53 protein-coding genes and 1 tRNA gene (1 of these 54 only partly in view) are annotated in these 56,445 nt (G+C 62.7%); 26 read left to right on the forward strand and 28 right to left on the reverse strand.

The genetic code is table 11. From position 1 onward, the window contains the following. Positions 1–72, reverse strand: a tRNA-Phe gene (locus AACZ17_RS13985). Between the two features lie 152 nt (positions 73–224). Here AACZ17_RS13985 and AACZ17_RS13990 point away from each other — a divergent pair. The 3 genes from AACZ17_RS13990 to AACZ17_RS14000 all read left to right on the forward strand — a co-directional run bounded on the left by AACZ17_RS13990 (position 225) and on the right by AACZ17_RS14000 (position 2,404). Further along, positions 225–518 (forward strand): DUF883 C-terminal domain-containing protein, encoded by a 294-nt coding sequence (locus AACZ17_RS13990; protein ID WP_290741228.1) that lies wholly within the window; start codon positions 225–227, stop codon positions 516–518. Then, positions 515–1,027 (forward strand): hypothetical protein, encoded by a 513-nt coding sequence (locus AACZ17_RS13995; protein ID WP_290741231.1) that lies wholly within the window; start codon positions 515–517, stop codon positions 1,025–1,027. The genes AACZ17_RS13990 and AACZ17_RS13995 overlap by 4 nt, the downstream gene beginning before the upstream one ends. Positions 1,028–1,285: 258 nt before the next feature. Next, positions 1,286–2,404, forward strand: coding sequence for an AI-2E family transporter (locus tag AACZ17_RS14000; RefSeq protein WP_290741237.1), 1,119 nt, complete (start codon positions 1,286–1,288; stop codon positions 2,402–2,404). Here AACZ17_RS14000 and AACZ17_RS14005 read toward each other — a convergent pair whose 3' ends face one another. Together AACZ17_RS14005 and mutY are read right to left on the reverse strand one after the other, a co-directional pair. Then, the gene (locus AACZ17_RS14005; RefSeq protein WP_290741239.1) at positions 2,405–2,680 is read right to left on the reverse strand and encodes an oxidative damage protection protein; all 276 of its coding nucleotides are present in this window, start codon (positions 2,678–2,680) and stop codon (positions 2,405–2,407) included. Between the two features lie 15 nt (positions 2,681–2,695). Next, positions 2,696–3,742, reverse strand: a complete 1,047-nt coding sequence (gene mutY / locus AACZ17_RS14010; protein ID WP_290741487.1) for an A/G-specific adenine glycosylase — start codon at positions 3,740–3,742, stop codon at positions 2,696–2,698. 102 nt (positions 3,743–3,844) lie between these two features. Between mutY and AACZ17_RS14015 the strand changes: the two genes are divergently transcribed. Further along, the gene (locus AACZ17_RS14015) at positions 3,845–4,714 is read left to right on the forward strand and encodes an alpha/beta hydrolase (protein ID WP_290741242.1); all 870 of its coding nucleotides are present in this window, start codon (positions 3,845–3,847) and stop codon (positions 4,712–4,714) included. 15 nt (positions 4,715–4,729) lie between these two features. On the opposite strand, the gene AACZ17_RS14020 is transcribed toward AACZ17_RS14015, so the two are convergent. Together AACZ17_RS14020 and arsS are read right to left on the reverse strand one after the other, a co-directional pair. After that, entirely contained in the window at positions 4,730–6,892 is a 2,163-nt protein-coding gene (locus AACZ17_RS14020; protein WP_290741244.1) for a bifunctional TVP38/TMEM64 family protein/FAD-dependent oxidoreductase, read from the reverse strand. 49 nt (positions 6,893–6,941) lie between these two features. Beyond that, complete coding sequence (arsS, locus tag AACZ17_RS14025; RefSeq protein ID WP_290741247.1) at positions 6,942–7,901, reverse strand: arsenosugar biosynthesis radical SAM (seleno)protein ArsS; 960 nt, start codon at positions 7,899–7,901, stop codon at positions 6,942–6,944. 246 nt (positions 7,902–8,147) lie between these two features. Between arsS and hisB the strand changes: the two genes are divergently transcribed. From hisB to hisF, 4 genes are read left to right on the forward strand one after another with little or no spacing between them, the layout of a single operon-like run. Continuing rightward, positions 8,148–8,741, forward strand: coding sequence for an imidazoleglycerol-phosphate dehydratase HisB (gene hisB / locus AACZ17_RS14030; protein ID WP_290741249.1), 594 nt, complete (start codon positions 8,148–8,150; stop codon positions 8,739–8,741). A gap of 5 nt (positions 8,742–8,746) precedes the next feature. Further along, the gene (gene hisH / locus AACZ17_RS14035; RefSeq protein ID WP_290741252.1) at positions 8,747–9,397 is read left to right on the forward strand and encodes an imidazole glycerol phosphate synthase subunit HisH; all 651 of its coding nucleotides are present in this window, start codon (positions 8,747–8,749) and stop codon (positions 9,395–9,397) included. Beyond that, positions 9,391–10,125 (forward strand): 1-(5-phosphoribosyl)-5-[(5-phosphoribosylamino)methylideneamino]imidazole-4-carboxamide isomerase, encoded by a 735-nt coding sequence (gene hisA, locus AACZ17_RS14040; protein WP_290741254.1) that lies wholly within the window; start codon positions 9,391–9,393, stop codon positions 10,123–10,125. Before hisH ends, hisA begins: the two co-directional genes overlap by 7 nt. A 3-nt stretch (positions 10,126–10,128) precedes the next feature. After that, on the forward strand, positions 10,129–10,902 hold the full coding sequence (gene hisF / locus AACZ17_RS14045; RefSeq protein WP_290741256.1) for an imidazole glycerol phosphate synthase subunit HisF: 774 nt from the start codon (positions 10,129–10,131) through the stop codon (positions 10,900–10,902). Between the two features lie 10 nt (positions 10,903–10,912). Here the strand turns inward: hisF and frdD are convergent, their stop codons facing one another. The 5 genes from frdD to AACZ17_RS14070 form a co-directional block, all read right to left on the reverse strand. Next, positions 10,913–11,257 carry a fumarate reductase subunit FrdD gene (gene frdD / locus AACZ17_RS14050; RefSeq protein ID WP_290741258.1) on the reverse strand — a complete coding sequence of 115 codons (345 nt, stop codon included), beginning with the start codon at positions 11,255–11,257 and terminating at the stop codon, positions 10,913–10,915. Between the two features lie 2 nt (positions 11,258–11,259). Then, positions 11,260–11,667, reverse strand: coding sequence for a hypothetical protein (locus AACZ17_RS14055; RefSeq protein WP_290741260.1), 408 nt, complete (start codon positions 11,665–11,667; stop codon positions 11,260–11,262). Then, positions 11,660–12,412 (reverse strand): succinate dehydrogenase/fumarate reductase iron-sulfur subunit, encoded by a 753-nt coding sequence (locus AACZ17_RS14060; RefSeq protein ID WP_290741262.1) that lies wholly within the window; start codon positions 12,410–12,412, stop codon positions 11,660–11,662. The genes AACZ17_RS14055 and AACZ17_RS14060 overlap by 8 nt, the downstream gene beginning before the upstream one ends. Continuing rightward, positions 12,409–14,181, reverse strand: a complete 1,773-nt coding sequence (gene frdA / locus AACZ17_RS14065) for a fumarate reductase (quinol) flavoprotein subunit (protein ID WP_290741264.1) — start codon at positions 14,179–14,181, stop codon at positions 12,409–12,411. The genes AACZ17_RS14060 and frdA overlap by 4 nt, the downstream gene beginning before the upstream one ends. Positions 14,182–14,287: 106 nt before the next feature. Next, on the reverse strand, positions 14,288–16,072 hold the full coding sequence (locus AACZ17_RS14070) for an SLC13 family permease (RefSeq protein ID WP_290741266.1): 1,785 nt from the start codon (positions 16,070–16,072) through the stop codon (positions 14,288–14,290). 170 nt (positions 16,073–16,242) lie between these two features. Between AACZ17_RS14070 and AACZ17_RS14075 the strand changes: the two genes are divergently transcribed. The 3 genes from AACZ17_RS14075 (at position 16,243) to AACZ17_RS14085 (ending at position 17,684) form a co-directional block, all read left to right on the forward strand. Continuing rightward, positions 16,243–16,512 carry a hypothetical protein gene (locus AACZ17_RS14075; protein ID WP_290741268.1) on the forward strand — a complete coding sequence of 90 codons (270 nt, stop codon included), beginning with the start codon at positions 16,243–16,245 and terminating at the stop codon, positions 16,510–16,512. Positions 16,513–16,593: 81 nt separating this feature from the next. Continuing rightward, positions 16,594–16,938 (forward strand): hypothetical protein, encoded by a 345-nt coding sequence (locus tag AACZ17_RS14080; protein WP_290741270.1) that lies wholly within the window; start codon positions 16,594–16,596, stop codon positions 16,936–16,938. 35 nt (positions 16,939–16,973) lie between these two features. Next, complete coding sequence (locus AACZ17_RS14085; RefSeq protein ID WP_290741272.1) at positions 16,974–17,684, forward strand: pseudouridine synthase; 711 nt, start codon at positions 16,974–16,976, stop codon at positions 17,682–17,684. A gap of 338 nt (positions 17,685–18,022) precedes the next feature. Here the strand turns inward: AACZ17_RS14085 and AACZ17_RS14090 are convergent, their stop codons facing one another. Then, the gene (locus AACZ17_RS14090) at positions 18,023–18,826 is read right to left on the reverse strand and encodes a DUF3667 domain-containing protein (RefSeq protein WP_290741274.1); all 804 of its coding nucleotides are present in this window, start codon (positions 18,824–18,826) and stop codon (positions 18,023–18,025) included. A gap of 562 nt (positions 18,827–19,388) precedes the next feature. On the opposite strand from AACZ17_RS14090, the gene AACZ17_RS14095 reads away from it, so the two are divergent. Next, a complete protein-coding gene (locus AACZ17_RS14095) occupies positions 19,389–19,889 on the forward strand; it encodes a nitroreductase family deazaflavin-dependent oxidoreductase (protein ID WP_290741276.1) in 501 nt (166 codons plus the stop codon). A gap of 53 nt (positions 19,890–19,942) precedes the next feature. On the opposite strand, the gene AACZ17_RS14100 is transcribed toward AACZ17_RS14095, so the two are convergent. From AACZ17_RS14100 to AACZ17_RS14115, 4 genes are read right to left on the reverse strand one after another with little or no spacing between them, the layout of a single operon-like run. After that, a complete protein-coding gene (locus AACZ17_RS14100; RefSeq protein ID WP_290741278.1) occupies positions 19,943–20,701 on the reverse strand; it encodes an aspartate/glutamate racemase family protein in 759 nt (252 codons plus the stop codon). Between the two features lie 29 nt (positions 20,702–20,730). Next, entirely contained in the window at positions 20,731–22,881 is a 2,151-nt protein-coding gene (locus AACZ17_RS14105; RefSeq protein WP_290741280.1) for a TonB-dependent receptor, read from the reverse strand. A gap of 33 nt (positions 22,882–22,914) precedes the next feature. Then, a complete protein-coding gene (locus AACZ17_RS14110) occupies positions 22,915–24,000 on the reverse strand; it encodes a DUF917 domain-containing protein (RefSeq protein ID WP_290741282.1) in 1,086 nt (361 codons plus the stop codon). Further along, on the reverse strand, positions 23,997–25,583 hold the full coding sequence (locus tag AACZ17_RS14115) for a hydantoinase/oxoprolinase family protein (protein ID WP_290741284.1): 1,587 nt from the start codon (positions 25,581–25,583) through the stop codon (positions 23,997–23,999). The genes AACZ17_RS14110 and AACZ17_RS14115 overlap by 4 nt, the downstream gene beginning before the upstream one ends. 211 nt (positions 25,584–25,794) lie before the next feature. On the opposite strand from AACZ17_RS14115, the gene AACZ17_RS14120 reads away from it, so the two are divergent. Next, positions 25,795–28,527 (forward strand): LuxR C-terminal-related transcriptional regulator, encoded by a 2,733-nt coding sequence (locus AACZ17_RS14120; RefSeq protein WP_290741286.1) that lies wholly within the window; start codon positions 25,795–25,797, stop codon positions 28,525–28,527. Between the two features lie 119 nt (positions 28,528–28,646). Here AACZ17_RS14120 and AACZ17_RS14125 read toward each other — a convergent pair whose 3' ends face one another. The 4 genes from AACZ17_RS14125 to gpmI all read right to left on the reverse strand — a co-directional run bounded on the left by AACZ17_RS14125 (position 28,647) and on the right by gpmI (position 33,595). Beyond that, on the reverse strand, positions 28,647–29,471 hold the full coding sequence (locus AACZ17_RS14125; protein ID WP_290741288.1) for a divergent polysaccharide deacetylase family protein: 825 nt from the start codon (positions 29,469–29,471) through the stop codon (positions 28,647–28,649). Between the two features lie 4 nt (positions 29,472–29,475). Then, complete coding sequence (locus AACZ17_RS14130; RefSeq protein ID WP_290741290.1) at positions 29,476–30,789, reverse strand: S41 family peptidase; 1,314 nt, start codon at positions 30,787–30,789, stop codon at positions 29,476–29,478. Positions 30,790–30,875: 86 nt separating this feature from the next. After that, positions 30,876–32,036 carry a peptidoglycan DD-metalloendopeptidase family protein gene (locus AACZ17_RS14135; protein ID WP_290741292.1) on the reverse strand — a complete coding sequence of 387 codons (1,161 nt, stop codon included), beginning with the start codon at positions 32,034–32,036 and terminating at the stop codon, positions 30,876–30,878. Between the two features lie 2 nt (positions 32,037–32,038). Next, on the reverse strand, positions 32,039–33,595 hold the full coding sequence (gpmI, locus tag AACZ17_RS14140; RefSeq protein WP_290741294.1) for a 2,3-bisphosphoglycerate-independent phosphoglycerate mutase: 1,557 nt from the start codon (positions 33,593–33,595) through the stop codon (positions 32,039–32,041). 215 nt (positions 33,596–33,810) lie between these two features. Between gpmI and AACZ17_RS14145 the strand changes: the two genes are divergently transcribed. From AACZ17_RS14145 to secB, 3 genes are read left to right on the forward strand one after another with little or no spacing between them, the layout of a single operon-like run. Continuing rightward, positions 33,811–34,224: a rhodanese-like domain-containing protein gene (locus AACZ17_RS14145; RefSeq protein ID WP_290741296.1), complete on the forward strand. Its 414-nt coding sequence runs from the start codon at positions 33,811–33,813 to the stop codon at positions 34,222–34,224. A 9-nt stretch (positions 34,225–34,233) separates the two neighbouring features. Next, a complete protein-coding gene (gene grxC, locus AACZ17_RS14150; RefSeq protein WP_290741298.1) occupies positions 34,234–34,512 on the forward strand; it encodes a glutaredoxin 3 in 279 nt (92 codons plus the stop codon). A gap of 24 nt (positions 34,513–34,536) precedes the next feature. Next, positions 34,537–35,046 carry a protein-export chaperone SecB gene (secB, locus tag AACZ17_RS14155; RefSeq protein WP_290741300.1) on the forward strand — a complete coding sequence of 170 codons (510 nt, stop codon included), beginning with the start codon at positions 34,537–34,539 and terminating at the stop codon, positions 35,044–35,046. A 54-nt stretch (positions 35,047–35,100) separates the two neighbouring features. Here the strand turns inward: secB and trmL are convergent, their stop codons facing one another. The 5 genes from trmL to glnA all read right to left on the reverse strand — a co-directional run bounded on the left by trmL (position 35,101) and on the right by glnA (position 40,378). Continuing rightward, positions 35,101–35,565 (reverse strand): tRNA (uridine(34)/cytosine(34)/5-carboxymethylaminomethyluridine(34)-2'-O)-methyltransferase TrmL, encoded by a 465-nt coding sequence (gene trmL / locus AACZ17_RS14160; RefSeq protein WP_290741302.1) that lies wholly within the window; start codon positions 35,563–35,565, stop codon positions 35,101–35,103. A 19-nt stretch (positions 35,566–35,584) separates the two neighbouring features. Continuing rightward, the gene (gene glnG / locus AACZ17_RS14165) at positions 35,585–36,994 is read right to left on the reverse strand and encodes a nitrogen regulation protein NR(I) (RefSeq protein ID WP_290741305.1); all 1,410 of its coding nucleotides are present in this window, start codon (positions 36,992–36,994) and stop codon (positions 35,585–35,587) included. After that, entirely contained in the window at positions 36,978–38,045 is a 1,068-nt protein-coding gene (glnL, locus tag AACZ17_RS14170; protein ID WP_290741307.1) for a nitrogen regulation protein NR(II), read from the reverse strand. Before glnL ends, glnG begins: the two co-directional genes overlap by 17 nt. Positions 38,046–38,301: 256 nt before the next feature. Further along, entirely contained in the window at positions 38,302–38,838 is a 537-nt protein-coding gene (locus tag AACZ17_RS14175; RefSeq protein WP_290741309.1) for a DUF4124 domain-containing protein, read from the reverse strand. Between the two features lie 133 nt (positions 38,839–38,971). Further along, on the reverse strand, positions 38,972–40,378 hold the full coding sequence (gene glnA, locus AACZ17_RS14180) for a glutamate--ammonia ligase (protein WP_290741311.1): 1,407 nt from the start codon (positions 40,376–40,378) through the stop codon (positions 38,972–38,974). Positions 40,379–40,801: 423 nt separating this feature from the next. Between glnA and typA the strand changes: the two genes are divergently transcribed. Together typA and dtd are read left to right on the forward strand one after the other, a co-directional pair. After that, positions 40,802–42,613: a translational GTPase TypA gene (gene typA / locus AACZ17_RS14185; RefSeq protein WP_290741314.1), complete on the forward strand. Its 1,812-nt coding sequence runs from the start codon at positions 40,802–40,804 to the stop codon at positions 42,611–42,613. Positions 42,614–42,616: 3 nt separating this feature from the next. Then, a complete protein-coding gene (dtd, locus tag AACZ17_RS14190; RefSeq protein WP_290741316.1) occupies positions 42,617–43,063 on the forward strand; it encodes a D-aminoacyl-tRNA deacylase in 447 nt (148 codons plus the stop codon). Here dtd and AACZ17_RS14195 read toward each other — a convergent pair. Continuing rightward, the gene (locus AACZ17_RS14195; RefSeq protein ID WP_290741319.1) at positions 43,050–43,499 is read right to left on the reverse strand and encodes a GNAT family N-acetyltransferase; all 450 of its coding nucleotides are present in this window, start codon (positions 43,497–43,499) and stop codon (positions 43,050–43,052) included. The genes dtd and AACZ17_RS14195 overlap by 14 nt on opposite strands. Positions 43,500–43,501: 2 nt before the next feature. Next, positions 43,502–43,984: a peptidylprolyl isomerase gene (locus AACZ17_RS14200; protein ID WP_290741321.1), complete on the reverse strand. Its 483-nt coding sequence runs from the start codon at positions 43,982–43,984 to the stop codon at positions 43,502–43,504. Positions 43,985–44,199: 215 nt separating this feature from the next. On the opposite strand from AACZ17_RS14200, the gene AACZ17_RS14205 reads away from it, so the two are divergent. The 5 genes from AACZ17_RS14205 to AACZ17_RS14225 all read left to right on the forward strand — a co-directional run bounded on the left by AACZ17_RS14205 (position 44,200) and on the right by AACZ17_RS14225 (position 50,720). Further along, positions 44,200–45,018: a cyclic nucleotide-binding domain-containing protein gene (locus AACZ17_RS14205; RefSeq protein WP_339638617.1), complete on the forward strand. Its 819-nt coding sequence runs from the start codon at positions 44,200–44,202 to the stop codon at positions 45,016–45,018. 72 nt (positions 45,019–45,090) lie between these two features. Beyond that, positions 45,091–47,343, forward strand: a complete 2,253-nt coding sequence (gene parC, locus AACZ17_RS14210) for a DNA topoisomerase IV subunit A (RefSeq protein ID WP_290741326.1) — start codon at positions 45,091–45,093, stop codon at positions 47,341–47,343. 42 nt (positions 47,344–47,385) lie between these two features. Then, a complete protein-coding gene (locus AACZ17_RS14215; RefSeq protein ID WP_290741328.1) occupies positions 47,386–48,048 on the forward strand; it encodes a TetR/AcrR family transcriptional regulator in 663 nt (220 codons plus the stop codon). 118 nt (positions 48,049–48,166) lie between these two features. Continuing rightward, positions 48,167–49,900, forward strand: a complete 1,734-nt coding sequence (locus AACZ17_RS14220) for an amidohydrolase family protein (RefSeq protein ID WP_290741330.1) — start codon at positions 48,167–48,169, stop codon at positions 49,898–49,900. 88 nt (positions 49,901–49,988) lie between these two features. Continuing rightward, a complete protein-coding gene (locus tag AACZ17_RS14225; RefSeq protein WP_290741332.1) occupies positions 49,989–50,720 on the forward strand; it encodes a glucose 1-dehydrogenase in 732 nt (243 codons plus the stop codon). 13 nt (positions 50,721–50,733) lie between these two features. On the opposite strand, the gene AACZ17_RS14230 is transcribed toward AACZ17_RS14225, so the two are convergent. Beyond that, positions 50,734–51,981 (reverse strand): hypothetical protein, encoded by a 1,248-nt coding sequence (locus tag AACZ17_RS14230; protein ID WP_290741334.1) that lies wholly within the window; start codon positions 51,979–51,981, stop codon positions 50,734–50,736. A gap of 130 nt (positions 51,982–52,111) precedes the next feature. Here AACZ17_RS14230 and serB point away from each other — a divergent pair, with 130 nt between their 5' ends. Further along, positions 52,112–53,350: a phosphoserine phosphatase SerB gene (gene serB / locus AACZ17_RS14235; RefSeq protein WP_290741336.1), complete on the forward strand. Its 1,239-nt coding sequence runs from the start codon at positions 52,112–52,114 to the stop codon at positions 53,348–53,350. On the opposite strand, the gene AACZ17_RS14240 is transcribed toward serB, so the two are convergent. Next, a complete protein-coding gene (locus AACZ17_RS14240; protein WP_290741338.1) occupies positions 53,330–55,165 on the reverse strand; it encodes a hypothetical protein in 1,836 nt (611 codons plus the stop codon). The genes serB and AACZ17_RS14240 overlap by 21 nt on opposite strands. A 151-nt stretch (positions 55,166–55,316) precedes the next feature. On the opposite strand from AACZ17_RS14240, the gene efp reads away from it, so the two are divergent. Beyond that, positions 55,317–55,886 (forward strand): elongation factor P, encoded by a 570-nt coding sequence (gene efp / locus AACZ17_RS14245; protein ID WP_290741340.1) that lies wholly within the window; start codon positions 55,317–55,319, stop codon positions 55,884–55,886. 22 nt (positions 55,887–55,908) lie between these two features. Next, positions 55,909–56,445 carry the 5' portion of an EF-P lysine aminoacylase EpmA gene (gene epmA / locus AACZ17_RS14250; protein WP_290741342.1) on the forward strand. Its footprint extends 423 nt past the window's final position, so the window shows 537 of its 960 coding nt (coding positions 1–537); its start codon is at positions 55,909–55,911; its stop codon lies beyond the right edge, outside the window.

Below are 56,445 nucleotides of genomic sequence, written 5' to 3' on the forward strand. Positions count from 1 at the left end.
GCCCGGAGACAGAATCGAACTGCCGACACGGGGATTTTCAATCCCCTGCTCTACCAACTGAGCTATCCGGGCGTGTGCCATGGAGGCGAAGGTTGCGTATTTAACCCGCCCGCCGCCCGGGAGTCAAGCGCCGGCGCTCATCCTGATGCGCGGATGCAGCTGGTTGCTGTATGGGCTATCCTGAAGCGACGAAATACACGCTAACAACGCGAAAGGAATGCGCCATGGCAGAGTCCACAGACCAAAAGCCCTCGCAGCAGGAGATTGATTCCGGCAAGGAAGCGGCGCTGGCGGCCTACCAGAACCTCCTGGAGGCTCAGGAACACTTCCGCCAGGCGGCACGTTCTGCAGGCATGGATCTTAAGGAAGACGCCATGCAGCAGCTGCTTAAGGGCAAGCACAAAGCCGACGAGCTGGAGCGTGAGATGGAGCGCTATGTTCACGAGAAACCTCTGGCCACGATCGGCATCGCATTTTTTGCGGGCTTAGTGGTGTCCCGCCTGTTGTCGCGGAGTTGAGCATAATTTCCACAGGGCCCGCATCGGGGGCAGCCGAGCCGCAGCGCGATGACCCGGTCGGATCAAGGGCAGCGGCTGACCCGGAAGACCCGGAGGAATCCTCTGCGGGCACGCGCACGGGCGTCGAAGCCGAATTGCGCAATTGGCAGAAATTTCTTGAGCAAGCTGTCGAGGCGGGGAATCAGTTCTCCCGCCTGGTGGCGTTGGAACTCAAGCTCGCTGCGGGTGATGCCGGTCGCCTGATTCTCGTCGTGCTGGCAATCGTGCCGCTGGTCATTCTGGCTTGGCTGGGACTGACGCTGCTGTTGGCCTGGCAGGCCTATGCATCGACACAATCGGTAGCCCTCGGGCTTGCGGTTTTCACCTTGTTACAGCTGTTGACGCTAGGGTGGCTGTGGACAGCCGCGCGGCGCTATGCGAGAACGCTGGCGTTGCCTGTGACCCGGCGCCAGTTGCGGACCATGATGGGAGCGGATAATGGCGCTGAGTCGCAAGCAAAGAATCACTGAGCTACAGGCAGTCGAGGCTCGCTTGGTGGCCCGGTGCCAATCGCTGCAGGTCATTGGTAAGGCTCGCGTGGACTACCTGAGAGAGACGCACCCCGGCTGGTTGGTCGTCGGTGGCTTCGCTTCCGGGTTCATTGCGGAGCGACTGTTGGCGGCAGGTGCCGGAAGTTCTCTGGTATCCACGCTGCTTGTGCGTGGCTTCAGGCTGTGGCCGCTCCTGTCCAGGCGCGCCGCAGTCATGGCAAAAGAGTCGGCCACGACATGAGCGCAGAGGGTCGCTCTGCCAGCCTTCTGTCGCTGCAGGTGCTCGCAACGCTGGCGCTTCTTTACACCATTTATTTTGCCAAAAGCCTGCTCATGCCCGTTGTCGTGGCGCTATTTTTCGCCCTGCTGTTGAGCCCCCTGGTCAACGCGCTGAAGCGATTCCTCGTGCCTCGCTCGGTTTCCGCGGTGCTGATCCTTGCACTCATTGGTGGCCCGATGGCGTTGCTGGGCAGCCAGCTCGCCGAGCCCGCGCAGCGCTGGGCAGAGGCCATACCGCGGTTGGCCGACAAACTCTCGGACGAGGTGGATGACCTGACAAACAAACTGTCGTCCCAGGCCGAGGAGCCACCTGCGCAGGAGGAGAAAGGTTTCAGCTTTTTTGGCTTGTTCGACGGTGGCAACGAAAAGAGTGATGACAGCGAAAGCAGTGACCGCAACGAAGGGCGGGTCAGCGAGCGGCTCAAGCAAGGCGGGTTGGAGCTGCTGTTGACAACGCTGAGTGCTGCGCCGGTGGTGATCGCACAGCTGCTGACAACGGTACTGATGATTCTTTTTCTGTTGATTTTCGGCCCGCGCCTGTTCGCTGCTGCTGTGGAGTTTTTGCCGGTGTTCAGCGACAGGCGGGCATCAATGGAGCTTGTGCGCACTGTCCAGACAGAGTTGTCCCGATATATTCTCACGGTCAGCGTGATCAATGCCTGCCTTGGGCTTTCTGTTGGCACCATGCTCTGGATATTTGGTGTGCAAGATCCGCTGCTCTGGGGCGTGATGGTGGGTATGCTGAACTTCGCGCCGTATGTTGGCCCCCTGATTGGCGTTGTGCTGCTGGTCCTTGCCGGGGTGGTTCAATACGGTCTCGTTGCCTACGCCCTGCTGCCGGCCCTCGTGTACTTCAGTATCAATTTGCTGGAGGCGCAGGTCATCACGCCCCTGATACTGGGACGGAATATGCGCCTGAACCCCCTCATCATCCTGGTCTGGATTCTGGTTTGGGGCTGGCTGTGGGGCTTTGTCGGGGTATTGCTGGCCGTACCGCTGCTGGTCTGCATCAAGTTGGCTTTCGGGCAGACCGCCTTGTTAGGGCATTGGGTGCAGGTGATAGAGACTCGCGCCTGATCACTCGCCTGCCGGAGGTACATAGCCCTCCGCGCGGTCGTGTTCTTCGCCAGCAAAAAACTTGTCCATCTCTTCCTGCAGGTATTTGCGGGTGGCGGGGTCGATCAGGCTCAGCTGCTTTTCGTTGATCAGCATCGTCTGCTGCGCTTGCCATTCGCTCCAGGCCTTCTTCGACACATGCTCGAAGATCTCCTGCCCCTTGGGGCCGGGGTAGGGTGGTGCGTCCAGGCCTTCGAGGTCCTGCTGGTAGCGCTTGCAGAATACGGTTCTGGGCATGTGCTTGCTCCGCGGTTAGAGGCTCGCCAGCAACCGGGCAACGGGTGCGGCCAGGCCGATTTCGGGTGGTTGTTGCACGTTATACCAGAGCCGGTCACCGGCATCCATGATGGCCTCGGGCTGCGCGTCCAGTTGCGCGTACAGCGGCTGGATATCCAGGTGGTAGTGGCTGAACGTGTGGCGGAAGGCAGCCCCAGACTCCAGCGAGCGCGCGGCGTGGCCAAGCTGCTCCAGGCACCAGTCGGGGGCAACTTGCAATGAGGGCAGTTCGGGGAAGCACCACAGCCCGCCCCAGATACCGCTCGGGGGGCGTTGCTGCAGCAGTACATGGCCCTGTGTATCCCGCAGCACAAGGAACACGGTGCTGCGCACTGGCAGCGCTTTACGCGGTTTCTTGCCGGGGAAATCCGCCTGGCGACCCTGTGCCAGCGCGCTGCATCCCGCCTGTAGCGGGCACTCCGTGCAGCGAGGTCGGCTACGGGTGCAGAGCGTGGCACCCAGGTCCATCATCGCCTGGGTGTAATCGGCAACCCGCGCCTGCGGTGTATGTTTCTCGGCGAAGGCCCAGAGCTGGCGATGCACTGCGGTATCCCCGGGCCACCCGGCAACGGCGTGGTAGCGCGCCAGCACCCGTTTCACGTTGCCGTCGAGAATGGCGGCCCACTCTCCGAAGGCGATGCCGAGGATGGCGCCAGCGGTGGAACGGCCGATGCCGGGCAGGCCCTGCAGGGCCTCCAGACTGCGTGGAAACACCCCGCCATGCTCTGTGCACACCTGCTGTGCGGCCCGGTGCAGGTTGCGGGCGCGGGCGTAGTAGCCGAGCCCGGTCCACAGGTGCAGCACTTCATCGATGGGCGCCTCTGCCAGGGCCTGCACGTCGGGGAAGCGCTGCATGAAGCGCTGGTAGTAGGGGATCACCGTGCGCACCTGGGTTTGCTGCAGCATGATTTCCGACACCCACACCCGGTAGGGGCTGGTATCGTGCTGCCAGGGCAGGTCCTTGCGGCCGTGCTGGTCAAACCAGGCGAGAACCTGGTCGGCGAATGTGGGGTGTTTGCGCATCGGCCCAGTGTACTGCAGTTTGCCCTGCACCCCGCGCACAGGGCCGAATCGTTTCCTGTTGCGTAAACTGGACATGATGTATTCACGCAAGGGTCACAGGCCATGAAATTACTGCTTGCCGCGGTGGTCGCCGCCGCCTCGTTTACGGTGGCGGGATGCGGCGTGGTGCCCGGGCCGAAGCAGCCGGCCGCAGACATCCGGACCGTGGTGTACACGCCCCAGGACTGGCCCCAGCCGCTGGAGGCTGACCTGTATCTGCCCCAGGGGCAGGGTCCGTTCCCCGGCATGTTGCTGGTGCACGGTGGGGGCTGGGAGCGCCGCAGCCGCGATGATATGGACCGGCTGGCACGCTACTACGCGGGCCAGGGTTATGTGGTGCTGAACGCCAGCTACCGGTTTGCGCCGGAGGCAAAGTATCCGGCCCAGGTGTACGACCTGCAGCAGGCGATGCACTGGCTGCACCGGGAAGCCCCCGGCCTGGACCTGGATGTTCAGCGCATTGCTGCCTTTGGCTATTCCGCGGGTGCTCACCTGCTGAGCCTGATGGCGCTGGCGGCGGGCACTGGCGATGAGCTGGACAGGCCCTGGGGCGGAGCACAGACGCGTCCCGCCGCGGTCATCGCCGGTGGCTCGCCGATGGACCTGCGCAAGTTCCCGGGTGGCAAGCTGGTGCCCCAGTTTCTTGGCGGACGCCTGACGGAAATTCCCGAAACCTTTGCCGCAGCTTCACCGGTCACGCGGGTGCACGACGATGCGCCCCCCTTCTACCTGTTTCACGGTACCCGCGACACGCTGGTGCCCATCGACCACGCTGAGGAGTTCGCTCAGGCCCTGCGGGCGCAGGGCGTGGCGGTGGAACTGGAGCGGCTCGCAGCCCGGGGCCACATCCTCACGTTTCTGACCGCGGGCAGCGCCCTGCCCGCAGCAGATGCGTTTCTGCAGCGCTATCTGTCGGAACCCGCGCTACGGTAGGCAGCGTGAGGGCGCTTACGCGCTGCCGCCGCGCCGCCACTGATGGTAGCGCGCCACCCAGCGCAGTAGGCGTTCGGGTGCGTGAGCCTTCTTCCAGGCACCGGCGGCGTATTTGTTGGCCTCTGCGAGCGTCGGGTAGGTGTGGATGGTGCCGAGAATCTTGTTCAGCCCCAGGCCGTGGCGCATCGCCAGCACGAATTCCGCCAGCAGGTCGCCGCCCTGGGTGCCGACAATGGTCGCGCCCAGAATGCGGTCGCGGCCGGGCACGGTGAGCACCTTGACGAACCCGCGGGTCGCGCTGTCGGCGATGGCCCGGTCCAGCTCGGCGAGTTCGAAGCGGGTTACCTCGTGCGGTATGCCGCGGTCGATGGCCTCCTGCTCACTGAGGCCGACACGCGCGACCTCGGGGTCGATGAACGTGGTCCAGGGAATCACCGAATAGTCCACCTTGAAGCGCTTGAACTGCCCGAACAGTGCATTGACCGCGGCGTACCAGGCCATGTGCGACGCGGTATGGGTGAACTGGTAGGGGCCCGCGACGTCGCCGGCGGCATAGATGTTCGGGTACAGAGTCTCCAGGTACTCGTTGGTGGTGACGGTGCGGTTGCTGGGAATACCGAGCTCTTCCAGGCCGTAGCCCGTGAGTCGCGCCCGGCGACCCACTGAGACCAGCAGCTGGTCGAAGGGGATGGCGCGTTCACCACCCTGGTGCTCCACGATCAGGTGTTTCTCGCCGGCGACCTGTTCGCAGCGCAGTGCCGTGTGCCCGGTGAGTATCTCAACGCCGTCCGCGGCCAGTGCGTCGCGCGCCAGCGCGGCTACCTCGTGGTCTTCCTTCGGCAGGATGCGCGGCCCGCGCTCGACCTGCGTGACCCTGGCCCCCAGCCGGGCGAAGGCCTGGGCGAGCTCGGAGCCGATGGGGCCTCCGCCCAGCACCACCAGTCGCTGCGGCAGCGCATCCAGCTCGGCAAAGCGCTCCCACAGCGTATCGCTGGTGACGTAACCGGTATCCTCCAGCCCAGGCAGGTCGGGCACCAGTGGTGCAGCGCCGGCGGCGATGACAATCGAGCGCGTGGTCAGGCGTTGTGTGCCGCCGTCGTTGAGGGCGATGTCCACTGTCCAGGGATCGATAATCCTGGCGTAACCCTGCAGCACTTCAACCCCCAGACCGGTGTAGCGCTCGACGCTGTCGTGGGGCTCGATCTCGGCGATGATGCGATGCACCCGCGCCATCACCTCGCGAAAACTGAACTGCGGCTCGCTGGCGGTCAAGCCGTAGTCACCGGCGTGGCGCATCTGCTGTGCCACCTTGGCACTCTTGATCAGGGCCTTGCTGGGCACGCAGCCGTAGTTCAGGCAGTCGCCGCCCATTTTGTGCGCTTCCACCAGGGTGACCCTGGCTTTTACTGCCGCGGCGATATAGGCCGACACCAGGCCGCCGGCGCCGGCGCCAATCACCACCAGGTTGCGGTCGAAGCGTGCCGGTCGCTGCCAGCGCTTATACACGCGGCGGCGCTGTACGGCGGCGACCAGCAGTTTGGCGATCCACGGAAACAGGCCGAGCAGTACAAACGAGAGCAGCAGCGCCGGCGACAGGATGTCGCCAAGACGCTCAACGGCGGCCAGCTGCGTGCCGGCGTTCACGTAGACCGCGGTGCCTGCCAGCATGCCCACCTGGCTGACCCAGTAGAATGTCCAGGTGCGTAAACGGGTCAGGCCCATCAGCAGGTTGATGACGAAAAAGGGAAAAATCGGCACCAGCCGCAGGGTGAACAGGTAGAACGCGCCGTCGCGCTCAATACCGCGGTCAATGGCCTTCAGGCGCTCGCCGAAGCGCTGCTGCACGCTGTCGCGCAGCAGGAAGCGCGCAACCAGAAACGCGAGGGTGGCACCGATGCTGGAGGCAAATGACACCAGCAGCAGGCCGAAGCCCAGACCAAACAGGGCGCCGCCAGCCAGTGTCATGATGGCCGCGCCGGGTAGCGACAGTGCGGTGACCAGCACGTAAATGCCGAAGTAGGCCGCGGGTACGGCGACCGGATGCGCGTCCAGCAGCTGGGCAAACTGTGCCTGGCTGGCTTTCAGCTGGTCCAGGGTGAGGTAGTTATGCAGGCCCAGGGCAAAGAAACCCAGCACCAGGCCCAGCAGGGCCACAACAATCAAGAGCTTACGGCTCACGAGGGTTCTCCTTGGGGGAGCCGCACCGGGCACCCGGTTCTGGCCTGGGTCAGTTCAGGGCGCCACCGCAGCTGCTGCCCTGGCCGGCGGTGCAACCGTAGCAGTGGTCGGCGGTGCGTATCTCGCGGCCATCCAGTCCGCCCGTCAGCAGGCTGGCGAGCTGCGGCCTGCCCTCGTGGCCTGGCAGCGGCAGGTCTAGCTGCTGGTTGAAGTCGCAGTCGTACAGGTAACCCTGCCAGTCCACGCTCACCAGCGACCGGCACATGACACCCTCGAGGTTGCCGGGCTGATAGGCATCTTTCAGCAGCTGCATGTAGGCGGCAAACTGGCCCTTGGAAATCAGGGTGCTGCCAAAACGCTTGATGGGCATGTTGGCCAGCGTGAACAGGGCGTTGAATTCGATACCGAAATGCGCGCGCAGTTCCCGCTTGTAGTCTGCCTCCAGCGCCTGCTGGTTGGGCGGCAGGGTGGGGCCCAACGGGTTATAGACCAGGTTCAGCAGCAGACCACTGCCCGGTTGCCCATAGCCCAGGGCGTTGAGTGACTGCAGGGCGGCGATGCTCTTGTCGAACACGCCGTTGCCGCGCTGCTGGTCGACGTTGGCCGGCGAATAGCAGGGCATGGAGGCCACGATTTCCACCCGGTGCCGGGCGAGAAACTCCGCCATGTCTTCATAACCGGGTTCGCGCAGGATGGTGAGGTTGCAGCGATCCATCACCCTCACACCCTGGGCGGTGGCCGCGGTCACCAGGTCGCGGAAGCGCGGGTGCATTTCCGGGGCGCCGCCCGTGAGGTCGAGCAGCGACACGCCGCGTGCCTGCAATACCCGGGGTATGAGGTCGATGAGGTTGTCGCTCATCATCTCGGTGCGGGTGGGGCCGGCGTTGACATGGCAGTGCACACAGCTCTGGTTGCACAGGTAACCGAGGTTGACCTGCAGGGTCTGCAGCGCAGCCCGCCTGAGGGCGGGGAAATCGGTCGCTTCCAGCAGCGGCAGGGTGGCGTGCATGGGTGTGGAGTCCTTGTTCGATGGCGGCTTGTGGTGTTTGCGTGTTTCGTGTGCTGCCGCGACTGTTCATCAGTTGGTACGCGGCGGGCCTCGCCACAGTTTACCCGCTGCCCGGGATGCCCGCCTGTGGCCAACGCTGCCGCGGCACATCCGACGGTGAATTCGGCCCGGCTTTCTTCTATAATGGCGCGCTTTTCCGGGCCTGGCCCCGGTTCCCATCCGCCAGTGCAGGTTCTGGAGAATAGCATGTCTGAGCGCAAGGCGAGTGTGACTCGCAACACGCTGGAAACGCAGATCACCGCCACGGTGAATCTCGACGGTTCCGGTCAGGCGAAATTTGACACCGGTATCCCCTTCCTCGAGCACATGCTGGACCAGATTGCGCGCCACGGCCTGATCGATCTCGACATCCATGCCAGGGGCGATCTGCACATCGACGACCACCACACGGTGGAGGACATCGGTATCACCCTCGGCCAGGCTTTCGCCAAGGCGGTGGGCGACAAGAAAGGCATTGTGCGTTACGGCCACAGCTATGTGCCGCTGGATGAAGCGCTGTCCCGCGTGGTGGTGGACTTCTCCGGCCGGCCGGGACTGGTGTATCACATTCCGTTTACCCGCGCCTCCGTGGGCGGCTTTGACGTGGACCTGTTCCAGGAATTTTTCCACGGCTTCGTCAACCACGCCCAAGTCACGCTGCATATCGACAATCTGCGCGGTGAGAACACCCACCACCAGATCGAAACGGTGTTCAAGGCCTTCGGCCGCGCGCTGCGCATGGCGCTCTCGGCGGACCCGGCCATGGCCGGCATGATGCCCTCCACCAAGGGTGTGCTGTAACACCCGTGAGCGGTTCAGTGGCAGTGATCGACTACGGCATGGGCAACCTGCATTCGGTGGCCAGTGCGCTGGCGCATGTCGGCGCTGAACGCGTGGTGGTGACCCACGATGTTGAGCAGATCCGCGCGGCGGACCGCGTCGTCTTCCCGGGTGTGGGCGCCATACGCGACTGTATGGCGGAGATCCGCCGCCTGCGCTGCGACGAGCTGCTGCAGGTGGCCCTGACCGAGCAACACAAGCCGGTGCTGGCCATTTGTGTGGGCATGCAGGCGCTGATGAGCCACTCGGAAGAGAACGGCGGTGTGGACTGCCTGAACGTGATTCCGGGCACCGTGCGCCACTTTGGCCAGCCGCTGCACGACGTCGAAGGGCAGCGCCTGAAAGTGCCGCACATGGGCTGGAGTGAGGTTCGCAGAGTAAGTGAGCACCCACTTTGGAGCGGCATTCCGGATGCCACCCGTTTCTATTTCGTGCACAGTTATTACGTCACCGCTGCCGACCGCTCGCTGGTCGCGGGCAGCGTTGACTACGGCGTGTGTGCCGATGCGGCGCTGGCCCGGGACAATCTCTTTGCCACCCAGTTTCACCCGGAGAAGAGCCACACCGCCGGATTACAGCTGCTGCGCAACTTCATCCATTGGACACCCTCATGCTGATCATTCCCGCTATCGATTTGAAAGACGGCCAGTGCGTGCGCCTGCGCCAGGGCCTGATGGAGGACAGCACGGTGTTCTCTGATGACCCGCTGGCCGTCGCCCGGCGCTGGGTGGACGCGGGCTGTCGGCGCCTCCATCTGGTGGACCTGAACGGCGCCTTTGCCGGGGAGCCGGTTAACGGCGAGGTGGTGACGGCCATTGCCGCCGCCTGGCCCGAGCTGCCGATCCAGATCGGTGGTGGCATTCGCAGCCTGGAGACCATCGAGCACTATGTGCGGGCCGGTGTCAGCTATGTGATCATCGGCACCAAAGCGGTGAAGGAGCCGGCCTTTGTCGCCGAGGCCTGCCGCGCGTTTCCGGGCAAGATCATCGTCGGCCTGGACGCCCGGGATGGGCTGGTAGCGACCGACGGCTGGGCAGAGGTGTCCACGGTACTGGCCACGGACCTCGCCAGACAGTTCGAGGCCGATGGCGTGTCCGCCATTGTCTACACCGACATTGCCCGCGATGGCATGATGCAGGGTGTGAACGTGGAAGCCACACTGGGCATGGCCCGGGCCTCACGCATTCCGGTCATCGCTTCCGGCGGCATCACCAACCTGGAGGATATTCGGGCCCTGCAGGCTGTGGCACATGAAGGCATCTGCGGTGCCATCACCGGCCGGGCCATCTACGAGGGCACGCTGGACGTGGCCGAAGCGCAACGCCTGTGTGACACGGCGGCCTGAGCGATGGGCCTGGCCAAACGCATCATCCCCTGCCTCGACGTCGACAACGGGCGCGTGGTCAAGGGGGTCAATTTCGTCGGTATCCGCGACGCGGGTGACCCGGTGGAAATCGCCCGCCGCTACAACGAGCAGGGCGCTGACGAAATCACCTTCCTGGACATTACCGCCAGCCACGAGGGCCGCGAGACCACGGTCCACACCGTGGAGCAGATTGCCGAGCAGGTGTTTATTCCGCTCACGGTGGGGGGCGGCATCCGCTCTGTCGACGACATCCGCACCATGCTCAATGCCGGCGCCGACAAGGTCAGCATCAATACGGCCGCAATCCACAACCCGGAACTCGTGCGCCAGGCCTCGCAGCGCTTCGGTGCCCAGTGCATCGTGGTGGCGATCGACGCCAAGCGCGTGGCCGATGTGGACGGCCAGCCGCGCTGGGAAATCTTCACCCACGGCGGGCGCAAACCCACCGGTATCGATGCGGTCGCCTGGGCGGTGAGGATGGCGGAGCTGGGAGCCGGGGAAATCCTGCTCACCAGCATGGACCGCGACGGCACCAAAAACGGATTTGAGCTGGGTGTCACCCGCGCGATTACCGATGCTGTGGATATTCCCGTGATTGCCTCCGGTGGTGTGGGCAACCTGCAACACCTTGTCGATGGCATTCTGCTGGGCGGTGCCGATGCCGTGCTGGCCGCCAGCATTTTCCACTTTGCGGAATACACCGTGCCCGAAGCCAAGGCCTACATGGCCGAGTGCGGCATCGAGGTGCGTCTCTAGCGGCGCTGGATTACAGCGTGAACAGCCAGAAGGCACACAGGGCGCTGAGTGCCGTCGCCCCACCGTAGAAAACTCCTCCCAGCAGCCAGGTTGGCCCCGTGATATGCAGGTCGTGCAGGCCGTGATACAGACGGTGTGCGGTGTGGTACAGCGGCAGTGCTATCACGGCCAGCGTGGCCAGCCTCACCAGCGGGTGCTGCAGGCCGCTGTGCAGTGTGGCATAGAGCGCCTGTGGGTCCTGCACCAGCCAGGCCAGCAGCAGTGTGCTCACAATCAGCCCCGGGCCGATAAACGCCAGCAGCATGCCGCCGGCGCCGAACAGGGACCAGCTGATGGGCTCGTGGGAGCGGCGCATGGTCAGGCGCCCCCTGTCGGCCACAGCAGCCAGAGTGTGGCGACTATCAGCCCCAGGTTGCCGGCCAGCGCGCCGAGCTGGTGGGCACGCAACACATGCCGCGGATCAATGCGCAGGCGGTCGCTGTCGATGACCAGAATCTTTGGCACCAGTGCGACCCAGGTCACCGCGTGCAACAGGGCCGCCGCCAGCGCGATACCCTGCAGCAGCAGCCCTGCCGGCGTTTGCAGCCAGCTGAGCCAGGTGGCGAAAGCGGCCTCGCCACGGCTGAACTGGACTATCCCGGCGAGCAGCAGCAGGGTGTACAGCAGCAGGGGCAGCGCGGTGGCTTCCCGCAGCATGTAGCGGCGGTAGGCCGGGTTGCGCAGCCACCAGTTGCGGGGTTGTTGTGGCTGCCAGGGTTTACGCATCGCCCTTGCCTCGCAGCAGGCGGAACAGGTTGACCCCGTAGTTGATGTCCGATGCCACCTTGCCGCGGTTGATTGCCGAGGCCGGGTCCACATCCTTGGGGCAGACCTCCGAGCAGTAGCCGACGAAGGTGCAGCTCCACACACCCTCCTCCGCATTCAGCCAGGGCATGCGCTCGCTGCTGCCTTCATCGCGGGAATCCAGGTTGTAGCGTTGGGCGAGGGTGAGGGCGGCGGGGCCGAGGAACGCCGGGTTGCGACCGAACTGCGGGCATGCGGCGTAGCACAGCGCGCAATTGATGCATTGGCTGAAGGCGTGGTAGCGCGCCATCTGCGCCGGCGTCTGTGAGTGTGCTGTGTCGACGGGGGGCTCGCTGTGGCGTATCAACCAGGGTTTCACCGCCTCGATATGCTCGACCACGCCGCTGATGTCCGCCACGAGATCGCGCTCTACCGGCAGGTTGTCCAGCGCCCGGACCTCCAGCACACCGGCTTCGCGGTAATCGCGCAGGAAGGTCTTGCAGGACAGCTTCGGCTCGCCGTTTACCATCACGCCGCAGCTGCCGCAGATGGCCATGCGGCAGGACCAGCGGTGGCTCAGGGACGGGTCCAGTGCGTCCTTGATGTAGTTGAGGGCGTCGAGTACGGACATGTCGTCGCTACAGGGCACGGTATAGCGCTGCTCCCAGGGCTGCGTGTCCTGCTCGGGGCGGTAGCGGGTGACCGCCAACTCGATAGTGTCGCTCACCTGCCTGCCTCCCCGGTCGCCTTGCCACCGTAGTGCCGCTCGCCCGGCGCGGAGCGGGTGATGACCACGTCCTGCCAGCTGACCTCGGTGGCGCCTCCCTGCTGTTGCCTGGCCAGGCTGTGCCTGAGGAAAAGCGCATCGTTGCGCGCCGGGAAATCCTCCGGGCGCTGGTGGCTGCCGCGGGACTCCTGCCGCGCCAGCGCGGCGTGGCTCATCGCTTCGGCGACATCGAGCAGAAAGCCCAGCTCGATCGCCTGCAGCCATTCCGTGTTGAAGGCGTGGCTGCCATCCTTGAGCCCCAGCTGCTGGTAGCGCGCCTTGAGCTCGGCAATCTTCTCGACGGTCGCGGTCATTTGTGCCGGCACGCGGAAAATGCCGATGCCCGCCTCCATGGCGCCGGCCATTTCATCGCGCAGGACGGCGAGGCGTTCCGGGCCGTTTGCCCTACGCAACGCTTCCCGCTCGGCGGCCTGTGCCTCAGCCTGTGGCCGTAGACGTTGCGGGTCCACCGCCAACCCCTGTGCTGCGCGCTCTGCCGCCTGCTCCCCCGCCAGACGGCCAAAAACGCTCAGTTCGGCCAGCGAATTGGAGCCCAGTCGGTTGGCGCCGTGCAGTCCTACGCTGGCGCACTCGCCTACCGCATACAGCCCCGGTAGGCAGGTGGCGGTGTGTCGGTCGGTCTGAATGCCGCCCATGGTGTAGTGGGCCGTGGGGCGCACGGGAATGGGTTCGTGCACGGCGTCCACGTTGATATAGGTGCGCGCGAGGTCGCGGATGAAGGGCAGGCGTTCCTGGATGTGCTGTTCACCGAGGTGCCGCAAGTCGAGGTGCACCGCTGCGCCCCGCTCCGTGGCCACTGTGCGGCCCGCCTGCTCTTCGTGCCAGAACGCCTGGCTGAGCCGGTCCCGCGGCCCCAGCTCCATCTGCTTGTTCTGCGGCTGGCCCGGCGGCGTTTCCGGGCCCAGGCCGTAGTCCTGCAGGTAGCGATAGCCCTCGCGGTTGGTGAGCACACCCCCTTCGCCGCGTGCTGCCTCGGTAATCAGGATCCCCGAGCCGGGCAGGCCGGTGGGATGGTACTGCACGAACTCCATGTCGCGCAGGGGTACGCCCTGGCGGTAGGCCAGCGCCATACCGTCGCCGGTGACGATGCCGCCGTTGGTGTTGTAGCGATACACGCGGGCAGCACCGCCGGTAGCGAGAATAACAGCGGAGGCCGCAATCAGGGTCTGCTCTCCGCTGCGCATGTCGATGGCGAGCAGGCCCGCGCAGTGGCCATCCTCCACCAGCAGGTCGGTGCAGAAGTACTCGTCACAGCGACGAATTCCGGGGTACTTGAGCGATGTCTGGAACAGCGTGTGCAGAATATGGAAGCCGGTCTTGTCGGCGGCGAACCAGGTGCGCTCTATCTGCATGCCGCCGAAGGCGCGCACATTGATGCTGCCGTCCGGCTTGCGGCTCCAGGGGCAGCCCCAGTGTTCCAGACGCAGGTTCTCCTCCGTCGCATGGCGCACGAAATAGTCCACCACATCCTGGTCGCAGAGCCAGTCGCCCCCGGCCACGGTGTCGTCGAAGTGGGCGTCGAGGCTGTCGTGCGCCTGAATGACGCCGGCACAGCCGCCCTCTGCCGCCACCGTGTGGCTGCGCATCGGGTACACCTTGGACAGCAACAGGATGTCGAGGCCGGGGTTGCTCTCGGCCGCGGCGATGGCCGCGCGCAGGCCGGCTCCGCCGCCTCCCACGATCACGATGTCTGCCTGCTGCTGGTTCATGGCATTCGCGCCCCCAAGTACGCACAGCGCAGCTGCGCGCGCGTATCCCTGCATTCTCCCCGCTCGCCCTGCGCGATGCAATGCACTGCGGCCACCGCGCAGCAGGTTACTCTGTGGGCGGCAGCAGCGGCCAGCCGAGCAACAGTACCCCCAGGGTGACGGCACCGATAAACAGGTTCATTGGCAAACCCACTCGGAGAAAATCTGTAAACCGGTAGCCGCCCGGACCGTAGACCATCAGGTTGGTCTGGTAGCCCAGCGGCGTGGCAAAACTGGCCGAGGCAGCCATCATGATGGCCAGTACGAAGGGCACCGGGTCCAGGCCGCTGTTGGCGGCTACGCTGAGCGCAATGGGTAACATGAGAATGGCCGCCGCGTTGTTGGTGATGACTTCTGTCAGCAACGACACAGTGAAGTAGGTGAGCACCAGTAGCAGCCAGGGTCTGTCAGCCCCCAGGCTGATCAGGCCCTGCGCCAGGAACAGCGCGGCGCCGGACTGCTCCAGTGCTGCGCCCAGCGCGAACGATGCGCCGATGGTGAGCAACACCGTGAGATCCAGACTGCGCTCTGCCTGTTCCAGCGAGCAGCAGCCCGCCAGCAGCATGAGCAGCGCGCCGATCAAAGCGGCATTCAGCATGCTCAACAGGCCCGTGCCAGCCGCCAGTACAACGCCCAGGAGAATGCACCACGCCAGATACAGGCGATCATGCCGCGGTGGTTCGGTGGCGAGGTCGTTGACCAGCAGAAAGTCGCGGCTGTGGCGTTGTCGGGTGACAAAGTCTGGGCCCGCTTCCAGCAGCAGAGTGTCGCCTGCTGCCAGTTCCGTGCTGCCGAGGTTGCCGCGCACCCGTTCCCCGTTGCGGGCGACTGCCAGCACAGCTGCGCCGTAGCGGTCGCGAAACTGTGCGTCACGTATGGCCTGGCCCACCGCGGCGCAGTGCGGCGACACGACCACCTCCACCAGGCGCCGCTCGGCCCGGTCCCTGGGTGGTGCGGCCTCGGCAGTGACCTGCGTAGAGGGCACCACTCCGTTGATGCGCAGCAGGTCTGCAATCGCATCGGTATCGCCTGCGAATACCAGTCGGTCGCCGCCGTATAATGTCTCATCAGGGCCGACGGGCGAAATGACCTGCTCTTCGCGTTCGATCTCCACCAGGTACACGCGCACCAGATGCCGCAGGCCGGCCTGCTCCACGGTTTTGCCGATCAGTGGGCCGCCCGGGGCCACCGCGACCTCCAGTGTGAACTCGCGCAGGTTGGCGAAGGGCGCGTTGTCCCGCTGTTCCGGCAGCCAGCGGGCAAAGAACAGCCACATGAAGGCGGCACCTGCCAGGGCCACCGGCAGCCCCACCGCGGTGATGGCGAACAGGGAGAACCCTTCAGCGCCGGTCAGGCTGCGATACTGGCCGTTCACCACGAGGTTGGTGCTGGTGCCCACCAGTGTCAGCGTGCCACCGAGAATCGCGGCGTAGCTGAGCGGAATCATCAGCTTGGAGGGCGCGACATTGATGCGCCGTGCCCAGCTGTTCACGGCCGGAATCATGGTGGCCACGATAGGCGTGTTGTTGAGAAAGGCACTGAGTAGCGCCACCGGCGCAAACAGGCGCAGCATGGCGCCGCGCGCGGTGGTGGGCCGGCCCAGCAGGCGCTGCACAATCAGCTCTGCACCGCCGGAAGCCTGAATGCCACCCGCGACAACGAACATTGCGGCCACGGTGGCCAGCCCTTCATTGGCAAACCCCGCGAGTGCCTGCCCCGCACTGAGTACGCCGGTTGTCACCAGCACGGTGAGCGCACCCAGCATGACCACATGGGGGCGCAGTCGCGTGGCAATCAGCAGGGCGAGCACCACCCCCACCAAACCCAGTGAAAGCCAGCCCTGCCATACCATGATGTTGTCTCCGAAGAAGTTTGCAGATAGTAGTCGCCTCTGCGCGGGCGGGAAAGAAACGCTTGGCGATTGTGTTAGCAGAATTTGTTATAAAGCTGTTTGTAAGTAAGCGGTCTTTGCACGATGACCGCAGGTCACGTGACCTGTCTACCAGAAGCCGGGAGGTGAACGTGCAGCAACAACCCCAGGAACAACTCGAGGCGTTAAACAGGCAACTGCGCAAAGTGCAGATCATTGAGGCTCCCGGCACCCTTCTCTTCGGGCTGGGGCTGTATGGGAAGTTCGCGGCGAAAGGAGCAGCTTTTCACCCCCTGCTCAATGAACCGGGTGTCGTCAACCTGCTCCTTGGGGCGGGCGGGGCCGTCATGGTCTGGGGTGCTTACAGGCTCGTCAGTATTCTCAGTGAGATGCAGCGGCTGAAAAAACGGCACAGCCTGTGATAGCGTCATTGGCTGCGCACAGGAAGGCAGCGGCCGGCTGGGCGCGATGATGCGGCTACAGGCTTTTGGCAGGAGAACGTGATGACAGCTTTGAGAGTGTTGCTGGTTGCAGTGTTTATCGTTTTGACGGCGTATACCGGAATCGTGATAGGCGAGCATGGCTTCGGCCTGCTCAGCGTCTTCTTCGGTGATATGGCCCGCATGGGCTGGGCCGGGCAGTTCAATCTGGATTTCATGTTCATGCTCACGCTGTCGGCGCTCTGGGTGTCCTGGCGCCACGGTTTCTCCGTCGCCGGGCTGTGCCTGGGGGTTGCCGCGTTTTTTGGAGGCGCCCTGTTCCTCAGCCTATATTTGCTCATCCAGAGTTTCAGGGTAAACGGGCAAATCAGCGCACTGCTCGTGGGCCCCGACAGAATGCGACCGTAGTCCGAACCGAAGGGCGTCGGTAGCACCGATCCAGCATGAAGCGCTCAACCACCCGGCTTGACCGGTTCATATCCCAGAACAGCGGTTTTTCCATGGGGGAGGTGCGCCTGCTGATTGCGCAGCGCAAAATCCTGCTGGACGGCATCCCTGCGCACTGCATCCGACAGCCGGTTACCCGGTTCACCCGGGTTGTGCTGGACGGAATCGTCCTGAGCGACGCGCAGCCGGTATACCTTGCGCTGCACAAGCCTGCTGGTGTGGTCAGCGCTACCAAGGACGGTAAGCACCCCACGGTGCTGGATCTCGTCCGCCACCCCAGGAAACATGAGCTGCACCTTGCAGGGCGTCTGGACTTCAATACGACAGGGCTGGTTCTGTTGACGAACGACGGTGCCTGGTCGCGCAGGCTGAGTGCACCGGAAACGAAACTGCCGAAAGTCTACGAAGTCAGTGTTACCAGGCCCCTGAGCGAGGAGTATGTGGCGGCGTTTCGGGCCGGTATTTACTTCGCGTATGAGGGAATGACTACACTGCCCGCGCAACTGGAAATACGCTCTGCCCGGACTTGCAGGCTGTCGCTGGTTGAGGGCAAGTACCATCAGGTGAAACGCATGTTCGGCCATTTTGGTAACAAGGTCCTGTCGTTACACCGTGTGTCGATAGGGCCTGTGAGGCTGGGCGAGTTGCAAGCCGGTACCACGAGGCCGCTCACCCGAAGTGAGCTTGCGCAGGTGGCGCAGCGGTGACTTACACTGATGCAACCGGCGTTGAGTCGCGAACAGTTTGCGGAGGATATAATGCTTACCCGTTTCTGTGAGGACAGTTGCCCCTTTTGCGGCGGCACGAATGCCTGCGGCGTGAACAGCACGCAGCCCTGCTGGTGTGCTGCGGCCAGTATCCCGAGGGCTCTGGTGGACCTGGTGCCGGGTGCAGCAAAGGGGCGAGTCTGTATCTGCCAGGCCTGCGTGTTGCTTTACAATCAGGACCCGCCTGCCTTCGAGGCCCGTTACGCGCCGAAGTGATATCCAGACCTCGCGCGGTGGCGCAGCTCCAGGGTTGGTATTTGCTTCTCTGGCCTTGCCCGCTAGGGGGATAGAACGCTGAACAGGATCAGGCCTGAGCCAGCTGCCAACAGCAGTACGCTGTAGATCGAAGCGGTGAGGCAGAATTTCAGCAGCGTCTTGCCCCAGCGTTGTTGGTAGAAGCGCTTCTGGCTCAGCAGCAGATAGGTTGGAATCCAGCACATAATCAGCGTGTCCAGCCAGGACAGGGCGGCCGCCAGCCAGTGTGTGCCCAGCATCCGCTCCACTGCAGTCACTCCCAGGTAAAATGCGAGCATCTGCAGAATGAAACTGTGGTTGTGCAGCGCCAGAATCAGGTGTTCCGTGTAGTAGCGGTGCGAGCGCAGGTAGAGCAGTTTCAGTATCAGTGCAAAGGTGGGCAGCAGAACAAACATCATCTGGGGGGCGAGGCGGAAAAACCGCGTGACCACTGGCTGCGGGTTGTCCAACAGGTTTTGCAGCTGTTCATTCACTTCCAGCGCCGGTGCATCGGGCGTCCTCTCGATGGTTACGACATCGGAAGGGGTGAGATGCGAAAACAGCAGGAAGGCAATGATGGATGTGAACAGGTAAAGACGAAGCGGCGGTACGTAGGGTACCCGGTGGCCGGACACGTAGCGCTGGCTGAGGAAGCCCGGGCGAAACCACAGGGGGAACAGTGTTCGCCAGACCCGGGTATCCCAGTTACTGAATTCACCAAAGAACTCCGTGATGACGCCGCTGACATTGCGGATATAGCTCTTCTTTTCCTGGCCACATTCATGGCAAAAAGCACCGTGCAGGGCACTGTGGCAGTTGTCACAATATAGTTGTGGCGGTGTATCCATGCCGACTCGCATTTGCGTTTAGTCGTGGCCACTGAGTTTACCCTAAGCAGTCATCGGGGCAACCGACCTTATACAGCGGAGGGTGGCTGTGTTGAGAGGGATTTAACCGTAAGAATATCCTGAGGTGCTTTCCGTATAATGTGGGCTCGGTTGTGTTCTTCCGAAACGGGGTTCTTGCGCGATTACAAAACTCAATATAAAAGTAGTGCCAGGAGCATCCCGCTCGGAAATGTCAGGATGGCTCGGCGATATGCTTAAAATAAGAGTGTCGGCACCCCCGGAGAATGGGAAAGCGAATGCGGCTGTCGAGGCGCTATTAGCAAAAAAACTGGGCGTCCCTCGAAGCGCTGTCACTATAATTGCAGGCAAGGTTGCGCAAAGGAAGGTCGTCGAGATTCAAGGTCTGTCACTCAGTGAAGTGATGGGGAAGCTGAAGCTGGGTGATAAACGTGCATGACCGGCGCCGGCAGATGCATTCCGCAGGACCGGCTACTTGAGCTGTCTCGCGAGTACCGTCAAACCACACATAACGATTGACAGCCGGGCGAGAGGGAAATCTGCAATGAAGGTGTCGCCAGTTCAGCAATTCATCAGATGGTTCGGCGGCTCGGAGTTCGGCCGTGTCTTTGATGTGTTCTGCGTCCGATGGTTCGCTTTCTCACCAATCATCTGGATCTTCACAAAAGATGACAAATCCGGCTATAACAATCCCTGCATCCTCACCTCGCTAGGCCGCAAATCGGGTTTGTCGCGCTCCACGGTGTTGCCGGCCTTTCCCACTGGCGATGGCAAGCTGCTGGTCGTGGGTTCGCGCGGTGGGACCAGCAGGGACCCCCACTGGGCGCATAATCTTCGCGCCACCCCAAATGCGGCGATGCGCTACAAACGCAAGAATTACAATGTGAAAACACGACTGTTGGAAGGCGCAGAGCGTGACGAGAAGTTTGCCCTGTGCTGCCGGCATGCACCTGTCTACAAGCAGTACCAGGAGTGGGCAAACCAGTATCCACGCATTTTGCCCGTTTTTGAGATAGAGGGTGCGGCGGGGGAAACGTTTAGTTAGTCCCCCACCACCTCGCGGATTCAATCAAGGCGTCGCGCAGTGTGCGACTGCGCCTAACTGTTAGCCACATCATAAAAACCCTGCAAGGAGTATCCGCGTAGGGCCTTGCGCCTCGGCTTATGGTAAATGCTACCGCTATGCGAGAGGCCTGTTTTTACTAGAGCGTCTGCGGCGTGAAGGGCCAGCGGTATTGGGTCTAACACCGGTACGGTATAGCCGGCCGCTTCAAGGCGAGTAGCTATGGCCTCTGCGCAACCGAAGAAACCGGTGCAACCAAGAATGATTGCACCCGCTCTTGATTTGGTGATGCTGTGCAACGATGCCTCAAATAGTTGTTCAATTACGTCGTCGATGCGCTCTTCAATATCCAGTACAGGTACATTGATGGCTCCGAACCCGGCGTAGTTGTCCATCAGGCCGTAGCGTGCCGCCAGTCCGTCGATCATCGGTTTCAGTTGATCGAGCACGGTGATGAAAGCGAATTTCTGCCCGAGCATACTGGCGTAATGCATGCAGGTTTGCGCCGGACCCAGAACAGGAATCGATACTACTTCCCGGCATGCCTCCAGGCCAGGATCACCCATGCAATCAATGATGATTGCGGATGCGCCCGCTTGCTCGGCCGCAATGGCCTCTTCGAGAATGCCAGGCACACTCAGTGCTTCATCTGCCGCGCACTCGATGGACGCAGGGCCGTTCTTGATCAGGCTGTGCCGAACTTCAAGATCTGCACGCAAAAAAGGATCTACATCATCAAGGCTGCGTATGCCCTCGGTGATGATTGGGGTAATGATATGAACGATGGACTTCATACTGTGCTCCTCATGGGCTGCCAGAATCCTTACAAATCGAGTTCAAGGCTTAAGCCGTAGGTGCGCGGCATGCCCCAGGATTCGCCGTAGCCAACGCTTGAGTTCAGAACCTGGGTTCTGTAACGCTCATCCGACAAGTTCTTACCCCAAACGGATACCTTCCACTCACCGGTTTGTGTGCCAATGCCCGCCCTTGCATTCCAAAGCCAGTAGCTAGCCTCCACCGCCTCAACAGGTTGACGCACGATGTCGAAGGTCACATCGTCCTGGTAGTTGAAGTCGACAATGGTTTCAAAGTAGAGGCCCGCGGACAGTGGCTGCTCGTAGCGAATCATCCCATTGACGTTCACCTCGGGCGAGTTTGGCAGCTCGCTGCCCTCTGCAACCCCGCCGACTATCGAGCGTGTGATTTCGGTATCCAGTAGGCCAAGCCCCAGCCGCACATCCAATGATTCTGTTGCGCGCCAGGCCAGTTCGATTTCGCCCCCTGTTACCTCGGAGTCGCCCACATTGGCGATGCCAAACAGCGTGCCAACCGGCGAGTCAAAAATGCCTCCGTAGAACTGCATGTCTTCATAGTCGTAAAAGAAGAATGATGCATTGAGTTGCATTGAACCCTCTAGCAGCGTCAGCTTGGTGCCTGCTTCATAGGCCCAAAGTGTTTCGTCATCAAAGGGCTGTAAATCGCTTGGCTCGAAGGTGAGCTGCCCCTGAAAGCCGCCTGACTTGAAGCCTTTGGATACACTCGCATACAGCAGCATATTCTCGAAGCCGGTGTAGTCCAGGCCGATCTTTCCTGAGAGATTATCCGTGGTGTATTCATTCCTGACTGCGGGGAACAAGGGGGCTTCCTCACCACCGCCGATCAGATAGGTAAAGGCATCTGAAAAAGTCTTCTTTTCGTCCGTATAGCGCAACCCCGAAGTCAGCCGCCAGTCCTCCATCACGGCCCATTCAGTGTGGATAAAGGCTGCGGCGGAATCGGTCTCCTGGCGGTACTCGTTGCCGAGTGACTCGAAGCCGTCGAGCCCCAGCAGAGGCAGCAGGTCTCCGGCGTCAAAGCGGTCGCGGGTTTTCACCTCGTCATTGCCGTAGAAGGCGCCGGCGATCCACACCCAGGTATCACCTAAGTAGCTGACTCGTAGTTCCTGTGAAAATTGCTCAATGGCGTTGTCGAAATACCCGTCGAGCTGCAGCAGGCTGGTGGCATCCCGGTCCTCAATGTGGAAACGGTCCAACTCTTCCCATGCGCTGATAGAGGTCAATGTGAGTTGTTGCGCAAACTCCCAGTTTGCTGTGAGTGAGAAGCCCTCGCTGTCGATGTCCTGCCGGGTGTCCACGGATGCCCCGGAGCTGAATACGTCACGGTCACCGTCGTCTTCAGCTGAGAAGGGATTATCGATTTTTATCAGAAAGACATCCGAGTCATCCTTGCCGCCATGCACATTGAGCAGGAAATCCAGTCGCTCGGTGGGTTGCCACTGCAGCAGACCGCGCCACGCGGTGCTGTCAATTTTTCCAACATCCTCCCCGTTTACGCGGTTGGTCTGATGTCCGTCGCTTTGCCGTATCCGCTGGGCCGAAAGACGCCCACTCAGGCCCGGTGCGAGTTCTCCACTGACAAAGCCCTGACCGGAGGCGTAGCCAAACCTTCCATATTCCAGTGTGGCGCCAGCTTCGAACTCTTCAGTAGGCCGGTTGGCGATGAAGTTTACGGCGCCGGCCGTAGTGTTACGGCCAAAAAGCGTACCCTGTGGGCCCTTCAGCACTTCGACTCGCGCCAGGTCATGCATTTGGAAGCTGAGCATTGCCGGCGAAACGAGATAGACTTCGTCGATGTATATGCCGGCCGCGGGATTGTTGTTGGTGGCGTAATCATTCAGGCCAACGCCGCGTATCGTCACGTTGGGGATGGAGTTGGCGATAATATTGTTGATGCGCAGGTTGGGTGTTTGCGCTGCGATGTCGATGGGTTGATTCATGCGCAGTGCGGCGAGGTCGTCTCCCGTTAGCGCGGTCACTGAAATGCCCACGTCGTTGAAACTTTGTTCGCGCTTCTGTGCAGTAACGATAACTTCTTCCAGCTGAAGCCCTTCTCGTGGTTGTGCCGCAAGCTGTGGCTGGTAGCCCATGCTGGTAGCTGAAACCAGTATCGCCAGTAGTTTTTTGTTGTGTCGCATCTCTCTTCCCCTGTTTGGACGTGTTTTTGCTTGCTAAAGTGTTTCGATTGGCTGGAATGGATCTTTCAGACCGAAGGCTGCAGGCCCGAATACGGCCAGTGCTTCCGCGGATCTGAGATTAGGTGGCGAGCTTACGCCGAGTACCTTAACGCGCTGGCCGTATTTCAGGCCTTCAACAGGTATCGGCTCAGCGGTTTCTCTGTCGACGACACAAATGAGGTCAGGCACGATTGCGCGCACTACTCCCGCCTGATGTGCTACCAGGTGCTCATTTTGGAAAGTCAGTCGAAGCGGCGCACCATTCCCATCCAGAGGGGCGATTTCGCAAATCCCCACGGAAAATCCGCCCTGGGTTTCGCGCTGCAGATCACGCACTTTGCCATCGAAGATGACCTTGCAGTTGTTGTAGTAAGGTGTAGCGCGCAGGGTCTTTAGAAGTGCCTCCACCGGGTCGCCGGAGCGGCGTCCATCCAAAATTGCGCGGCCAATTTGCAGCGCCAAGGTCATAGTGCCGAGTACGGCGCAGTCCTTCACCTGACGCCCGGTCATCAAATAACTGGAGAGCATGACACTCGCGCCCATTTCGACCGCACAAACGCGTACCAGGTCCTCGGCGCGTTTCGCGCTGCCTGCATTCACGACCAAGGAGTTCAGGTGCTCATCTGCGACTACCAGGGGTGTGCAAGAAACGCCATGGACGTTGTAGGTAATCATCTGCAGCTCGGGAAAGGCGCGCCCCATGCCGTCGGCGTCTACCAGTGGCAGGCCGGTGCGCGCTGCGGCCACTACCGGTACCAGCGAATTCACTCCTCCAATCTCAATCGGGATGACGGCATCGGCCACTTTGCCGGTATAGTCCTGCAGGCCCTGCAGTGCGAGGTCAAGGTCTGCTCCCGCGGCGCCTTTCTCCACGAGAACCGTGGGTGCGCCAAGCATGGCAATGGTGTAGACATTGGCATCGTCGGCGAGGCTCTCGGCGCTGATGAGGTCGGGTGCACCGAACTCCTCGATCGCGCTGGTGGCCAACATGCGGCCAATATATGGGTCTCCGCCGCCACCTGTGCCCAGAAACGCTGCCCCGGTAGCAATGTACTTTAGGTCTTTTTTGCTGAGTTTCATTGCGTGGAGGAGCCTCTCAGGTGTTGTGCGGGGTTCTTGGGTGCGAGGTCACCGGCGACCTTAACCTTCACTCGGACGGCATTGCCTGGAACGTAGGCCAGTGGCAGCTCTTCAAGATCGATAACTTTGAGGCTATCGCTGGCTGCTCCAGCGGCAATTGCGCGCTCACAGGCTTCCGCGCGTGCCGCATCCATAGCTGCTTCCCTGCCGCACTCGTCGTAAAAGAAAACCCGATCTGTTTCCCCGCCTATCTGAGCAATCGATGCGCCGATCGCATTGGCCACGCCCGCGTGGTCAGGCACTATCACTTCCGAGCAGCCGGGTATCTCGCGGTTGACCAGTACTGAGCCACCCCCGACGAGAATCAGTGGGACCGGGTCAGCACTGGTCTTCATGCGGTCGACACCCTGCGCAATCATGTCGTGTATTCTCTGTACGCAGCGCTCAACCAGTTTTGTGTCGAGGTGGTCAACCCTGCCTCTGTCACCGATATCCGCGTAGCCCGCTGCGACGGCAATGTCGGTGGTGGTCAGCATAGTGCCACCAAATACCAATGCATCTTCGGTCAAGCGATAGCCTACAGAGCCCGGGCCAATGCGGACCTCATTGCCTTCCAGGACAACTCTCGAGCCGCCACCCAGCCCCATGGCGTAAATGTCAGGCATACGGAAGTTGGTGCGTACGCCGCCGACGTCCACGGACACGGTCGACTCGCGCGGAAATCCACCTTGCAGCCAGCCGAAGTCGGTGGTGGTACCACCTATATCAGCGACCATTGCCGTATGGTGGTTGGCGAGGCGCGCCGCACCGCGCATGCTGTTGGTGGGGCCTGATGCGAAGGTGAGTACCGGGTAGCGTTCAACGAAATCTGCACTCATCAGGGTGCCATCGTTCTGGCTGATGTAGAACGGAGCATTGAGCTTAAGTGCGTTAATCGCCGTCGCGAAAGAGCGCACGACATCGCGCGAAAGCCGTGCGAGTGATGCATTCATGATAGTCGCATTTTCCCTCTCCAACAGGCCAATTCTGCCGATGGTGTGAGAGAGGGTAATGGAGATGTCCTTGCCCATGGTCTCCCGGACAATTTCGGCGGCGCGCAACTCCATGTCCGCATTGATGGGCGAAAACAGTGAGGAGATCGAAATTGTCTCAATGCCGGCAGCGGCGAAGCGGCGAGCCGCATCACGCACACCACCCTCGTCCAGTTCCGCGTTGACACGTCCGTCGTATTGGAATCCGCCCCGGACCTGAAAGCAGGGCCCTTCAATGGCCTCGCGCAGGTCTTCAGGCCAATCTACCAGCGGGGGGATACCGCTTGCCGCGGGCAGTGCAACGCGCAATATGCCGACTTTCTGCAAAGATTGGCGTGCAACAAAGGCGTTGGTAAAGTGGGTCGTGCCAATCATGACGGACGTGATGGTGTCAGCGGCAACGTCTGCTGAATCGAGTACCCGCTGCATTGCTGTTTGAATGCCGGAGCTGACATCTGATGTTGTTGTCTGCTTACAGCTCGCGATCACCGAGGTGCCGTCCACTAGAACTGCATCCGTGTTTGTTCCGCCAACGTCGACGCCTATTCTCATGGCCTTGCGTACTCTTTTTCCCTTTGTGACTTAAGCTAGCCAGCGGCGAAACTGACTACAACCAGTGGACGGTGTGGTATCGCGCTGTCCGAGGGTAGTGGGCGAATGTTCGAAAACAATTATTTGCCACCCGAACGGGTAGTTGCTGCAAAGCTAAAGGCAGTCGATTTCTTGGTGTGAGTCTTATACATTCAAGGCCATGCGATATAGGTTGAAAGCTGATTTGAGCAGCGACGGGGCGCTCTTCCCTCCTTGGCTGGTTCCCGCCAAGGTGTACCCGCCGGTGCCACGTGTTGATGTGCTGATACGCCGCGGCCTAGAGTTGAAGTTGAATGAAGGGCTATCCAGGCAGGCGACCATTCTTAGGGCGCCGGCCGGCTACGGGAAGAGCACTTTGCTATCTTCGTGGCTTCAACATTTGCCCTGCGAAGCGGCTGCCTGTTGCTGGCTCGCTCTTGACGAGGATGACGACGACGAGCGGCAGCTGCTGGTCTATCTGGCTTTTAGCCTATATCAGGCTGGCGTGCTGCGGTTGGGGGAGGACGATGGCGTAACCTTGCAGGGTGAGGTGGTACCCCGGCAGATTCTCACCCTTATTCAGCGCAGTATCGAAGCTCTTTCCGAGCCGGTTTTACTCATTCTGGACGACTTTGAGCAGTTGTCAGGCAGTACTGTCCGTTCGGTTATTCAGCGCCTCTTGCGCTATGCGCCTGAAAATTTACACCTTTTTGTCGCTACCAGAGATGATAGCGCGTTAGATGTCAGCAGGCTGGAGGTGGAGGGTGCCGTGTTGCGCGTTGACGCGGCAGCGCTGCAGTTTACGCTCCCCGAGATTCGCGAACTCTTTGCTGACCAGCTGCCGGCGGGCGTTATCGAAGATATTTACCGGCGCACCGGGGGGTGGCCAGTTGTCGTACAGATGCTGCGGAGCGCGTTGTCCAGCGAGCGCGACCATGACCGATTGTTGCAGGAATTGGACAGTGACGCTGCGACGTTGTCGGCCTACCTCGCGCACCAGATATTGGATGGTCTGGCGCCGGCGGATCAGCAGTTCCTTATGTCACTTTCGCCTCTGGAACGGGTTGATTGTGTAATGGCGGATTTTGTTCGAGAGGCGACTGACAGCCTTGCGCGAGTGCATCAGCTCAAGCATCTGCACTGCCTGATACGCTCTATCTCAAGCCCGGGAGAAACCGTCGAGTTACACCCCCTGCTGCGAGACCATTTATACCGCCGGTTGCAGTTGCAGGCCCCTGAACTCCTGCGCCGGTTACATGGCCGAATTGCCGAGTGGCACGCGCGCGAACTGGATCTGGTGAATGCTGTTCGCCACAGTGTGCTTGCTGATGAACCTGACCGTGCAATCGATATTATTGAGTCCATGGGTGCAATTTCTCTATGGCTGCGTGAAGGGATTACTCGTATCCGTCTAGCGCTCCGGCTTCTTAACCCGGAAGTCATCGGTCGTTCTCCGCTGCTTCTCCTCTTGCAGGCCATTATCGAAGTGAAGGATGGTATGGTTTTCAAGGCTTCGCAGACCTACAGAAGCGCTGAGCATTTGGCGGTTGGTGATCAATCTATTCGGCCATCCAGCGCGTCAGGAGCGCTTCTGAATGATTTCCGCCAGATCGATGCGTATCTCGCGATTTATTCGGGCCACCAGATTCAGGAGACGAGCTACCGTGCTTTGCTCGACTCTACGGCTGAAATAGACAGAGAGGGTCCGGGATGTCGTGCCTTTCATTACAATTTACTGTGTGTCGTACATACGCAGCAGGGAGATTTTCGCAGTGCGCGCCTTTACGCGCGAGAGGCTATTCGAAATTTTAGAGAGATCGGCTCTCTCTATGGCGAGAGCTACCTGTACTTCCATCAAGGTGATGCAAGCTTTGCGGAAGGAAAATCCGACAGTGCAGAAAAGTTATACCGAAAAGGCCTGGATATTGCTCGCAGGAAGTTTGGCGAAGACAAGGGGATTCGACTTATCGGTCATGTTCTGATGCTCGAACTGATGGATGAGTTGGGTCGGGACGATTTTTCGCTTTCGGTGCTCCGACAGCTTCCCCGTGAACTGGAGGCGCGCGAGGCATGGTTTGATATTTATCTGGCGGGCTACTGCACTGCTAGTAACATTGAATTTCGCCGGTCTGGCCTGGTGTCAGCATTACGTCTGCTGGACAAGGCTATGAAATACGCCGATCAGCAGCGATTGGCGCGACTTGAAGACCTTCTTGTATGCCAGCGCATCGAGTTGTTGGTGCGAGCAGGGCAATTAAAGGCAGCACGGTCTTTGGTGTCTGATTCCGGAATGAAGCTCGCGGACTATCGACAGGGTGATGGTAAGCAAGCGGCTTGGCGCGAGCGTGATGTGGCGGCTTTGGCCATGTGTCGCCTACTGTTTGCCGAAGGCCGCGGGCGAGAAGCCTTGGTGGAGCTTGAGTATTTCTCTGAAGATGCGCGACATCAAGGCCGTTTGCGCTCTTTGCTGCGTTACACGTTACTCATGGCACAAGCTGCCTGGGCCATAGGTGAGGAAACAGATGCTCAAGGCTATATGGCAGAAGCCCTCACACTGTCAGAGCACACTGGATTTATCCGCCCCTTGCTGGACGAGGGGGCATATCTCGATGAGCTAATCACCCTGGTTTTGACTGGGCAAGCGCTATCCGAGCATACGGTGCAACACGCGTTGTCGATACAGAAACGGTTTACGGCGGCTGAAGTACGAGACAAGAGCGTAACTGTCACGCTTAGCGCGCGCGAGCAGGAAATTATGACCTTGCTGGCAGTTGGCGCCTCAAACAAATCGATCGCCAGAGATTTAGACCTTTCGGAAAATACGGTTCGCTTCCATCTCAAGAATGTGTTCAGAAAGCTGAACGTTCATAACCGAGTGCAGGCTGTGATGCAGGCCTCTTTGCTATTGTCGACAGGCTCCGATTAGTAGAAATCGCAGAGCGCGCATTATTTGAAGCAGTGGCACAGCGGTCGCATTGACCAGTGTATACGCTGCAACCTGCACCCCATTGAGTGAACTCAAATAAACAGGGTGGGCTGTCGGCGCTACAGCTCCAACACTTCCGATACCGTTGCCAAGTGAATGCCCTGCTCTTCCAGCCGTGGCAGTATGTCCTGTAAAAACGCGATCGTTGCCGGGTATGGATGCCCAATAACCACCGCGCTGCCCTGTTGCCGTGCTTGCTTGACGGCCGCTCTAAAGCGTTCGGCAATCGCCGCCGGTTCCGCCACGTTGTCCAGAAACACCTGCCGTGACAGGTGCGGCAGGCCGGCTTCGGCCGCGACGGCGGCGGCCACTGTGGCACTGTGGGTACGCGAGTCCACGAAATAGAGCTGGCGCTCGGTGAGCTCGGCCATCAGCCAGCGCATGGGTTCGGGACTCTGGGTGAGCCCGCTGCCCATGTGGTTGTTCACGCCCCGCACATGCGGCACGCTGGCCAGCGCGGCGTCCAGCGTGTCGCGGAACTCGGTTTGCGATAACTCATTGGTGAGCGCGCCAGGCCCGAGGGGGCGGTGATCCAGTGTGCTCATGGGGGCATGCAGCATCACGTCCTTGCCGGCGCGGTGGGCCTCTTCGGCGAGGCGCGCACCGTGAGGTGTGTGGGGCAGCACCGCCACGCTGATGCGCCCGGGCAGGGCGACGGTCTGCCGTCCTTCTTTGAGGCGGTTGCCGAGGTCGTCAATGATAATGACCAGCGTGGCCGGGTCGCCCGGTGGCAGTACGAAGGGCGGGGGCTGGCTGGGCAGCGGCGCGCGGTAGGCGGTGCCGACGAGGCCGCCGGAGGCGGGCAAGGCCTGGGGCGTTTCCAGCGGGCGCATGCCCCAGGCGGCTACAGGGAGCAGCAACGCCAGCAGCAGACCCCGCCACATGCGGTCAGCCGTCGCCCGCCGTACCGGCGTTGGCAGGGGCGCTGCGCAGGCCGAGGATGTTCACGCCCTTCAGCAGCGTGAGCGCTTCATAGAGCTGGTTGTCGGTGCCCAGCAGGCCCTCCGACTGGCGCTGGCTGCGGCGGGTTTCGCCGTTCACGTTGTCCAGCCGGCGCGTCAGGTCGGCTTCGGTAATCTGGTTGGATGTGTCGTAGGCAGTGACCTGGGCGCGCTCTACAATAATGTCGGGCTCGATACCTGACGCCTGGATGGAGCGGCCATTGGGTGTGAAGTACAGCGCGGTGGTGAGCTTGACGGCGCGGGATTCAGAGATGGGCATGACAGTTTGCACGGAACCCTTGCCGAAGCTGTCAGTGCCCATGATGACCGCGCGCTTCTGGTCCTGCAGGGCCCCGGCCACGATTTCCGAGGCGCTGGCGGAACCGCCATTGATCAGTACCACCAGTGGCGCGCCGCCGCTGGCGTCCCCGGCTTCAGCCGAGTAGCGCATTTCAGAGTTGGCCAGTCGGCCCTCGGTGTACACCACCAGTCCACCATCCATGAACAACCCGGCTACTTCAACGCTGGCACCGAGCACACCGCCGGGGTTGTTGCGCAGGTCCAGCACCAGGCCTTTCAGCGGGCCCTTGGCCATCAGCCGCTGCAGCGCAGCGCCCACATCGTCACCGGTGCCGGTCTGGAACTGCGCCACGCGGATGTAGCCGTAGCCCGGCTCCAGAAAGCGCTCGCGCACGCTGGCCACCTTGATGGTGTCGCGTTTCAGGGTGATATCGAAAGGCTGGCTGGTGCCGGGCCGGCCTATCTGCAGTTCGATTGGGCTACCCTTCGGGCCACGCATGAGTTCAATGGCCTCGTTCAGGGAAAGCCCTTTCACCTGCTTGCCATCCAGCTTGAGGATCAGGTCACCGCTCATCAGGCCTGCTTCTGCGGCGGGCGAGCCGTCAATGGGCGCGACGATCTTGACGTAGCCGTCTTCCATGCCCACCTCAATGCCGAGCCCGCTGAACTCGCCGCTGGTATTGGTTTGCAGGTCTTCGAAGGCTTCTTCCGTGAGATAGGCAGAATGTGGATCCAGGTTCATCAGCATGCCCTGGATGGCGTACTCCAGCAGTGTGCTGTCGTCGATTTCCTCCACGTAGCCGATGCGGATCTGGTTGAACACGTCGGCGAAGGTGCGCAGCGCGTCCAGCGGCAGCTGGGCATCCTGTTGAGTGTGCTGCGCCAGCGCTGCGGGCGCCCCCAGGAAACAGGCCAGCAGCGCACTGCGCAGGACTGCCAGGGGAGAGAACTGTGACTGCATGAGTTACCGCCGTCGGCGTTGCGCCGTTGCCAGATGAAAGGCCCCAGTGTAACCGATTCCGGCTGAAACCGCGCAAGCGCGGGGCTTCAGCGGCACCAAGCGACCGGGTCCAGAGGCTTGCCATCCTTGCGTATTTCAAAATACAGAGCCGAGCGCTCAAGGCCGCCGCTGCTGCCGACGGTGCTCACCGGCGTGCCCGGTGCCACCCATTCGCCGACCTCTTTCAACAGGCTCTGGTTGTGAGCGTACAGGCTCATGTAGCCGTCGCCGTGATCGAGTATGAGCAGCAGGCCGGAACCGCGCAGCCAGTCGGCGAACACCACACGGCCGTGGTGGATGGCACGCACCGGCGTGCCTTCCTCGGCGATGAGGTTGATGCCCTGCCAGCGCATGCCGCCGACGCCGCGGCTGGCGCCGAAGCCGTTGCTGCGGCGGGCCTCGATGGGCCAGCTCATGCTGCCCTTGCGGCTGGCGAAGGGTTTGTAGTCGGTCGGCAGCTCGATTTCTACGATGGCCTGTTTGATCGACTCCAACAGTTGCTCCAGCTCTTCCCTGTCGCGCTCCAGTTGCTGTAGCTCGTCGTCCTTGCTGCGGATATTGGCAGCCAGCGCGCCAATGGCCTGCTCACGCTGCGCGCGCGAGGCCAGCAGTGCTTCCTGCTGGCTCTGCAGCTGCGCCTGCTGCGCTTCCAGTTCGAGGGCTGCGGTCTGGCTGCGGGCTGCGATGGCGGAAAGCTCCGCCAGTGTCGCGCGATAGGCAACCACCAGCTCGTTGCGCGCCTCGAAGAAGTAGCGGTAGTAGGCCATGGCGCGCGCCACCGTGTGTGGACTTTCCTGATTGAGCAGCACTTTCACTGTGCCCTGCTGACCCATTTGCCAGGCCGCGCGCAACTCGGTACCTATGCGTACCTGTTGGCTGTCGCGGGCGGCCTCCAGCTCGCTGCTGCGCCGGGCGAGTGAGGCAAGCTCGGCCTCGGTGCTGCGGATGGCGTCGCGGTTGTTGCCGATTGCTGTCTGCAGCTCGCCGAGACGTCTTTCCGCTTCACGGAGCTGCTTCTGTTCGCTGCTCAGCTGGCTGCGCGCCTGGTCCAGCTGCCCGGTCACGGCCTTGATCCGGGCCTGCAATTCGGCGAGACTGGCGCGCGCCTGCGCTTCGTCATCCTGCGGCGAGGCGGGCATGGCCAGTGGCAGGCAGAGCAGGGCGATGCCCAGCAACAGGCCTGCACGATGCTGGCGCAGGCGAGGCATGGCTAATCCTGGCAGCGCGCCAGGCTGTGCCCGGTCATTTCCGCGGGTTGCGGTAGCCCCATCAGGCACAGCAGGCTGGGTGCGATATCGGCGAGAATACCGCCGGCGGGATCCAGTTCACAGTCCCGCTGCCCGATATACACCAGCGGTACCTGCTCAGTGGTGTGCTGCGTATGCAGCTGGCCGGATTCGTAGTCGACCATCTGCTCGCAGTTGCCGTGGTCCGCGGTGATCAGAGCCTGGCCGCCCACCTCCAGCAAGGCCGCTTCCACCCTGCCCAGACAGGCGTCCAGGGCTTCCACGGCGCGTACCGCGGCGGCAAAAATACCGGTGTGGCCGACCATGTCGCCGTTGGCGTAGTTGCAGACAATCAGGTCGTAGCGGCCACTGTGGATGGCCTCAACCAGTTTGTCGGTGACTTCCGGGGCACTCATTTCGGGTTGCAGGTCATAGGTGGCGACGTCTGGTGAGGGCACCATGATGCGCTCCTCGCCCGGGAATGTGTCCTCCCGTCCGCCACTGAAGAAAAACGTGACGTGAGCATATTTCTCGGTTTCAGCGATGCGCAGCTGGGTTTTGCCCTGATCCGCCAGGTATTCGCCCAGCACGTTGTTCAGGTGCTCCGGCGGGAAGGCGCAGGGTGCGTTGATATCTGCCGCGTACTCAGTGGTGGTGACGAAACCAGCGAGTTTCGGCACCGCGCCACGTTCGAAACTGTTGAACGCCGGGTCGGTGAAGGCGCGGGTGAGCTGGCGCGCGCGGTCAGAGCGGAAGTTCATGAACAACACGCAGTCGCCATCGCATATGGCGCCACTGGGGTCACCCTCGGCGCCGACTGCGGTGGGCAGCACGAACTCGTCATTTTCATCACGGGCATAGGCGGCCGCGAGGGCGGCCCGCGCGGTGTCGGCGTGGTGCGCTGCGGTGCCGGTTGTCAGCAGCTGCCAGGCTTGCTCAATGCGCTCCCAGCGGTTGTCGCGGTCCATGGCGTAGTAGCGCCCCACGATGCTTGCCACACGGCCACAGCCGAGCTCGGCAAACAGTGCCTCGGCTTTGGCCAGAGACGCGTCGGCGCTGCGCGGGGGTGTGTCGCGTCCGTCCAGGAATGCGTGCAGATACACCTGGCTCGCCCCGCGCGCCGCGGCCAGGCGCACGGCGGCAAGTATCTGGTCCTCGTGGCTGTGCACACCGCCGGGGGACAGCAGGCCGAGTACATGCACCGCGCCGCCGCCGGTGGCTGCGGCGTCGATCGCCTGCGTATAGGCAGGGTTGTTGTTGAAGCTGCCATCGGCGATGGCCTGGTCGATGCGTGTGATGTTCTGGTAGATAACCCGGCCGGAGCCGAGGCTCATGTGGCCAACCTCTGAGTTGCCCATTTGCCCTGCGGGCAGCCCGACATCCAGCCCCGAACCAGACACCAGCGTATGCGGCGCCTCGCTCCAGAGCCGGTCCCACACCGGGGTGTTGGCCTGCACAATCGCGTTGTCGCGGGCCTCTTCGCGGTGGCCCCAGCCGTCCAGGATGATCAGTACGGTGGGCTGCTTGCGGGGGTTGCTCATGCTCGATCCAATGCTCCGGTGGTGGCGAAAAGCCGGGGGGCTGCCATTCTACCCTGTCGCTGGGGGAATCGCATCGCCCGCTGGGCAGGCTGGTTGCCGCAGGGCTTAGCCTGTATACTTGCGGCCTTTTCTGCAGCCCTCCCGCCGGCGCTTTGCCAATGTGTGCCCGGGGTGGCCTCCGAACAGTTTCTCACAGGTGAGCGCACAACACGGTTATGGCCCTGTTTATCGAATTTTTCATACAGCAGTGGGTGCTGTTTGCCGCATTGCTGGCGGTGGTCGTCATGCTGGTGATGCACGAGGCACGCAAGTCCGGTCCGGCCCTGACGCCACAGCAGGCCATTACCCTGGTGAACGCGGAAGAGGGCGTTTTCGTTGACCTGCGCGATGCCGCGGAGTTCAAAAGCGGGCACATCGTCGATGCGCTGAACATTCCCGCGGCCAAACTGCCTGCCCGCATGGACGAACTGGCCAAGTATCGCCAGCGCCCGGTCATCCTGGTCTGCAAGATGGGACAGACAGCTGGCCCTGCGGGTAAACAGCTCAAGGCCGCCGGCTATGAAAAGGTCTACAAGATGGGTGGCGGTATGCTGGAGTGGAGTAACCTGCAGCTGCCCACGGTCAAGTAGGTCGCGCTCGTGACGGCTCCGGTAACCCTGTACACCACGCGCTTCTGCCCCTATTGCGTGCGAGCGCGCAGGCTGCTGGCCGACAAGGGCGTAGAGTTTCTGGACATTCCGGTCGATGGTGACCGCGCAAAGCGCGCCGAGATGGAGCGCCTCAGCGGTCGCCATACGGTGCCGCAGATATGGGTCGGCGACGTGCATGTCGGCGGCTGCGACGAGCTGGTGGCGCTGGAGCGCCAGGGCCGTCTCGATTCCCTATTGGCCCAGGCGCAACAGGCGCCCGGCCGCTAACACAACCTGATGGAGGACGGCTCAATGGCCGATGAACAAGCAACAGCAGCAGGCGCCGCACAAGAACCGGCGCAACAGCAGTTTGTTTTGCAGCGCATCTACAACAAGGATCTGTCGTTCGAGTCGCCTGCCAGCCCGGGCGTGTTTCGCAAGCAGTGGCAGCCCAAGGTGAATGTCGACCTCAACACCAAGAGCGATGCCATTGACGAGAACGGCAATTACGAAGTGGTGCTGACCATTACGGTGACTGCCAAGATGGAAGACGAAACAGCCTTCCTGGTTGAAATCCAGCAGGCGGGCATCTTCCTGATCAAGGGCTTCGACGGCGAGAATCTGCGCCGCGTACTGGCCACGGCGGCGCCGAACATCCTCTTCCCCTACGCCCGTGAGAATATCGACTCCCTGTGTGTGAAGGGCGGCTTTCCCCCGGTCATGCTTGCGCCGGTGAACTTCGATGGCCTGTATATGCAGGCGCTGGCGCGCTCACAGGAGCAGGGCCAGGCACCGGCCGCTGCCGCTGGCACCGAGCACTAGTCTGCTACCCGGCCGCGCCTGTCCGGCGCCGGTCGGCTGCGCACGCCCCGCCGTTCACGCCAGCCCGGGAAAGCCGAGCTGGCGCAAGCCTTCGTAACACAGAATGGCAGCCGCATTGCTCAGGTTGAGGCTGCGGCTGTCGGCCTGCATGGGAATTCTCAAGACCTGCTCCGCCGGCAATGCATCCAGCAGCGCCTGCGGCAGACCGCGCGTTTCCGGGCCCAATAGAATCGCGTCGCCACGGCGGAAGTCTGCCCTGTGGTGTGGCGTGGTGCCCCGGGTGCTGACAGCCAGCAGGCGCGAGTGTGGCAGGCTGCTGCGCAGTGCTTCCAGTGAGGCATGCACCTTCACGTTGGCGAACTCCCGGTAGTCCAGGCCGGCGCGGCGCAGGCGGCGGTCGTCCAGCTCGAACCCCAGTGGTTCAATCAGGTGCAGTTGGCAGCCGGTGTTGGCGCACAGGCGGATGATATTGCCGGTGTTCGGGGGAATTTCCGGTTCGTACAGGACGATGTTCAGCATGCACGCAGTATGCCGTCCCTCAGTCGCTCATATCCAGATCTTTCATTTTGCGGGTGAGCGTATTGCGACCCCAGCCCAGGAGCTCCGCGGCATCGCGCTTGCGGCCCTGGGTTTGCGCCAGCGCCACTTCAATCATGGCCCGCTCGAACATGGGTACCGCCTGGCGCAGAATGTGGTGCTTGCCCTGCTGCAGTTCCTTGCGCGCCCACTGGCCCAGTTGCTCGTTCCATTGCGAGGAGCCGCCGCCCGCCGCGGGCGCCGCCACCTTGCCCAGTTCCGGAGGCAGGTCGCGCAGGTGAATCTCACGCCCGGAGGCCATGACGGTCAGCCAGCGACAGGTGTTTTCCAGCTGCCGCACGTTGCCGGGCCAGGACAGCGCGGTAAGAAAGCGCTCGGTCTCCGGCAGCAGCAGCTTCGGCTCACCGCCCAGTTCCTCGGCGGCCTTGCGAAAGAAGAATTTCATCAGCCGCGGGATGTCCTCCCGCCGCTCCGCCAGCTTGGGTATGTGGATACGGATCACGTTCAGGCGGTGGAACAGGTCTTCGCGAAAGTCGCCGCGCTGTACCCGCTCTTCCAGGTCCTGGTGGGTCGCGGCGATGATGCGCACATCGACCTTGACTGAGGTATGCCCCCCCACGCGGTAGAACTCGCCGTCGGCGAGCACCCGCAACAGGCGCGTTTGCGTTTCCGCTGGCATGTCGCCAATTTCGTCAAGAAACAGCGTGCCGCCGTTGGCCTGCTCGAACCGGCCTTCGCGCTTGCTGTTGGCACCGGTGAAGGCGCCCTTTTCATGGCCAAACAGCTCGGATTCCATCAGGTCCCGGGGTATCGCCGCCATGTTCAGGGCAATGAAGGGGCGCTGGGCCCGCGGGCTGTGGCGATGCAGGGCCCGGGCCACCAGCTCCTTGCCGGTACCGGATTCGCCGTTGATCAGCACGGTGATGTTGCTCTGTGCCAGTCGCCCGATGGCGCGGAAAACCTCCTGCATGGCCGGGGCTTCGCCGATGATCTCGGTGTCCGGCAGGGCTTCGGGCAGGGTCATTTCCCCGCGCTTCTCCCGCGCCTGTGCCAGTGCGCGCTCGGTGATCGCCACCACTTCGTCAATGTCGAAGGGCTTCGGCAGGTACTCAAATGCGCCGCGCTGGTAGGAGGCGACAGCGCTCTCCAGGTCGGAATGGGCGGTGGTGATGATGACAGGCAGTTCCGGGTGCTGATCGTTGATGCGCGTCAGCAGGTCCAGGCCGTCGATACCGGGCATACGTATGTCGCTGATGATGACGTCCGGCTGCTCGGAAAGCATGCGCTCGATCAGCTGGTCGCCATCGGAAAAGCTCTCGTTGTCGATACCGGCCTGGCTGAGCGCGCGTTCCAGCACCCAGCGGATAGAGCTGTCATCATCCACGACCCAGACTTTAGCGTGTCTCTGCATGGCTCTGTTCCATTGGTAAATAAAGGGTAAAACGGGTGTTACCCGGTTCGCTGGCACACTCCAGCAGGCCGCCGTGGCGGTTGATGATGGACTGCGCTATGGACAGTCCCAGCCCGGTGCCGTCCGGGCGTCCGGTCACCATGGGCACAAAAATGGCCTGCTGCAGGTCTGCCGGAATACCGGGGCCGTTGTCGATGATATCGACGCGGCATACCAGGCGGTGTCGCCGACCACTGATCGTGAACTGCCGCTGCGAGCGGGTGCGCAGAAGAATGCTGCACGCTTCCGGCGACGCCGCCGCCTGCAGGGCATTGCGCATGATGTTCAGCACCGCCTGGATGAGCTGTGCGCGATCTACCGGCAGCGGCGGGAGGCTGGGGTCGTAGTCGCGGTTGATGGTGACAGCGTTATTCACCTCGGCCGAGATGAGGTTGCGCACATGCTCAATGATTTCGTGGATATTCACCGGCTCTATCGCCAGCCGCTGGTTGGGGCCAAGCAGGCGATCCACCAGGTCGCGCAGGCGGTCCGCCTCGCGGATGATAATACGGGTGTACTCTGCGAGTTCTTCGTTGGGCAGTTCCTTGGCCAGCAGCTGGGCCGCCCCCCGCACGCCACCCAGCGGGTTCTTGATCTCATGCGCCAGACCACGGATCACCGCACGGGTCGTTTCCTGCGCGTGCAGCATGCTTTCTTCCCGGCTGATCCGCTGCAGCCGGTCAATAGGAATCAGCTCCAGCAGCAGGCTATCGCCCTGTTCGCCGTGCAGCACGGTGACAATCAGGTCGATTTGTACTTCCTGGCCGGTGTGTGTGACCAGTAGCATGCCCCGCCGGGCCAGGGTGGCGCGGTTGGCCCGGGCCTGCTTCAGGGTTTGCAGCAATTCGCCCGCCTGCTGCACCAGCTGGCTGACATCGACCCCCATGGCCCGTGTGGCCGAGGCCTCCAGCAGCACCTCCGCCGCCGAGTTGATTGCCGTGACGCGCAGCTGTGCGTCCAAAGCGATCACGCCGGTGCTGATGTGGTCCAGAATGTCGGGTTTCTGCTGCATGCCTGCCCCATGATTGACCGCCTGAGCGCGGTACGCCTGTTGGCAAAGCAAGAATAACGCCAACTTGGCCTTTAGGGGCTGCCCTTCACCAACCTGTCAGTAAAACAGGGATTTTTATAGGTAGTGAGTGCTTACTTTAAAGGCGAAAATGGCAAGCTTTCGCGATTCCGGGCAGGTTGTCGAAGCGTTTTCCAGCCACCACCGGTCATTCGCACCAATATAGTGCACGGTGGCTCTGGCGCTGTCCAGTGTGGGGCTAATTGCGGTTCTGGATATTGTAGGGTCGCATGACCTGGACGTGTACCGATGGGGAGCGCGCGACTTCGGCGCCACTGGCACCAAGGCGCACCACCGTGAGGTCGTGACCACCGCGCAACACATTGGTCAGGGCCCAGCGTCCGTTCGTCTGGGCATCGCCTACCGGTGCGCCGTCAATCTGCAGCACCAGCTTCTCGCCCGAGCTGAGTGGGGGCTGTGCAGAGGCCTCCACAGTAAAGTCACCCTGCCCCATGGGTATCACGGTCTGGTCTGCCGGCGAGGTGATCGTCACCGTCCGCGCTACGGCTGGCTCCGCCTCCGGGGCGATATCGCGCGGCGCGGGCGCACTGCTCATGTCGGGCGCTGGCTGCGTGTTCAGGCGGCGCAGGGTCACTTCTTCACGGGCGGTGCCTTCAGCGGGTGGTTTGTCGGTAAACACCACGTTGCCCTGGGCATCTGTGGATTTGTAGATAGGCTGACTGGCCTGGGTGGCCACAGGCAACAGCAGCGATAACAGCAGCAGTAGACGGATCATGCCCGATAGCCTCCGGCGCGGCGATTCCCCATAACCTTAGCAGAAAAAGCGTTGGTGCCCTATCCCCGGGGCGGGGTGCTGCGGGCATAAAAAAGGCCCGCACGTGGCGGGCCTGGAAACAGCGTTCCGCAGCTTACACGGAGTAGTACATGTCGAACTCGACCGGGTGTGTGGTCATGTTCAGGCGCTCGATGTCGGCCGCCTTCAGGTCGATGTAGCCATCAATCATGTCGTCGGTGAACACGCCGCCTGCGGTCAGGAAGCCACGGTCCTCATCGAGTGACTTCAGCGCTTCGCTCAGGCTGGAGCACACGGTGGGGATGGCCTTGCCTTCCTCGGGCGGCAGGTCGTACAGGTCCTTGTCGGCGGCATCGCCGGGGTGGATCTTGTTCTGGATGCCGTCGAGGCCCGCCATCAGCAGTGCGGCAAAGGCCAGGTAGGGGTTGGCAGCCGGGTCGGGGAAGCGCACTTCCACGCGCTTGCCCTTGGGGCTCGCAACGTAGGGAATGCGGATCGACGCGGAGCGGTTGCGGGCTGAATAGGCCAGCATCACAGGTGCCTCAAAGCCGGGCACCAGGCGCTTGTAGGAGTTGGTCGCCGGGTTGGTGAAGGCGTTCAGCGCCTTGGCGTGCTTGATGACACCACCGATGTAGTACAGCGCGGTTTCTGACAGCCCGGAGTACCCGTCGCCGGCAAAGGTGTTTACGCCGTCCTTGGAGATGGACATGTGCACGTGCATGCCGGAACCGTTGTCACCGACCAGTGGCTTGGGCATGAAGGTGGCGGTTTTGCCGTAGGCGTGCGCCACGTTGTGCACGCAGTACTTGAGGATCTGTACTTCGTCTGCTTTCTTGACCAGGGTGTTGAACTTGACGCCGATTTCACACTGTCCGGCAGTGCCCACTTCGTGGTGGTGTACCTCGACGCCCAGGCCCATTTGCTCCATGGCGGTGCACATGGCTGCGCGGATGTCGTGCAGCGAATCTACCGGAGGAACCGGGAAGTAGCCGCCTTTCACGCGCGGACGGTGGCCGGTGTTGCCGTCTTCCTGGTGCAGGTTGGACGACCAGGCGGCCTCGGAGGAGCTGATGGCGTAGCCGGCGCCAGAGATATCAGCGTGCCACTTGATGTCATCGAAGACGAAGAACTCGGGCTCAGGGCCGAAGAAGGCGGTGTCGCCAATACCGGTGGTCTGCAGGTATTCCTGGGCGCGACGTGCAACGGACCGCGGGTCGCGCTCGTAGCCTTGCATGGTGCTTGGCTCGACGATGTCACAACGCAGGATAACGGTGGTGTCATCGGTGAAGGGATCCAGCACCGCAGTGCTGTCGTCCGGCATCAGGATCATGTCTGACTCGTTGATGCCCTTCCAGCCGGCGATGGAGGAACCATCGAACATCTGGCCGTCTTCGAAGAAATCTTCGTCCACGGAGCTGGCGGGCAGGGTGACGTGCTGTTCCTTGCCTTTGGTGTCCGTGAAGCGCAGGTCGACCCATTTTGCTTCGCTATTCTTGATCAGGTTCAGAGTATGCTCTGACATTGGATGTCCTCCATGGGGTGTAAAGTCGTGCCACAGTCTTCGGCGCAGTGCGTGTTCCTGGTGCGGCGGTTGCTTGCGAGCGCTCCGTCAGCGGCCAGCGAATCTTGGCAGGATTCCTAACAGCAAAACCCATGCCAAGATTCCAGGGGGCCTAACTCCCTGTTTTGCAGCAGTTTATCACCGCCCGTGCAGTGGCGCCCCATCGCCGTGCTCTATTTTGATGCGTCAGTGCTTTATTTTGGTGCACGACGGGCGCGTGGCGACATTCTGCCGCCAACGCTGCCGGCGCCCGCCTGTAGCCGCTGCTGCCTGATCTGGCGCGAATACCGCATTATCACCGGAAACGGGCGCTCCGCTCACTGCGGTGCTGGGGTATAATCCGCCGCCTTTTTTGCTGCCGGGCCCCCGGACTGAGGAACTCCCTTGATTGAGAAGCTTCGCAACATCGCCATTATTGCCCACGTTGACCACGGCAAGACCACGCTCGTGGACTGCCTGCTGAATCAGTCGGGAACCCTTGACCGTCGCTCCGAAGGGGCAGAGCGTATCATGGACTCCAATGACCAGGAGCGGGAGCGCGGTATCACCATTCTGGCCAAGAATACGGCGATCCGCTGGAACGACTACCGGATCAACATCGTGGACACCCCCGGACACGCCGACTTCGGCGGTGAGGTGGAGCGCGTACTGTCCATGGTGGACTCTGTGCTCCTGTTGGTAGACGCGGTTGACGGCCCTATGCCGCAAACCCGTTTCGTGACCTCCAAGGCCTTCGAGCAGGGCCTGAACCCCATCGTGGTCATCAACAAGGTGGATCGTCCGGGCGCACGCCCCGACTGGGTGGTCGACCAGGTGTTTGACCTGTTTGATCGGCTCGGCGCCACCGACGAGCAGCTCGACTTCCCCATCGTCTATGCCTCCGCCATCCAGGGCATTGCCGGCCTTGATCACGAGGCCATGGCAGACGACATGCAGCCGCTGTTCCAGACCATCATCGACAAGGTGCCGACACCCGCGGTAGACCGCGATGGCCCGTTGCAGCTGCAGATCAGCGCGCTGGATTACAACAGCTACGTCGGTGTCATCGGTGTGGGCCGTGTGACCCGCGGTACCCTGAAGCCGAACACCCAGGTCACGGTGATTGATCGCCAGGGCAAAACCCGCAACGGACGCGTCCTGCAGGTGATGGGCTACATGGGGCTGGAGCGGGTTGAAGTCCCCTCTGTAGAGGCCGGGGACATTGTCTGCGTGACCGGTATCGAGGGGCTGAACATTTCCGACACGCTGTGTGACCCCGCCACCGTAGAGGCCCTGCCGCCCCTGACCGTTGACGAACCCACCGTCAGCATGACCTTCCAGGTCAATGACTCGCCCTTCGCCGGCCGTGAGGGCAAGTTCGTCACCACGCGCAATATCAAGGAGCGCCTTGAACGCGAGCTGATCCACAACGTGGCACTGCGGGTAGAGCCGGGTGATACGCCGGACAAGTTCAAGGTGTCCGGGCGTGGGGAGCTGCACCTGTCGGTACTCATCGAGAGCATGCGCCGCGAGGGTTTCGAGCTCGGTGTTTCGCGTCCCGAGGTGATTCAGAAAGAAATTGACGGCGTCATGCAGGAACCCTACGAGCAGCTGGTGATCGACTGTGAGGAGCAGCACCAGGGCGCGATCATGGAAGAGCTGGGCCTGCGTCGCGCATCGCTGGAGAACATGACGCTGGACGGCAAGGGCCGGGTGCGCCTGGAGTTCATCATACCCGCCCGCGGCCTTATCGGCTTCCGCGGCCTGTTCCTGACCCTGACCTCCGGCAGTGGTATTCTCACCCACGTGTTCGACCATTACGGTGCGGTGAAGAATCAGGAGATCGCCCGCCGCACCAACGGTGTGCTGGTGTCCATGGTCAAGGGTAAGACCCTCGCCTACTCGTTGTTCAACCTGCAGGACCGTGGTCGCCTGTTCGTGGGCCCCAACGTGGAGGTCTACGAGGGGCAGATTATCGGTCTGCACAGTCGCGGTAACGACCTGACCGTGAACCCGATCAAGGGCAAGCAGTTGACCAACGTGCGCGCTTCCGGCACGGATGAGGCCCTGACGCTCACCCCGCATGTTCGCCACAGCCTGGAGCAGGCGCTGGAGTTCATCGAAGAGGACGAGCTGGTAGAAGTCACGCCGGAAAGCATTCGCCTGCGCAAGAAGCTGCTGCTCGAGCACGAGCGCCGCCGCGCCGGTCGCGCCTGAGGCGTGAAGGCTCTGCTGCAGCGCGTCACCACGGCGAAAGTGACCGTGGGGGAGCGCTGTGTCGGGGAAATCGGTAGTGGTTTGCTGGTGTTTCTCGGGCTGGAGCAGGGCGACCAGCGCGAAGCGGGTCTGCGCCTGCTGGACAGGCTGCTCAGCTATCGCATTTTTCCCGATGACGAGGGCCGCATGAATCGCAGCGTGCGGGATGCCGGCGGCGAAGTGTTGCTGGTGTCCCAGTTCACCCTCGCGGCAGATACCCGCAAGGGCCTGCGGCCCGGCTTTTCCACCGCCATGGCGCCGCAAGAGGCGGAGCCGTTTTTCGCGTGGATGCTGGCACAGCTGCGTGAACGCCACGCCGGTGTCGCCGCCGGGGAATTCGGCGCCAACATGCAGGTGAGTCTGGTAAACGACGGGCCGGTGACCTTTTTGCTGGAGACTAGCCCGGCATAAGCCGCATGTGCAGGTGGAAGATGCCATCTTCCAGGTAGGGTTCGCCGCTGGCGACAAAACCCAGGCTGGCATAGAAGTCCCGCAAATAGGCCTGGGCGCCAATCGCAATGCCTGCCCCGGGCCATTGTTGGCGGTTGAAATCGATACCCCGTTGCACCAGCGCACGCCCCAGCCCCGTCCCTCGCGCGGCCGCGGGCACCGTAATCCTGCCCAGTGAGCTCTCGGCATAGCTGAGGCCCGGCGGCAGGCAGCGTTGATAGGCGAGTAGTTCTGCGCCCCGCTGGTGGCGCATGTGCCAGCATTGCGCATCCAGGCCATCGAGGTCGCGATACACGCAGGCCTGCTCCACCACAAAAATATCCTGGCGCAGTTGCAGCACCGCGTACAGCTCAGCGGCCGAGAGAGCCTCGAAGCGCGTGTTGAGCCACTGACCCACGGTCAGTGGTGATGGCCGCCCACGCCGTGGGCGTGGCCGTGGGCTTTTTCGTCAGCGCTGGCGGCACGCACGTCAACGATTTCGATGGCGAAGCGCAGCGTCTGGCCCGCCAGGGGATGATTGGTGTCGATCTCGGCGCTGTGGCGGCCCACCCTGGTCACGGTTACCGGGTGGCGCCCTTCGCTGGTGTTGAGCTGTACCGTCATCCCCGGCTGCAGTTTGCCCCGGTACACCAGATGCTTCACCGGCACTTTCTGCACGCGGCCCTCGCGCCGCTCACCGTAGGCGTCGGCGGGCGCCAGCTCCACCTCAGTGTGTGCGCCGGCTTCCAGGCCCTCCAGTGCCGACTCCAATGCAGGCAGGATATTGTTGGTGCCGTGCAGGTAGGCGCTGGGGTCACCGCCGCGGGAGGATTCCAGTTCCTCGCCGGCCGTATTCTGCAGTGAGTAATGAAATGTAACGACGGTGTCTTGGCTTATTTTCACTATGGTACGATCCATCGAAGCGGGGGTGGCGATATTATCACGCCCTGCCGGGGCGTTGGCATCCTCCCGGTGTACAAATCCCGGCTTTGGCGATTCTCCGCTGCCTGAATAGTTGGTAGTATGCGCAGGCGTGCGGTGCCGGCAGACAGGGCAGGCCTCCACGGCTGCCGAAGGCGGGCGCGATGGCCGCGCAAAGACTGACAAAGAGCACGGTGATGCTGGCAAACGCTGAACTTTCTCCCGACTTTACCCACCTCAACCAGCAGTTCAAGGAGCTGGTGTCGGCATTGATCGATATTGTCGACATCCAGCCTGTGCAGGTTCAGGTAGAGGCCGTTCGCAATGGGTCGTTTCGCGGCTTCGATGCCACCCGCTTCTATCTGGTGGCAAGCGGCTCCCTCACCGCGCGCTATCTCGGGCGCACCGTTTATCTGCTGGATGAAGGCGACCTGCTGCTGCCGGATATTGCCGGCACCAGCAATGCCAATATGGCCGTGGTGTTCGGCAGTGAAGCCGGTGCCAGCCTGTACGCCTTTCCCGGGCTGGAGCTGATGCAGAAGGTGTTTGCCAACCCGGCGGCGGTGAAAGTGTGGACCCGCCTGCTGGTCACCTACGCTGGCCTCATGCTGCGTATCACCGCGGCGAACACACCGGAATCCGGCCTTGCGACGCCGGGATTCGAGGAGTTCCAGCCCGGCGATGTGATCATCCGGCAGGGCGAACGGGCGGAATACGTGTTCAACCTCTCGTCCGGCAGCGCGGAAGTACTGGTGGACGATGTGGTCGTGGGTCGCATCAATGAAGGGGAGATTTTTGGCGCCATGGCGGCGCTGACCCAGTCTGACCGCAGTGCCACGGTGCGCGCGCGGACGCGCTGCTCGGTAGTGAAAGTGCGCAAGGAGCAGTTCACGGATCTCATCGCCAACAACCCGGCCACCATCCACAGCCTGCTGGTGGATATGGCCAACTCGATCGTTAATCTCAATGAGCAGCTGGTTGCCACGCGCAACGGCAGCACCCCGCTGGAACGCTGAGCCCGGTCTTCACGCCGCGGGGCGGGGTGAAGACGCCGCTGGCTCCTGATGTAACAGACACAGGCTTTTTGCATGTCCGACATAGTGGAAATCGACAGTGATGGTATCGAGCAGGTCTCGATGCATCAATATACTGAAAAGGCGTACCTGGACTACTCCATGTACGTCATTCTGGATCGCGCGCTGCCGCACATAGGTGACGGCCTGAAGCCCGTACAGCGGCGCATCATCTACGCGATGAGCGAGCTGGGCCTGAAGGCAACGGCAAAGTTCAAGAAGTCCGCGCGCACCGTGGGCGACGTGATCGGCAAGTTCCACCCCCATGGCGACAGCGCAGCCTATGAGGCCATGGTGCTCATGGCGCAGGATTTCAGCTATCGCTACCCGCTGGTGGACGGGCAGGGTAACTGGGGCTCACCGGACGACCCCAAGTCCTTCGCCGCCATGCGCTACACGGAGTCAAGACTCACCGCCTACGCCGACGTGCTGCTTGGCGAGCTGGCCCAGGGCACGGTGGACTGGGTACCGAATTTTGATGGTACGATGGATGAGCCCTCCGTGTTGCCGGCACAGGTACCCAATGTGCTGCTCAACGGCACCACCGGCATTGCGGTGGGCATGGCGACCGATATCCCGCCGCACAACCTGCGCGAAGTGGTGAATGCCGCCGTGCATTTGCTGGAGTCGCCGCGCGCCACGCTGGCGGACCTCTGCGAGTTTGTACAGGCGCCCGACTTCCCGACTGAAGCCGAAATCATCACCCCCCGGGAGGATATTCGCGCCCTGTATGAAACCGGCCGCGGCGGGCTGCGCATGCGCGCCGTCTGGGAGCGCGAGGGCGGCGACATCATCGTCCGTGCCCTGCCCTACCAGGTGTCGGGTTCCCGGGTGCTGGAGCAGATTGCGGCACAGATGCAGGCCCGCAAGCTGCCCATGGTGGCCGACCTGCGCGATGAGTCAGACCATGAGAACCCGACGCGACTGGTGATTGTGCCGCGCTCGAACCGGGTGGATGCCGAAGCGCTGATGAGCCACCTGTTTGCGACCACCGACCTGGAAAAGACCTACCGGGTCAACCTCAACATGATCGGCACCGACGGCCGCCCTGCGGTGAAATCGCTGGAACGGATTCTGCGCGAATGGCTGTCTTTCCGCACCGCGACTGTGCGCCGGCGTCTGGAGCACCGGCTGGAGCGGGTGCTCAAACGCCTGCATATTCTGGAAGGCTATCTCATCGCCTACCTGAATATCGATGAAGTGATTCATATCATCCGCACCGAGGACAAGCCCAAGCCCGCCCTGATGGCGCGTTTTGGCCTCACCGATCCGCAGGCAGAATCGATCCTTGAGCTGAAGCTGCGCAACCTGGCCAAGCTGGAGGAAATGAAAATCCGCGGCGAGCAGGAGGAGCTGGCCGCCGAGCGGGATGCCCTGCAGCTTACCCTGGGCAGCGAGGCGCGCCTGAAAACGCTGATTCGCAAGGAGCTGCAGGCGGCCGCCGAGCAGTATGGCGACGCGCGGCGCTCACCGCTGGCGACCCGCGAGGAGGCCCGCGCGTTCAGTGAACTGGAGCTGATGAGCGCGGACCCGATCACCGTGGTGCTCTCGGAAAAAGGTTGGATTCGCGCGGCGAAGGGCCACGATGTGGATGCAGGTAGCCTGAGCTACAAGTCCGGGGATGGTTTCAAGCTCGATGCCCGCGGCCGCAGCAACCAGCCGACCGTGATACTGGACTCGACGGGGCGCGCCTACACGCTGGCGTCGCACAATCTGCCCTCGGCGCGTGGCCAGGGTGAGCCGGTGACCGGGCGCATCAACCCGCCCTCCGGCGCTACCTTCGAAGGCCTGCTGCTGGCGGATGAGCAACAGCGATTCCTGCTGGCGAGTGATGCCGGCTACGGCTTCGTGGCGGTCTACTCGGACCTGCAAACCAAGAACCGTGCGGGGAAAGCCCTGCTTTCACTGCCCAAGGGGGGGCGTGTTCTGCAGCCCTGCCCGGTGCCGGCAGAGAATGACGGCGCCTGGGTGGCGGCGCTGTCCAATGAAGGCCGCCTGCTGGTGTTCCCGCTGGCGGACCTGCCCCAGCTGGCACGCGGCAAGGGCAACAAGATCCTCGGGATCCCGTCAGCCCGGGTCCAGGCGCGCGAGGAGTTTCTGGTGACAGTGCAGGTGATCGACGAAGCGCAGTCGCTGGTGATCCAGGCGGGCAAGCGTCACCTGACGCTGAAGTTCAGCGAACTGGAACACTACCGCGGCGAGCGCGGCCGGCGCGGCAACAAGCTGCCGCGGGGCTTCCAGAAGGTTGACGGCATGCGGGTGGAGTAGCCGCATTGCCAGCGCTCCCGCCGCTTCGATGAGGCCCTGATTATGCCTGTGAAACGCCCCGTTCCCACCCCTCGTCGTCGCGGTCGTCCGGCCAAGATCAGCCGCGAGAAAGTCATCGAAGCGGTACTGCTGCTGCTTGAGGATGCCGCTCCGGACGAGGTCAGCATGGCGGACGTGGCGGCCCGTCTCAATGTGCCAGTGATGTCCCTGTACAACCACTTTCCCAACACCAGCGAGCTGCTGCAATCCGTGGCGGACCATACCTTCGGCCTGTTCCGCATGCCGGCAATGCGGGCCGGGGCACCCTGGCAGGATGAGTTGCTGGCCTGGTTGCGCGCCCTGGCTCACCACTGCCAGCGCTATCCGGTTGCCCTGCGCATGATTTCCATCGAGGGTCGTGCGACACCGGCCTACCAGCGCATCGTTGCGCCGCTGCTGCGTGTGCTGCAGTCACTGCAGCTGGACGAGCGCCGCTCGGCCCTGCTGCTGGCCTGGGTGACCAGCCAGGCGATGGGTCTTATCTACATCGAGGATTTTGCCGAACCCGCGCGGCGGCTGGCGCCGCCCTCCCTGGCGGCCGACACTACCGACGCAGGATGGCTGGCGGCCGTGGGCAGTGCACTGCCCGATGTCCAGCGCGAGGAGGTGCTGGAACTCGGCTTTCGCTCCCTGATTGCCATATTGGAAGAAGAGGCGGCAAAATAATTATAGAAACTCTTATTAAAAATAATTAGACTCAGATCCAGCGCGCTCGACGTTGCCCCGGTAATCGCTCGGCCGCGACCCTCCCAATCCGATAAGAAACGACAGAGGTGGTGACACGATGAGCAAAACACTGATTCGAAACGGTACCGTCATCGACGGTACAGGTGCAGCCGGCTTCGCGGCCGACGTCCGCGTGCACAACGGCGTGATTGCCGAAGTGGCGCCGGGGCTGGCGCCCGCCGCCGATGAGACGGTGGTGGATGCCGCCGGCTGCTACGTCTGCCCCGGTTTTATTGAAAGCCACACGCACTTCGACGGCGCCATGTGGTGGGATGAAGAGCTCGACCCCCTGCCCGGCTATGGCGTTACCTCCGTGATCATGGGCAACTGCGGCTTCTCCATCGCGCCCGTATCCGACGACGAAGCTGCGCGCCGCGAGGTCGTGGGCATCTTCTCCTTCTTTGAAGACATCCCGGAACAGCCTTTCCTCAAGTCCCTGCCGTGGGATTGGCGCAGTTGGCCGGAGTACCGCGACTCCATGGTGCGCAATGTGAAAATGCCTGCCAACTATGCGGCGTTCTGCGGGCATATCGCCCTGCGCCTGGCGGTCATGGGCCTGCAGGCCTGGGAGCGGGCCGCCACGCCGGCAGAAGTGGAGCAGATGTGCGGCCTGCTTGACGAGGCCCTGGCTGCAGGCGCCCTGGGCATGTCCACCAATCTCTTTGATCACGACGGGCAGGACCGCCCGGTGCCCTCGCTGAAGGCCGATGACCACGAGCTGCAATCCCTGATGGCGGTCATCAGCCGGCATCCCGGCGCCACCTTGCAGGTGATTGTCGATACCTTCCGCAACATGACTGCACCGGACACCATGCGTCGCATTGCGCGCCTGTCCGAAGGCATGCCGTTGCGCGTGCAGTGGGCTGGCCTGCCCACCCTGGTGTTCCAGCGCGACATGATGGGCATACAGGCGCCGCTGGTGGAGCTGCACGAACAGTTCAAGCAGGAGGGTCGTGATTTCTGGACGGGCTTTGCCCACATCGCCGTCACCTCCACGATGAGTGTGCAGAGCTCGCTGATCTTCGCCCAATCCAATGACTACGTGTGGCATGAAGTCGTGACCGCCGAAGGGGATGAGGCCAAGGCAGCCCTGCTGCGCGACCCGAGCTGGCGCGAGCGCGCCCGCGAGTCCTGGGATACCAAGACCTTCGAGTTCTCGCCCTTCCCCGAAGGGCGTGCCGCCCACCTGTTGCTGATGAATTCGGACAACGGTGTCGGGCCCACGCACCTCACGCTGGGCGAGTACCAGGCCCAGATCGGCGCGCCCCATCCCTCCGACGCCATGGCGGAGTGGCTGCTGGCCAATGGTCTGCAGTCTACCGTGACCATGCCGCCCTTTGAGTGCGATCGCGAGATGGTGCTGCGCCTGATGCGCGACCCCTACTCCGTGGGCAACATCAGTGATGCCGGCGCGCACGGCCAGATGCTCTGCGGCGGCGGTGAGAACGTCAAACTGTTCACCGATTTCGTGCGCTCCGGTGACCTTTCGGTGGAGGAAGCGGTGCACATCCAGACCGGCAAACTGGCCAGCCATTTCGGTTTCCACGATCGCGGGGTACTCCAGGCGGGCAAGCGCGCCGACCTTACGGTCTTCAACCTCGATGAGGTGCAGGAGCGCGAGATGAAGCGGGTCTACGACGTGCCCGACGGCAAGGGTGGCTTCACCTGGCGCTGGAGCCGCGACCCGGCACCGGTGCGCATGACCATGGTTAATGGCGAAGTGACCTTTGACGGGCAGAAAAGCACACCCGCCCGACCGGGAGAGATGCTGGCACCGTCCGCTGCGGCGTAGGGGTTCTCCCGGTATCGTCTGAATGGGGGATCACAGCGGCGCCCAGCGCCGCTATGCTGGTCTCTCCCTTGTTGAGTGAGTAGAGCCAATGCAGCGATTCAACGGCAAAACCGTCATTGTCACCGGCGCTGCCCAGGGCATGGGTGCCAATCATGTGCGTCGCTTCGTGGGTGAGGGCGCGAACGTGGTCTTCACCGATGTGCAGGAAGAGGCCGGCGCGGCGCTGGCCTCGGAACTCGGTCCGCAGGCCTGCTTTGTGCGACAGGACGTGTCCAGCGAAACAGACTGGGACACCGTGGTGGCCACCGCGACAACGCGCTTCGGGCGCATTGATGTGCTGGTCAACAATGCGGCGCTGTTCTTCTCCTGCCCCGTCGATGAGGTGGAACCGGAGCGGGTGCGCCGGTTGCTGGAGGTCAATGTCTTCGGCAGCTGGCTGGGCATCAGCAAGGTTGCGCCGGTGATGAAGGCGCAGGGCGGCGGTGGCGCCATCGTCAACCTGTCATCGCTTGCGGGCATCCGCGGGATACCCACCATGGCGATCTACGGCGCCTCCAAGGCGGCGGTGCGCGGACTGACCAAATCCGCGGCCTACGACCTCGGGCCGGCCGGGATCCGGGTGAACGCGGTACTGCCGGGCGCAGTGGCGGATACCGGCATGTTCTCCGGCGGCACACCGGAGCAGATGCAGGCCATTCCGCTGCAGCGTCCGGCACGCCTGGATGAGATATCCGCCCTCGTCCTGTTCCTGGCCTCGGATGAGGCCAGCTATATCACCGGCGCCGACCACACCATTGATGGTGGGCGCGGCCTCTGGTGAGTCGCGGCGTGGATCAGAGCGGCTCCCCGAGGCGCTTCAGGGTCAGCCGCAGCTGTCGCTCCAGCAGGTCGTCCCAGGGGTTCAGGAATTCCTCCAGAATCGCGTAGTCGCCGAGCTCGCTGGGGCGTTGCTCCAGGCGGCTGCTGACGTCGATATCCTCGCAGACACCCGGTGACAGCATCACCTGCGGCGGCTTGCTGGCGCACAACGTCTGCAGTTCGTCCAGGGTGGACTGGATGTACAGCCCCGGATATATGTCGGTTTCATCGCCGCGCCCCAACTCACTCTGGGCGACCGCCATGGCCATGCCCAGCGACAGGCTCATCTTCTTTTCCACCGCCTTGCTGATGCTGCGCACCAGCCAGGCGCAGCAGCTGGCCCGAAAGGCCGCGCTGCCGCCGCTGGTATTGCCGCTGAAGAACACGGCCAGGCCAAACTGCCGCACCACCTGCAGGTGGCCGCCGTAGAAGCCGGCGGCGGCGTAGACTATCTGGTGCAGGCGGTCGGTGTAGCGGTGCAGCGAGCTTTCGTCCAGCGTGTCGATGTAATCCGCGAGGCTGATCAGGTGCAGGTAGAGCACCGCGGTATCCCGGTAGTTGGCGGGGTTCGGCCCGCTGCTGCTGCGCGCGCGCAGCAACTCCATGGGCAGTGCATTGATGTGGTGCTGCAATTGCAGCAGCTCATTGGCGGGCAGTGCCGCCTTGCTGTTTTCTTCCAGCGCCAGGCTGCGTGCCTGCCGCTGCAGCCGGCTGGCGAGAAACTCCAGCGCCGCCTTGCGCGCTGCTGCATAGACGATCAGGCTCAGCACGATGGCAAGCCCGAACAGGCTCAACAGAAAGCGTATGCGGGCAGTTTCGGCGACGGCAGTGCTCAGGGTAATGACGACCTCGCCCGCAATGTCCGGGCCGATCATCACGGGTGCCCGGTAGTCGGTGAGGTACTCGCCGTCGACATGGCCCGCTTCACCGAGAGGGCGCCCCTCCACATCGAAGATGGCGACCCTGCCGGCGGAGGACGACTCAACAAAACGGTGCAGCGATGCGGCAACGTTGAGCAGGTCGCCGGTTTCCAGCGCGACCCCGATACGCCGCGCGATCTGCTGGGCCAGCGCATCGCCGAACTCCGCCTGCTGCACTTTCTGCATGTGGCGACTGGAGGTGGCAGCAAGGGCCACCAGTGCCAGGCTGATCAGCAGGCAGCCGAGCCCGGCGATGAGCGCCAGCTGATGGCTTAAGCTTGCGTCGCGGAATCGATTGCTCACGCCCTGTGGCTTCCCTGTCGGTAAAGCGGCGAGTATAAACCAAGGCTGCGCCCGCTGCGCGCAGCGGTTTCGCCGCAACCGGCGCAGGGTTAGAATACGGCCCTTTGCAGCCAGCCGGACCCACAACCCCGTGAACGATATTGTCCTTATCACCCTTTCCGGCGCGGATAAACCGGGCATTACCGCCGGGGTTACCGGGTTGCTCGCCGAGCATTCGGTGAATGTGCTGGACATCGGCCAGGCAGTGATTCACGCCACCCTGTCCATGGGGCTGCTGCTGGAGATTCCCGCCGCTGCGCCGCACAGCGCTATCGAGCACGCGCTGCAGGGCTTTGCCGCCCGGCAGCAGTTGCAACTGCGCTGGCAGCAGGTGACTGCGGAGAGCTACGGGGACTGGGTCGCGGCCCAGGGGCGCGCCCGCTATATCACCACGCTGTTGGCGCGCAAGATCACCGCCGACCAGCTGGCCCGGGTCAGCGGGGTTTTCGCTCGTCACGGCCTCGGTATCGACGGTATTTCTCGCCTCTCCGGGCGTATTCCTCTGGGAGAGCTGCCACCACTGAGCAAGGCCTGTGTGGAGTTTTCACTGCGCGGCAGCGTGCCCGATGTGGCCGCCTTTCGCCGCGAGCTGCTGGAAGTTGCCAGTGCCCTGGAAGTGGATCTCGCATTTCAGGAAGACACCATGTATCGCCGCAATCGGCGACTGGTTGCCTTCGATATGGACTCCACGCTCATTGAGGCCGAGGTTATCGACGAGCTGGCACGCCTGGCGGGCGTGGGCGAGCAGGTGAGCGCCATCACCGAGCGCGCCATGCGGGGCGAACTGGATTTCGCGGCAAGCTTTCGCGAGCGGGTCGCCCTGCTCAAGGGCTTGCCTGAGTCGGCGCTGCAGGAGGTTGCGGCGAACCTGCGCATCACCGAGGGCGCGCGGCACCTCATCAGTACCCTGCGCGCGCTGGGCTACCGGACCGCGATTCTTTCGGGGGGCTTTACCTATTTTGCCCACTGGCTGCAGCGGCAGCTGGGCATTGATTATGTGCACGCCAACGAGCTGGAAATCGCCCAGGGCGTGGTCACGGGCAACGTCAGCGGCGTGATTGTCGACGGCGAACGCAAGGCGGCGCTGCTGCGCCAGCTGGCGAGCCGCGAGGGGATTGACCTGCAGCAGGTGATTGCGGTCGGTGACGGGGCCAATGACCTGCCCATGCTCAGTATCGCCGGGCTGGGCATTGCGTTTCGCGCCAAACCGCTGGTGCAGCAGTCCGCCGAGCAGTCCATATCCACTCTTGGCCTGGACGCCATTCTCTACTTGCTGGGTATCTCCGACCGCTATCAGCCGGCTTCGGCGTCAGATATCCGACCAGATTGACCGAAACGGCGAGGCCGGCAGCTCACGCTCCGTTTTGACTTTCGCCGCGGCGCGCGCGGCGGTTTCCCGGAACTCGAACTGGCTGTAGGCACCGGTCGTCGCCACCAGACGCTGCAGGCGCACATCGCGCGTGCTGCCTTCCCGCAACAGTGTCAGTCCCTGGCCTTCGCGAAAGCCGCTGCGTGGCGTGATCAGGGTAGGCGGCTGCGCTACCAGTTTGATTTCCGGCAGCAACAGCACGCGGATGGGCTCGGAGAGCCCGGTCTCTGCGTGTATGCGGGCGCCCCAGGGTTCGGCCCCGGGGCTCAACAGTTCCACCCCGATCAGCGTGCTCTTGCCCTCGAGATGGCTTACCCAGCGAATGGTGGCCAGCACCCAGTTGGGGTGGTCCTCCTCGCGCACGCAGAGCAGGTCGCCGCTGCGAATGATCCCGGGCGGCGTCTCTTCCCAGGCCAGGCAATACCCCCCCGGACTGGCGTTGATGGACTTGATGGTGTATTCGCGGAAGCGCTCCTCGTCCTGCTGCGGGCCGCTGTCATCCTCCCGCAGCAGGGCCGCCCGCGTGCGGGCGTCAACGGCAATGTCACTACCCGCCGCAGGGTCGTCGGGCTGCGCCTGTTCCTCGCCGCTGAAAATGTCGTCGGGGGTGGCTTCCACCCAGGGGTCGCGACGCTTCTGCTCCACCAGGAAAGGGTTGCTGCTGACGCGTTCCCCCGGCGGTGGTTGGTAGCCCTTGCCGTGCAGAACCTCGGCAAAGTTCAGCTTGCCGGCGGAAAAGTAGTGCGCATTGCTGAGCCCCAGCGTTACATGCAGGGTCTGCTGCACCGGCGTGCGATGGAAGTTGCGCATGCTGACGGAGGAAAGCGCCTCGATCATGTGCAGCAGGGTGTGGTGGTGCAGCCGGGTGTCCTTGTCGAACACCACATCCCGGCGGCCGTTTTCCTCGGACTCCGCGGCGATGGCGCGCAGCTGCACCACCAGCGCACTGGTGTCTACCCGGCGCAGGCCCGGGGGATTGTCGGCAAACCGCGGGCTCTTGGCGTAGGTCGGCGGCTGGTCGGCGTCCAGGTCAACGGCAAACAGGGCGTCTTCATGTTCGCTGACCTCCGCCTCGCCGCCCCATTCCAGCAGGCAGCGGAACATGGCGATCAGGTCGCCCTGGCGAACCTGGTTGGGTTTGCAGCAGGATAGCAGCAGTGGGCGCAGCCAGGTGGCTTCGACGGTGGTGGTGCCGCTGTCTCCGTCGTCCACCCGCAGGCGTGTCAGGTGCTGCCGCTCGGCCAGGTGGTAGAGCTGGTGCAGGGTTTGCCACGCGCGGCTTTCGCCGGGCTGGTACAGCAGGAAATGCTGGAATATCTTCCCCGCGGTGAGGTTGATGGCCCGCTGCAGGGCCTCACACATCAGGCGCGCCGGATTGACCCCGGCCATGGTGTCGCGGTCGCGGAGGGCGTGCACGGCCACCAGGGTATAGGCGGTGCTGGACAGGCCCAGCAGCTGATCGGCTATCTCCGCCAGCTGGCGCGGCTCTTCCGGCATGACCAGTGGCTGGTTGATGACCTTGCGCGTGAGGCTGGCAACGGCGACGTTCATATTCGGCCGGATGGCTTCGAGAATGGCGTAGCGTTCGGCGGCGGGCAGGGCAACCCGGTTCAGCTCGCCGAGGAGGGAGGCCAGTGTCTGTGCGACTTCGCGGGCGCTGGTGACCGGCAGACCCGCGGCCCATTGCGCAGCATCCGCGCCGGTCAGCGGAAAATAGCTGAACGTGGTCAGGTCCTGGCGCGGTATACGCAGTTTTACGGGTGCCTTGTCACTCATGCCCCTGGCCTCCCATCACGCCCATCCTTGTTTGCTGGTAAACGTGACCAAGAGTAGCCCATACGAGGCGTTAATCGCCACTGCAATATCGCCGTAGGCGGCCGGGTACGGTATGATTGCCGGCAAATTTTTCAGTAGTGTGATACCTGTCATGGCGAATTTTTCTACCAACGAGTTCCGTCCCGGCCTCAAGGTCATGCTGGACGGCGACCCCTGCAGCATTCTCGAGAACGAGTTTGTGAAGCCGGGCAAAGGCCAGGCCTTCAACCGCGTGCGCATGCGCAACCTGAAGACCGGCCGCGTCTGGGAACGCACCTTCAAATCCGGCGAAAGCCTGGAAGGCGCCGACGTCATGGACCGCACCATGGAATACCTCTACACCGATGGCGAGTTCTGGTATTTCATGGAGCCGGACACCTTCGAGCAGCACCAGGCCGATGCCAAGGCCGTGGGCGATTCCTACCTCTGGCTGAAGGAGCAGGACAGCTGCGAGGTCACGCTGTACAACGGTTCACCGCTGTCGGTTGCGCCGGCCAATTTTGTCGAGCTGGAGATCGTGGAAACCGACCCCGGCCTCAAGGGCGATACCGCGCAGGGCGGCAGCAAACCGGCCAAGCTCAGCACCGGCGCTGTGGTCAAGGTGCCGCTGTTCGTCACCACCGGTGAAGTGGTTCGCGTTGATACCCGCACCGGCGAGTACCAGAACCGGGTCAGCAAGTAGGTTCCCCCCGCAGCCGTAGCCCGTGAGTGACTGGCGTCCCGGGGCGACGCTGGCGCAGCTGCGGCAGCGCGCAGCGCTGTTGGCAACGATTCGCGACTTCTTTGCCGCCCGGGGCGTGCTTGAAGTCGAGACACCACTGCTGTGTTCCCGGGGTATTACCGACCCCGCAATTGAACCCCTGGTAGTGCGTGAGGGGCAGTCCCTGGCGGCGGCTCCGCGCTACCTGCAAACATCCCCCGAGTACGCCATGAAACGCTTGCTGGCCGCTGGCAGCGGGCCGATCTACCAGATCTGCAAGGCGTTTCGCGACGGCGAAGCCGGGCACCGCCACAACCCTGAGTTCACCCTGCTGGAGTGGTACCGCCCGGGCATGGATCATCACGGCCTCATGGCCGAGGTGGCGGCGCTGGTGTGCAGCTGCCTTGGCGCGCGGCCCTGGCAGGCATTCAGCTACCGCGAGGCGTTCCAGCGCAGCCTGCAGCTGGACCCGTTCACCGCTGAAATTGCCGAGTTGCAGCGCGCTGCGCGGCAGCTGACCGACCCGGGCACCCTGACGGGT

It is taken from the genome of uncultured Haliea sp., from assembly GCF_963973825.1.
In the GTDB taxonomy this organism is placed as follows: Bacteria; Pseudomonadota; Gammaproteobacteria; order Pseudomonadales; family Halieaceae; genus Haliea.

Bases quoted from the DNA above. Each gene is read 5' to 3' on its own strand.
- AACZ17_RS13990 (WP_290741228.1), top strand. From the start codon at position 225: ATGGCAGAGTCCACAGACCAAAAGCCCTCGCAGCAGGAGATTGATTCC.
- AACZ17_RS14000 (WP_290741237.1), top strand. From the start codon at position 1,286: ATGAGCGCAGAGGGTCGCTCTGCCAGCCTTCTGTCGCTGCAGGTGCTC.
- AACZ17_RS14005 (WP_290741239.1), bottom strand. From the start codon at position 2,680: ATGCCCAGAACCGTATTCTGCAAGCGCTACCAGCAGGACCTCGAAGGC.
- mutY (WP_290741487.1), bottom strand. From the start codon at position 3,742: ATGCGCAAACACCCCACATTCGCCGACCAGGTTCTCGCCTGGTTTGAC.
- AACZ17_RS14015 (WP_290741242.1), top strand. From the start codon at position 3,845: ATGAAATTACTGCTTGCCGCGGTGGTCGCCGCCGCCTCGTTTACGGTG.
- arsS (WP_290741247.1), bottom strand. From the start codon at position 7,901: ATGCACGCCACCCTGCCGCTGCTGGAAGCGACCGATTTCCCCGCCCTC.
- hisB (WP_290741249.1), top strand. From the start codon at position 8,148: ATGTCTGAGCGCAAGGCGAGTGTGACTCGCAACACGCTGGAAACGCAG.
- hisA (WP_290741254.1), top strand. From the start codon at position 9,391: ATGCTGATCATTCCCGCTATCGATTTGAAAGACGGCCAGTGCGTGCGC.
- hisF (WP_290741256.1), top strand. From the start codon at position 10,129: ATGGGCCTGGCCAAACGCATCATCCCCTGCCTCGACGTCGACAACGGG.
- frdD (WP_290741258.1), bottom strand. From the start codon at position 11,257: ATGCGCCGCTCCCACGAGCCCATCAGCTGGTCCCTGTTCGGCGCCGGC.
- AACZ17_RS14055 (WP_290741260.1), bottom strand. From the start codon at position 11,667: ATGCGTAAACCCTGGCAGCCACAACAACCCCGCAACTGGTGGCTGCGC.
- frdA (WP_290741264.1), bottom strand. From the start codon at position 14,181: ATGAACCAGCAGCAGGCAGACATCGTGATCGTGGGAGGCGGCGGAGCC.
- AACZ17_RS14070 (WP_290741266.1), bottom strand. From the start codon at position 16,072: ATGGTATGGCAGGGCTGGCTTTCACTGGGTTTGGTGGGGGTGGTGCTC.
- AACZ17_RS14080 (WP_290741270.1), top strand. From the start codon at position 16,594: ATGACAGCTTTGAGAGTGTTGCTGGTTGCAGTGTTTATCGTTTTGACG.
- AACZ17_RS14085 (WP_290741272.1), top strand. From the start codon at position 16,974: ATGAAGCGCTCAACCACCCGGCTTGACCGGTTCATATCCCAGAACAGC.
- AACZ17_RS14090 (WP_290741274.1), bottom strand. From the start codon at position 18,826: ATGGATACACCGCCACAACTATATTGTGACAACTGCCACAGTGCCCTG.
- AACZ17_RS14095 (WP_290741276.1), top strand. From the start codon at position 19,389: ATGAAGGTGTCGCCAGTTCAGCAATTCATCAGATGGTTCGGCGGCTCG.
- AACZ17_RS14100 (WP_290741278.1), bottom strand. From the start codon at position 20,701: ATGAAGTCCATCGTTCATATCATTACCCCAATCATCACCGAGGGCATA.
- AACZ17_RS14105 (WP_290741280.1), bottom strand. From the start codon at position 22,881: ATGCGACACAACAAAAAACTACTGGCGATACTGGTTTCAGCTACCAGC.
- AACZ17_RS14110 (WP_290741282.1), bottom strand. From the start codon at position 24,000: ATGAAACTCAGCAAAAAAGACCTAAAGTACATTGCTACCGGGGCAGCG.
- AACZ17_RS14115 (WP_290741284.1), bottom strand. From the start codon at position 25,583: ATGAGAATAGGCGTCGACGTTGGCGGAACAAACACGGATGCAGTTCTA.
- AACZ17_RS14125 (WP_290741288.1), bottom strand. From the start codon at position 29,471: ATGTGGCGGGGTCTGCTGCTGGCGTTGCTGCTCCCTGTAGCCGCCTGG.
- AACZ17_RS14130 (WP_290741290.1), bottom strand. From the start codon at position 30,789: ATGCAGTCACAGTTCTCTCCCCTGGCAGTCCTGCGCAGTGCGCTGCTG.
- AACZ17_RS14135 (WP_290741292.1), bottom strand. From the start codon at position 32,036: ATGCCTCGCCTGCGCCAGCATCGTGCAGGCCTGTTGCTGGGCATCGCC.
- gpmI (WP_290741294.1), bottom strand. From the start codon at position 33,595: ATGAGCAACCCCCGCAAGCAGCCCACCGTACTGATCATCCTGGACGGC.
- AACZ17_RS14145 (WP_290741296.1), top strand. From the start codon at position 33,811: ATGGCCCTGTTTATCGAATTTTTCATACAGCAGTGGGTGCTGTTTGCC.
- secB (WP_290741300.1), top strand. From the start codon at position 34,537: ATGGCCGATGAACAAGCAACAGCAGCAGGCGCCGCACAAGAACCGGCG.
- trmL (WP_290741302.1), bottom strand. From the start codon at position 35,565: ATGCTGAACATCGTCCTGTACGAACCGGAAATTCCCCCGAACACCGGC.
- glnG (WP_290741305.1), bottom strand. From the start codon at position 36,994: ATGCAGAGACACGCTAAAGTCTGGGTCGTGGATGATGACAGCTCTATC.
- glnL (WP_290741307.1), bottom strand. From the start codon at position 38,045: ATGCAGCAGAAACCCGACATTCTGGACCACATCAGCACCGGCGTGATC.
- AACZ17_RS14175 (WP_290741309.1), bottom strand. From the start codon at position 38,838: ATGATCCGTCTACTGCTGCTGTTATCGCTGCTGTTGCCTGTGGCCACC.
- glnA (WP_290741311.1), bottom strand. From the start codon at position 40,378: ATGTCAGAGCATACTCTGAACCTGATCAAGAATAGCGAAGCAAAATGG.
- AACZ17_RS14205 (WP_339638617.1), top strand. From the start codon at position 44,200: ATGCTGGCAAACGCTGAACTTTCTCCCGACTTTACCCACCTCAACCAG.
- parC (WP_290741326.1), top strand. From the start codon at position 45,091: ATGTCCGACATAGTGGAAATCGACAGTGATGGTATCGAGCAGGTCTCG.
- AACZ17_RS14215 (WP_290741328.1), top strand. From the start codon at position 47,386: ATGCCTGTGAAACGCCCCGTTCCCACCCCTCGTCGTCGCGGTCGTCCG.
- AACZ17_RS14220 (WP_290741330.1), top strand. From the start codon at position 48,167: ATGAGCAAAACACTGATTCGAAACGGTACCGTCATCGACGGTACAGGT.
- AACZ17_RS14225 (WP_290741332.1), top strand. From the start codon at position 49,989: ATGCAGCGATTCAACGGCAAAACCGTCATTGTCACCGGCGCTGCCCAG.
- AACZ17_RS14240 (WP_290741338.1), bottom strand. From the start codon at position 55,165: ATGAGTGACAAGGCACCCGTAAAACTGCGTATACCGCGCCAGGACCTG.
- efp (WP_290741340.1), top strand. From the start codon at position 55,317: ATGGCGAATTTTTCTACCAACGAGTTCCGTCCCGGCCTCAAGGTCATG.